A 56042-nucleotide genomic window follows, 5' to 3' on the forward strand; every position below is an offset into this window, starting at 1 on the left:
GCCAAGGCGTGCCGAAAGATCGCGGGGGAAGGTTTGTAGGCCTGTGCCTGTTCCGCCGTGATGACCCGGTCGATACATCCGTCCAACTGAGCAACATTGTCCGCAATAATCGCATCATCGGTGTTGGAAATGATCGCCAGCCGGAAGCCGGCTTTCTTCAGCAGTTGTAGTGTGCCAACCACCTCTGGAAACGGCGGCATTTTGCCGATGGAGGACGTCAGCAGCTCCGCATCGGCCGGATCAAACGGCAGGCCGAAGTGCTGCATGGCGCGTTTCATGGCGACGGCGCAAACCTCCCGGAAGCTGCGGTGAGGCGTATCAGCTTCCAGTGCGTGCTCGTGCTCATCGTAGATGCGAATGAAGTCCTGCTGATCCACCGCACCGCCTTTGGAGGCAAGGATCTGGTCGATGGCCACCAGCAGGCCCTCGTCCCACTGGATCAGCGTGCCGTAGCAGTCGAAGGTCAGCCACTCTGGCCGTGCGCCGGGAAGCGTCATGAAGATCTCCTGTGTTTGACTGGCATATTGACAGGCAGCGGCATCATTGAGAAATTAAATGATCTTATCTTGATCAGTGAAAATTCAAATGACCTATCCGTTTGACCTGGATCTTCTGCGCACCTTTGCCGCTGTGGTGGATGCTGGTGGCTTCACCCGCGCAGCAGAAAGAGTGCATCTCACCCAGTCGACTGTCAGCCAGCAGATCAAGAAGTTGGAGCAGAACGTGGGCCGCACGCTGTTGTTGCGGGACAAATCCGCAGGTCGCATCCGCACGACCGAGGAAGGGGAGCTGTTTCTCAGCTATGCGCGGCGGTTGCTTGCCACGGCCGAAGAGGTGATGGGTGTGATCCGTGATCCCGTTGCACCCAGAACAGTGCGGCTGGGTGTGCCGGAGGATTTTGCAGGTCGCAGGCTGATTGATCTGCTTTCGGGATTTGCGCGTAACGCGCCTCACATCCGGCTGGATACTGTCAGCGGGTGGAGTGTGGAGCTGCGGCGTCAACTCGAGACCGGCGAGATTGATCTGGCTCTGATCAAGCGGGAACCGGGAGAGGGTGCCGCTCTGGCGGTGTGGAAAGAAGATCTTGTCTGGGTTGGCGGACCGGAGGAGACCACCGCCCCTGATACTGTAAGCAGCGGGTCGCAGGAACCTGTGCCACTGGCGGTATTTCCTGCAGGTTGCATCTACCGGGACCGGATGATCCGTTATCTGGATGAGCGGCAGAAAGCACTGGCGGGTTGCCTACACCAGTCAGGGACTGATGGGAGTGCAGGCCGCTGTGGCCTCGGGTCTTGGAATCAGTCTTCTACCAGCCGATGCTGTCTTATCCGATCATCGCAGGCTGAGTGCAGCTGATGGTTTTGAGGTGGCGGCCGCATCCGAACTGGCGCTTGTTGAAGGGCGAAAGCGCCTGTCGCCCGAAGCTCGTTCGCTTGCGGACTATCTGAGCCTGCATCTCTGAGTTTGTTCCTGGCTCAGTCCCGAGCCTGCTCAGACGGAAACCCGCAGACCTGACTGGTCCGCATCTCGGGCAGGGGCAGCTGTTGCCGAGTGAGGAGAGGCAGTGGGGGCGGAGAAGTGGTCGCTAACATGACATTTGGAGTGTTAGATCCAATTGCCCTTGCGTTTAGAAATAGGCGGATAGGGAGTGTCCCGATACGACGCAGAGCAACGGTTACAATTGAGAATGTGAGGCCCACCCTGCAATACGCTTTTGAAGCCGTCTTCAGCGCATTTTGGGCAGATCGAGTGCATAGGCTCATCAGGGAGTTGCTTGTCAGCTACCAACGTGAGAACGCGGTCCTTTGCCTGAGTTTCGCGCAATCGATAGCGCCCAAGGTCGGTTCTTTTCTCCGCCTCGGCGATGACAGTTTCGCGAATCGTGCTCAGTTGTTCTTTGAGATCAACATTAGCGAGCTTCGCGTCGACCAACTGCTGTTTCAGCTCCACTATCAACTGATCCAACTCGCCTCTGTTTTCATCTTGCCTTGGGCTGCTCAGCAACTCACGAAGCCGTCCAACGGCACCGATGGCCTTGTCAAAGACTTGGGTGCCTTGCCCAGCCAGTTGAATTGCCTTCGCGATATTCTCGGCACCGAAGTCCATCAGCGTCACCTTTTCATTAAGCCAAACCACCGAACGGTCGGGCTGCCCTAAGGCCCTGAAAGGGGGGCTAGTCGGCAAAAACGAACTCGCTCTGCATCAGCACCTTGAGATTACTGCTATGCCCGGCCGGCTTTCGCAGGCACTCTGACAGTGGCCGATTCTCGGGCCCTCGAAAATGGAAATCCTTCCCTATCTGTCGCCTATTGAACCCTCATCTCCATCAGCAGCCTATAGCTGCGGTAAACGGCAACTTGCGAAGACGAACATCGCTCGGGTCAACGCAACGCCCCACAGGACCTATGCCGAGGTCTTTGTCAGCATGGGCGGCGTGTTCTTCCGTCGCGACTAAGGTTTCCAAGAGCGAAGTGATTAATGACTGGTCGGGCGATGTGGTCAATCTCTTCCGTATTCTGTAGCGCCACTACTAGCGATTCATGGATTGCCGCAAATTCCAGATCACAAGCCGCCGCGAGTTTGACCGACTGAAGGTATGCAATTCGGCCACATGGATCGATTTCGAACGCGCCGCAAGCTTCATCTATCTCCAGCGGCTGACCTTTGACGGTAAAGTTGCCTACCGGGTTTTCGGCGTTGATCCGGGCCGAGGCAGCCGCTTTAACCTAACCATGCTTGCGCCAAAGCTTGAGGAAATCCACGAACGCCCGGCTGTGCACAGCGGATGCTTGATGAGGTTGCCGAGGCACGTACGCATGAGGCGTGTGGTGAGCCGGTGGTAATGCGCAGCTGGATACCTGACAGCCTGAAACAGGCCGAGGGTCTGGGACTGAGCGATGGCGATCTGCTTGATGCCGTCAGGTATTATCGCACTCCACGTGGTCAGCATCCGGGGGCAACGAACCGTTTTCCCTTGCGCGGTGTGGGGCCGCTGATGGCGTTTGATGCCTTTCATCTGGTGGAAGAGCTGCTGACCTGTCCGCTGCAGGTGATTGTTGGCAGCAGGGTCGGCCGTTTCGGATCCTTTCAGGATGGGCTGGCTCTTTATGAAAAAGCGACCTGTGAAAAGGACCTGCAGGTGATCGAGGGCGCCGGACATTACGACCTCTATGATCGGGAGCCTTATGTGACACAGGCCGTGTCTGCACTCGTGGACTTCTATCGTCGTGTGCTGGGCACGCCGTGAAACTCCGGGGCTCATGAAAAAGGCGGCCATTGGCCGCCTTCTGAAGTCTGGTTGTATCAGTTTCCGGCTCAGTTGGTCCGCACGTGTGCAGGCAGCCAGGTCGCGAGATCGGGGAAGGCGACCAGCAACCCCACCATGAAAATCATGATGAGGAACATGGGCGTGGCCACCTTCGCCAGATATGTGATCTCGTGCTTTGTCATGCCTTGCAGCACGAAGAGGTTGAAGCCCACCGGGGGCGTGATCTGGGCCATTTCCACGACCACCACCACGAAGATGCCGAACCAGATGAAGTCGATGCCAGCGGCCCGGATCATGGGCTCGATGATTGCCATTGTCAGCACAACGGCAGAGATGCCATCCAGGAACATACCGATAATGATGTAGAACACGGTCAGTGCTGCGACCAGCATCATCGGGGACAGGCCAAGGCCGCCGATCCATTCGGCCAGCGCACGCGGCAGGCCAGTATAGCCCATGGCCAGTGTCAGGGCGCTCGCGCCCAGCAGGATCAGTGAGATCATGGCTGACGTGCGTGTGGCGCCCAGCAAGCTGTCGAGGAACGTGCGCCAGGTGAGCGATCCCTGGAAAGCCGCCAGAACCAGAGCGCCCAGTACGCCAAAGCTGGCAGCTTCGGTTGCCGTGGCATAGCCGGTGTACATGGACCCGATGACCAGAAGCACCAGCACGATGACCGGAATCAGCAGCGTTGAGCGGCGCAATGCCTTGCCAAAGCCGATCCAGAGTTCTGGCTCTGGCCGCTGGTGCGGTTTCAGGAAATACCAGCCGACAATATACAGCATGAACAAAGCCGCCAGCACGAGACCGGGAACCACCCCGGCCATGAAAAGCTTGGTGATGCTTTCATTGACCGACACGCCGTAGACGATCAGCGTCATCGACGGCGGGATCATGAGACCCAGTGTTGCCGCGCCTGCCAGCGTGCCGACTGTCATGTATTCGGGATAGCCGCGCTTGCGCAGTTCGGGCACCGACATCTTGCCAACGGTGGTCAAGGTGGCGGCCGAGGAACCGGAGACTGCGGCAAAGACCGTGCACCCCACCACATTGGTATGCAGCAGACCGCCGGGAATGCGACTGAGTAAGGGCGCAAGCCCCTTGAACATGTCCTCCGACAGGCGGGTGCGATACAGGATCTCGCCCATCCAGATGAACAGCGGCAGGGCCGTCAGCGTCCAACTGCTGGATGTCGCCCAGATGCTGATCAGCATGGCGCTGCCAGGATCGCGCGAGGTAAAGCCGATCATGCCGATGTAAGACACGCCGATGAGAGCCAGACCAACCCAAAGTCCGGTGCCCAGCAGAAAGAACATGGCGAAGAGAAAGACGCCGACCTTCAGCCCGACATCATTGGGATCAAAGCCTGTCATCAGTTTGGCGGAGCCATAGATGATGATCAGTGTCACCACAAAGGGGATCATCGCCGTTTTGGGCGAAGAGAAAAACAACTCCTTCAGGTCCGTGCGGGTCACGCCGATACCGGGAAAGGAGGTGAACAGAATACGCACCAGATTGTCGACCAGCGCCAGCGCAAAGAGACAGGCCCCCACGGCCATGAACGTTTGTGGGATCCACAGCGGCGTTGCGTCCCTAGCGCTAGGACACGTCATTGATCATGTGGCTGAAATGAGACGGACTGGATGGCGTAATAGGCCAGAAACAGACCGGTCACCGAGGCAAGCGTATAGACCCAGATCTCCATCATCCGACGCCAGCGCTTTGAGAGATCGATGAACAGGTTGACGCGAATGTGGGTGTCGGTGTTCAGCGCATAGGCCAGCGCCAGAAAGGTGGCCGATGCCATGGCGTAGCCAGCATAGTTTGCGCCGCCCTTGAACAGCAGGCCGGACCAGCGAGACACCATTTGGGTGACGATGAGGCCCAGAAGGACCACAAGAGACAAGGCGGCTGCATAGCCGGAAATCAGGTACAACCTGTCGAGTGCGCGACGCATGAAGGGCTCCGGAGGGTGCCGGGAGGGGAGGGGAGCCTGGCAGGCTCGACATGGCATCTGGCCCCGCCACCACAATGGCAGGCGGGACCAGCAAGATGACGGGTTATTCGCCCTTCTTGTAGGCGTCGACGATTTCCTTGCCGTCGGCTCCAGCGGTTTTCAGCCAGTCAGCCGTCATGGTCTCACCGATCTTTTTCAGGCCTGCCTGCAACTCGGGAGAGCCTTCGGTCACGGTCATGCCGTTGTCGGTCAGCGTCTTGACGAAGGTGCTGGTCAGCTCCTTGGCCTTGGCGGCACCGCGTGTCTGTGCCTTGGCAGCGGCGTCGGTGACACACTTCTGCGAGGCTTCCGGCAGACCGGCGAAGGCCTTGCTGTTGACGAAGACGCTGTTGCGCGGCAACCAGGCCTTGACGTCATAGAAGTACTTCATGTTTTCCCAAAGCTTGGTGTCCACAGCGGTCGCAGCCGAGGTGATCATGGCGGAGACGACGCCGGTCGCCAGAGCCTGCTTCAGTTCCGCCTGTTCGATCTGGGCGGGAATCATGCCGGCAAGGCTGGCAAAACGGGCGGTTGCCGCGTTGTACGAGCGGAACTTGATGCCCTTCATGTCGGCCACGCTGTCGATCTTCTTTTCAAAGAACAGGCCCTGAGGCGGCCACGGCACGGTGTAGAGCAGCGTCAGGTTCTGCTTCTTGAGCACCTTGCTCAACGTTGGCTCGGCCGCCTCGCGCAGCTTTTCCGAAGCGTCAAAGGAAGTTGCCAGGAACGGGATGGAATCATAGCCGAAAACAGCGTTCTCATTGGCATGGGCGGAGAGCAGTCGCTCGCCGATCTGCGGCCTGGCCAAGCTGGACGGCGCGCTTGATCTCGCCACCGGCAAACAGCGACCCGTTCGGGTGCAGGCGAATATCCAGCTTGCCGTCGGTGCAGGCTTTCACATCGTCCGCGAAAGTCTGTGCGTTGACGGTGTGATAGTTGTCGGCCGGATATGCGGTCGGCATATCCCACTGTTCTGCAAATGCAGCGCTGCCGGAAACGGCGAGGAAAGTGCAACTTGAGAGTACGATGGCGAGTTTTTTCATGTTCCCTGCTCTTTGATGCGTGCCTGAAGTTTTTTCGAAGGTGATATGCAGCTCTTTGTCATTTGAAGACGCTCACGCCCGAAATAGGGACTTGTGACTGCACGTCTCTTTTCATGGGAAGTGCAGGCTTCGGGTGTGTGAACTGCTTCATGCCGATGCTTCTCCGCTCGGTTAGGCCACGATCCCTATGTATAGCCGAGAGAGTACGCCCTGCATCAAGTACAAAAACTGGACATCGGGTGCCGACTACAACCGCAGGCATCAGGCAATGCAGCCAGAACACGGAAAACGCAGCGGTATGCAGCCTCTCTGCCCGACTACAAATACGCGCCATAAATACCTGTGAAATATATGATATTCTGCGGAAAAGGACCCAAATGCGCCGCCGCAGGCGTTGCCGTCCTCTGCTGAGGGGCAGAGCGTTAACAAAGCCGATTTAAGTCTTATAGCCCACGCGTGGCATAGGCATCGAAGACAAAATGCCTATAAATTATCAACGTAGAGCCCGCGGATTGAGCGGGTGGGGAGTTTTCATCCCTGCGGCATTGCCTTGGCGATGAGGTCTTCGGAATAGCCGAGGGCCTGTGAGGCCTGAAGGCTGGCGGCGGTGAGAAGCTCAATATATTCGGATTTGCGGTCTTCGTGAAACCGGAACAGCGGGAACGCAATGCTGATGGCGGCCACTGAATGTCCCAGATGATCCAGCACCGGAGCGGCCATGCAGCGCACACCGGCCTCGCTTTCTTCAATCTCTTCCACAAAGCCGCGTTGGCGTGAGGCCTGCAACTGTGCCAGAAGCGCATCCGGGTCGGTGATCGTGTGCGGTGCGACGGGCGTCAGCGTCATCCGTGACAGGCGTTCGCGGATTTCTTCGTCCGACCGCTCAGGCCAGCAATGCCTTGCCAAGCGAGGTGCTGTGCAGCGGGTTGCGCATGCCGAGGGTGGATTGCATCGACAGATTATAGATGGAATCATACTTGTGAATGTAGGCGACACGCTGGTCGTGCTCGTCGAGAACACCCAGATTGATGGATTCCCCTGTGGCGCGTGACAGGCGCCCCATCACCCGATCCGCCGCTCGCAGCAGATCACTTTGTCCGCGCAACGTTCGGGCGCCGAGACTGAACAATTTCAGCGTCAAGCCATACCGCTCGGTATCGGCATCCTGCTCGACATAGCCCAGATCAATCATGGTCTGAAGCAACCGATAGGTCGTGCTCTTGGAGGTCATCGCTCGTTGGGCAATGTCCGCCAGCGTGGCAAGCTTGCCTTCCGCCAGTCCTTCGAGAACCGAAAAGACCTTCAGAACCGAGGCAACATTATCGGGCTTTTGTGGGCGTTCTGTGGACATGGGCCATTCTATAAATTTTGGAACCTCATTTTGAAAATTCAAAAAAACAAAGTCAAGCGGTGTGTGCAAAAAAGCATATAACGCTGATATTACTCATTAAATAACTTGTATTGCAGGTTTCGACAAGGCGCTTGCAAAACCTTTTAAATTATGGTTGCTTAATTTTCGGAACGTCGTTTCATAATTTTGAAGCGTGTTTTTGGGAGGTTTTCATGGGAATGCACCCGCTGCTGGCGCAGCGTGATCACTTTTTGACCCGCGCTCAGGTCTGCGATCTGATTGACCGGCTGACAGACAACCTCATCAACATCGAGGATACAACCGGCGAGTTCCTGCTGCGGCTGGACGACGGGCGTGTCATCGATACGAAAGGCTGGGCTGGCTGGGAGTGGACGCATGGCATCGGTCTCTACGGCCTGTTCAAATACTGGCAGTTGACCGGCAATGCCCGCGCCATGGAGATCATCACTGACTGGTTCCACCAGCGGCTGTCCGAGGGCACACCGACCAAGAACATCAATACGGTGGCCCCGTTCCTGACGCTTGCCAATCTGTATGAGCGCAATCCGGACCCGGTTTCGGCTTCCTATCTGGAAACCTGGGCGGAATGGGTGATGTACGAGATGCCGCGCACCCGCGACGGTGGTTTGCAGCATATCGTCTACAACAGCGTCAATCATCAGCAGATGTGGGACGACACGCTGATGATGAGCGTCATGCCTCTGGCGAAGATCGGTCTGGTCCTCAACAGGCCGGACTTCGTCGAGGAGGCGAAATATCAGTTTCTCATTCATGCGCAATATCTGGCCGATACGGCCAGCGGCCTCTGGTATCACGGCTGGACGTTTGAGGAGAACCACAACTTCGCCGACGCACTTTGGGCTCGCGGGAACAGCTGGATCACCATTGTGATTCCAGAGTTCATTGATCTTCTGGACCTGAAGGAAGGCGATCCGCTGCGCCGTCATCTGCTGGCGCTGTTCAAGCGGCAGGCAGAGACGCTGGAAAAGCTGCAAGACGCCAGTGGCCTGTGGCATACGCTGTTGGATGATCCTGACAGCTATCTGGAAACCTCTGCCACGGCGGGCTTTGCTTATGGTCTTTTGAAGGGCGTGCGCAAGCGCTATCTCGATCCGCGCTTCCGCGCGGTTGCCGAAAAAGCGGTTCAGGGCGTTGTCGCCAATATCTCCGAGGCAGGCGAGTTGCAGAATGTCTCCTTTGGCACCGCCATGGGCGACGATCTGGACTATTACCGGCAGATCAAACTGACCTCGATGCCCTATGGTACAGGCGATGGCCATGTTCTGTCTCAGCGAATACCTGAGATCCTTTATCTGACGACCCTTTATCTGGCCGCCCCTTGGGAGGGGAGCGAGCCTGGTCCGTATGCAATTTTCTGGGAGGAAACCATGTTGAAATCTCGTCTGCTTCTGGCTGGTACATGCCTTTTGGCCGGTTTGTCGGTGGCCCATGCCACGACACTGAAATTCGGCTATGCCAGCAACGCCACACCCACCGTCAAGGCGATGCACAAGTTTGCCGACATCCTGAAGGACAAGACCCACGGCGATGTCACCGTGCAGTTCTTTCCTGACAGCCAGCTTGGCGGTGAGCGTCAGCTTGTCGAGATGGTGCAAAGCGGTACGCTTGACATGACCAAGGTCAGCGGCGGGCTGATGGAAAGTTTCTCGCCCGTTTATGGCGTGTTTTCGATGCCGTATCTGTTCGACAGTCAGAAGCATTTCTACAAGGTCATGGATGATCAGAAGATCATGCAGCCGATCTACGATTCAACCAAATCGACCGGCATGGTCGGCCTGACCTATTATGACAGCGGCGCGCGCAGCTTTTACACCGTCAAATCGATGGTCAAGACGGTGGCTGACCTCAAGGGTCTCAAGATCCGCGTCATGCAAAGCCCGACGTCGATCAAGATGATGAAGATGCTGGGGGCATCGCCAATCGCCATGGGCCAGGGCGAGGTCTACACCTCCTTGCAGCAGGGCGTGCTGGACGGCGCGGAAAACAATGTCTTTGCGCTGACCATTGCCCGTCACGGCGAAGTGGCGAAGAATTTCTCGCTTGATGCCCACACACGCATTCCGGACATTCTGTTGATCTCGACGGCCACCCTCAAGCGGCTGACGCCCGACCAGCGCAAGGCGGTGCAAGACGCGGCCAAGGAATCCACCGCGTTTGAAAAGTCAGTACTGGAATGATGCCGTGGCCACGGCCCGCAAAAAGGCTGAGAAAGACTTTGGCGTGAAGATTTTTCATCCCGACATTGCCCAGTTCCAAAAGGCTGTGCAGCCGATGTATGACGACCTGAAGTCCGAAAAGGACAAATACAAGGTCTATCAGGAGATCCGCGCGGTTGCGGATAGCAAATAATGACCTCAATGGTGCGTCGTGTTCTGGATCGTGTCGTCGGGGCGGTGTGTTGCCTGTTGCTTGCGGCCATGGTTGTGGTGCTGGCACTGGCAGGTAATCAGTCGCTATGTGCTCGACGCGCCTTCGACCTTTTCTGAAGAAGCGCTGCGCTTCGGTGTCATCTGGCTGTCTCTGCTTGGGGCTGCGTTATGCACCGGACGGGGCACGCACATGGCCGTTGATCTGGTGCGGGATATGGTGGGCGACAGCGCCCGCCGTGTTCTGGAAGCGCTGGTGCCGGTGGCGTTCATCGTGTTTGCGGTGGCTGTGCTGATCATCGGCGGCTGGCGCGGCGTCGAAATCGCCGAACATCAGCGCAGTGCCGTGCTTCAGATCCAGATGAGTTATATCTATGCCGCTTTGCCACTCACGGGCTGTCTGATGGTTGTTTACAGTGTGCTCAATCTGGTCGATCTGCTGCGCGGTGGGGCGGCAGAAGCGGATGCGATCGAAAAAGCCGTCGTGGCCGGAGACTGATCATGGCTGGAACTGCAAGTCTGATCATGGTGGGTGTGTTTGCGGTGCTGGCACTGCTTGGCATTCCGCTGGCCGTGTCCATCGTCGGAGCTGCGATTTCTGCGGTTCTGCTGGTGGCCCCGCCCGACATGGCGCTTTTCACCGCTGCGCAAAAGATGCTCGGCAGTCTGGACAGTTTTTCGTTGCTGGCCGTGCCGTTCTTCATTCTTTCCGGTGTGATCATGAATTCCGGCGGCATTGCCGTGCGGCTGGTCAATTTCGCCAAGCTGATTTCCGGGCGCATACCTTGGCTCCATGGCGCAAACAAACATCGCGGGCAATATGCTGTTCGGCTGCATTTCCGGATCAGCGATTGCCGCGTCAACGTCCATTGGCGGTGTCATGGTGCCAACGCAGGTGCGTGAAGGCTATGACCGCAGTTTTGCCGCTGCCGTCAATATTGTTTCCGCGCCTACCGGCATGTTGATCCCGCCAACGACCGCCTTCATCATTTATTCGCTGGTCTCTGGCGGCACCTCCATCGCTGCGCTGTTCCTGGGCGGCGCGGTGGCAGGCGTTATGTGGGGTCTGGCTTTGATGGCGCTGACCAGCTTCATCATGCCTGGCGGCGCGGCTATCCGATTGCCGAACGCGTTTCGGCATCGGCGGCCGGACGCATCGTGCTGGAAGCCATTCCCAGCCTGTTCCTGATTGTTCTGGTCATCGGCGGCATTATCTTCGGGGTTGTCACGGTGGTGGAGGCCTCTGGCATTGCGGTGATCTACACCATGCTTCTGGCTTTCGTCATTCACCGGACCACGCCGATCACCCGGCTGCCGGCATTTCTGCTGGAAACAGCACAAATGACCGGCTCGATCATGATGCTGCTTGCTGCGTCGGCCGCCCTGTCATTTGCCATGGCCTTCACCGGCATTCCGGCGGCGGTGTCCAGCCTCATTCTGGGTGTGTCGGACAATCCGATCATCGTCATGTTGATCGTCAATGCGGTGTTGCTGGTTGTCGGCTGCTTCATGGATATTGGCCCGGCCATCCTGATCTTCACGCCCATTCTGCTGCCAATCGTGCAGAAGGTTGGCTATGATCCGGTACATTTCGGCGTCATTCTGGTGTTCAACCTCGCCATTGGCACCATCACTCCGCCAGTGGGCACAGGGCTTTTTATCGGGGCCAGCGTTGCCAAGATGAAAGTCGAGCAGGTGATGGGGGCGATGGTGCCGTTCTATGCGGTGCTCTTTGTCATTCTGCTGATTGTCACCTATACGCCGGGGTTGATCATGACGCTGCCGCGTTTGCTGGGGCTGTGACGGCATGCAGAGGTTTGGTCTGACGCGCCAAGTGCCAGTCTGCGCCCAGGTCCAGTGGGCGGTTCTTTGGACTCGCGCAGCGACCGCTGCGGACATATAGTGTCCGGCATAGCATTCAGGCCAGACGACGGACCTTTTCATGGCGTCAGACGACACTTCTTCCACTTCGTTCAAGCTGCACGCCGTGCATGGGTCGGTGCAGGAAGCTTTCTTGAAACGTGCCGTCGCCGCCTTGGATGCCATGGTTGTGCATATGCCCGATCAGGCGATCATCGAGGCCTTGTCGGCGCAAACCGGGGCAGGGGCCATCGCCAGCTTGTTGGCGCGCTCCGATCTGATCAGTGCGGCGACAGCGGAGCTGGATCCTCTCGTGTCGGTGGAAGCGCGCAGCGTCGAACATCGTGAGCAACTGCTGGAAGCCGCCGGAGGCACCTTGAGCAGCGAAGAGGCGGGTCAGGCGCTTGGTGGGATTTCGCGGCAGGCGGTCGACAAGCGCCGTCGCACGCAGTCCCTTCTGGCCGTGCGCGAAGGCAGCGCCTGGCGTTATCCGCGCTGCCAGTTTGTGGACAAGGATGTGGTGGCGGGGTTGGCCGATGTGATCAAGGGCCTGGGCGCGGAAAGTCCCTGGCTCGTGTTGGATTTTCTGTTGACGCCAGATAGTGCGGTGGCGGGCAAAGAGCCTGCTGATCTGGCAGCGCATGGTCAGGCACGGCCGGGTCAGACGCCGCTTGACCGGATGAAGGCAGGCGGCCTGGAGACGGTTTTGCGCCTTGCTCATGCCAGCCAGAGCGATGGGTTCGCCTGATCATGCCGGACGACCAGACCCCCGCCGACATGGACCCGTCCGGGTTACCCGCCGGGATGCCGGACGTGAAGACCCATGCTCTGCCGATCGTGCGGGTGGGGCCGCAAACGACGTTGTTCCGGTTGCACCACAGCCTTCATGCGCCGATCTATTTCGGTCCGGGTGTTGGCCTGCCTGCCACCAATCGGTTCGATCCGGTCAGCGGTCGGTTCGGCATTCTGTATCTGGCCCTGAGCTTTGAAAGCGCCTTTGCCGAAACCCTTTTGCGGGCGCCGTCGCGTCGTATGGTCGGGCGTCAGGCGGTGTTCTCGCGCAGCATCACGCATTTGCACACCGACCGGACCTTGCGGCTGGTGCCGCTTTATGGCGACGCGGTTCAAAAGCTTGGCCTGCCGGAAACGCTGGTGACAGGGCCGGACGTGCCTTGTGGCGCGTTAAGCGATGCACTCTGGGAGCATGGCGACCAGCTCGATGGTGTTCTTTATACGTCTCGACATGATCCGGCGCAAAAGTGCATCGCCCTGTTTCAGCGCGATAACCTGTCGTTCACGCTCGACAGTTCGGTTGCCTTGACCCGCTGTGTGTCCGATGTTGCCCGCGTTCTCAACCAATACGACCGTTCGCTGACACCGCGTGCCTGATGGCTGTTTGACGGGCCGGGTCAGGGGTGCGGACGTGGCCGGATCGTGACGGCAACCAGCGTGCCGACGATTGCCAGCAGGGCCGTGACGATGACGATTGCGGTCCAGCCGCCGCTTTCCCAAAACCAGCCGCTGGTCGAGCCAATGACGCTGGCCCCTATGTAATAGAACAACAGATAGAGCGATGAGGCATGGCCCTTGGCACGGGTGGCCTGTGCGCCGACCGAACTGCTGGCGACAGAATGGCCAATGAAAAATCCGGTCGCGACGATGGCAATGCCTGCGCAGATGGCGACCAGTGAGCTTGCGAGGGTGATGACGACACCCAACAGGATGGCGACAAAGGCAAAGACCAGCAGCGGGCGACGCCCGACACGGTCTGCCAGATTGCCCGCAACTTGCGATGAGACAATGCCGAAGGCGTAGATCAGGAAAATCATGCTGATGGCCGTGTCGCCCAGATTATAGGGGGCTGCTGCCAGCCGAAAGGTGGCGTAGTTGAACACGGTGACAAAGACGCTCGTCAGGCAGAAGCCCAGCAGATAGACCTTGCGCAAGTCCGGATTGGTACAGGTGCTCGGCCCAGGCTGCCAGATGAAAGCTTGGGCTGGTGACACGTTGTTTGGTGAAATTGTTCGAGCGCGGCAACAGATAGGCAAAGCCGATGGCTGACAATACGCACAACAGACCGAGCACGGCCATGGCCACACGCCAGGAGGAAATCTCCGTCATGAGGCCCATGCCGATCCGGCCCATCATCGCCCCAAACCCGGTGCCTGCAATATAAAGCCCCATGGCCTTGCCAAGGTGAGCGGGATCAACTTCTTCCGAAAGATAGGCCATGGCGACGGCAGGTACACCGCCCAGGACGACGCCTTCAAGGGCGCGAATGGCGATCAGCATATGCCAACTGGGGGCGGAGGCCGCGGCCATGTTCAGGGCTGCGGCCAGCAACATGGAGCCGAACATCAATCCCTTGCGGCCCAGTCCTTGCGAAATTGCACTCATCAGGAAGATGGCCACGGCAAGACAGCCTGTGGTGGCCGACAGGGCGAGAGAGCTTGCGGCAGCATTCAGATGGAAGCTTCTGGCAAAGGCGGGCAAAAGCGGCTGGACGCAATAGATTAGTGCGAAACTGGCAAAGCCTGCGAGAAACAGGGCGATGCCCGTGTTGCGATACGCCAACGTGCCCCTTCGGATGTATTGCGGGCGCGGAATGGGCTTCGACGCAAGGGGCATCGCTGCGTTGATCGGGATCTGGGTCGTGACGGACATGGCTGTCTTCTTGTCTGATGGGATTGACCTAGAAATAGCGCGGTCTGTTTCATTGTTCTAATATATGGAAGTGGCTTTTGTGATATGTTTTAGATATGGAAGGAAAAGGGCCAGCATGGAATTGCGTCACGTTCGATATTTTCTCGCGGTGGCGGAGGAGGGCAATTTCACCCGCGCCGCCGAGCGCTTGGGCATTGGCCAGCCGCCTCTCAGCCAGCAGATCCGCTCGCTTGAAACCGAGATCGGCACGCAATTGTTCCATCGGGTGCCACACGGCGCGGAGCTGACCAATGCCGGGACCGTTTTTCTGGAACGCGTGCGGCTTCTGCCGGGGACTGCCACTGAGGCGGTGGAGGCCGCAAGGCGCGCAGCCCGCGGCGAGACCGGGCAATTGACCCTTGGGTTCACTGGTGCCGGTGCCTTGAACCCGATGGTCGCACAGACCATCCGCACTTATCGTCGCGAACGGCCTGAAGTCGACTTGCGGCTGGTGGAGGCCAATTCCAAAGCCCTGGTCAATGATCTGGCTGCGGGCAATATAGATGTGGCGATCATGCGCCCGCATGCGTCGGACCCGCGCGAGTTGCTGACCTATCATCTGACGGAGGAAGCGCTGGTCGCCGCCGTGCCGCAAGCGCTTGATCCAGCCCCCGAGGCGGGTGCAATCGAATTGATCCGCCTGCGCGATATGCCGCTGATCCTGACTCCACGCAAGGTCGGTGTTTCGCTGCACGACGAGGCCTTGCGGGCTTGCCATGAGGCAGGTTTTGAGCCGGTGCTGGGTCAAGCGGCGCCACAGATCACGTCGATCCTGTCGTTGGTCTCGGCAGAACTTGGATTTTCTCTGGTGCCAGCATCCATGCATCAGCTTGCGTTACATGATGTGGTCTACAAGCAATTGCTGTTGTCGACGCAGACCGTCAGTCTGGCGCTGGCAATCGCTCGTGACAATCGCTCGCCGGTTGCGCAAGGCTTCATCAGGCTGGCCCGAGCCGGGATCTGAGATGGTGCCCGCTGCAAAGGATATGAGACACATCCAGATACACTCATAAATGCTCCCGAACATCGGGAGACTTTGGGGCGTGCTCATGCGTGAAGCGAAAGGCAAAGCTCCCCAAAATCCCCAGGCTGAGGGCCTTGAAGACAGTAGGCAGAATGACGTATCGAAGAGGGGTCACGACACGAAAGGCTTCTGGTGTTGCGTATGGAAGCCTCACGCCTGAGACGAAGGAAATCTGCCATGACTTCGAAACGAGGGTCGTCGTCGCGTTTGACGCGTCGAAGCTTCCTGCTGGGAGCTGCCACCGTTCCATCCGTTGTTTTGCCAAGACGGGTGTTTGCGAAGCCCAAGATCGAGACGCCGCTGATTGTTCTTGATCCCGGTCATGGCGGACATGATCCCGGCGCTGTTGGTGTGACGGGGCTGCTTGAGAAGCACGTGGCGCTGGATACGGCGCTTGCGTTGAAGAAGAAGCTGGAGGAACGCGGTCAGTATCGCGTGATCGTCACCCGTGATGATGACAGCTTCATTCCGCTGCACAAGCGGGTGACATTTGCCGAACAGCACGGCGCAAAATTATTCATGTCGATCCATGCCGATGCAATTTCTGATCCGGATGTGCGCGGCGCGAGCGTTTATACCGGCGCAATTCATGCGTCCGATGCACAGGCCGCCGAGGTGGCGCGTATCGAGAACACGGCCGGTGGTGATGACACCAATCAGTTTGACGACATGAAGCCCGAAGTCGCTGATATTCTCAGCAGTCTGATGCGGCGCGACACTCATATGTGGTCGATGAGCCTGCAACGCGATGCGGTGAAGTCGCTTGGCGGAGAAGTGCATCTGCTGACAAACCCTGCAAGACACGCCAATTTTGTCGTGCTGCGGTCGCCTTCTATCCCCAGTGTGCTGGTGGAGATGGCCTTCATGTCCAATCGTCACGACGAAAAGCTGTTGCGTACAGAGGGCTTCCGCCATCGTGTGGTGGAAAGCCTGCATGGCTCCATCGATGGCTGCATGACACAGATCGTGCGCAGCTGAGATCGCGCAGGATCGGTTCTGATCCGTTGGGATCAGGCGGGCTCTTTTTCCTGCGAGGCGGTTGCCTCTGTCTCGATCCGGTAGCTCATGTAATTCTGCGGGTTGGTAAGGGGACGGAAGCCTGCACGGGCATAAACGGCATGCGCGTCCGCGGTTGCCAGCATCCAGTTGGTGACGCCCGCCAGATTGGGGTGGGCGCGAATGGCGATTGACATCCACGACGCCAAACCCAGGCCGCGATGTTCCGGCAAGGTGAAGATATCCCGCATATAGGCGAACATCGAATAGTCAGTGATGACGCGCCCGAAGCTGGTCATTGCGCCGTTCTTGGCATAGATGCCCATGACCAGAGAGTTTTCCAGAGCGCTTTCCAACTGGCTGCGCGCCAGTCCCTTGGCCCAATAACTTTGATTGGCCAGAAAATCATGCACGATTTCCAGATCAATCATGCGGGGGTCTGTGCTCAACAGATAGCCGTCTCGCTCGGCTTCAAAGATGACTGGGCTGATCATGAGAGCGCTTCCTCTGGCAGACGGGATCAAAAGGTGTCGACGGTAACAGCGGCAACGTTGCTTGCGACGATTGTTATTACTACTTAGATTGCGTGGCAACGCTGGTAAGTTCGAGATCCCGAGGGTTTCTCTGCGTAAATTGCCTCTTGTTGCGGCAAAGCAGGTTTCAGGCGGGCTTGACGCGGTTCAAACGGTCTTGTCCGTCGACGATCACCGCCCGCATGGCGGCGCTCGCAGCCTCTGGGTCACGCGCCAGAATGGCGTTGACGATGCGCCCGTGATTGGCAATCGCCAGCTCCAGGTCGGCGATGTCCATGTCCGGAGACGTCATTTGCAGCGTCCGACCCAGCGGCGTGTGAATGAGGTTGCCGACGCACCCCATGAACGGATTGCGCGAGCCTTCCAGAATGGCCAGATGCAATTCCAGATCGACGCTTGCGAAAGCTTCCGGGTCGCGCGCCTGTGTCATACGGGTGAAAATGTCACCAAGCGCGCGTAAGTCATCGGTGGTGGCATGGCGCGCCATCATGGCCGCGGCAGAGGGTTCAAGTGACATTCGCAAATCGTTGACGTGCTGCAAAAGTTCGGCATTGGAGCCATGGCGAAAATGCCATGTCAGGACGTCGGCATCAAACAGGTTCCAGTTGCGCCGCTCCGTCACGCGGGTGCCGACGCGTGCTTTTGGACTGACAAGCCCCTGTGCCGTCAGCGTTTTCATAGCTTCCCGCAACACCGTTCGTGACACTTGAAAGCGGGCGGCAAGCTCGACGTCTCCCGGCAGGATAGAGCCGACCGGATAGATCCCGGCCACGATTTCCTCGCCCAGAACGCCCACTACATGGGCGTGGTTGGTTTGCTTCTGAAGTGGTTTCTTCGCTGCTTTTCGGGGCGGGGCTGCGCGCGTCATTCCGGTGTCCTGTCCGTGACCTGATGCTGATCGGTACTGTCAGATACAGCAGGGGTCTTGTAGAGCATAAAAATATCCAGGCGGGAAGTCTGGGCCGGTTTTCGACCGGGCGCAAGACGGGCGGTGACGGCCTGTTGCCCTTCACAAGCGTGTGAGGCAGGTGCAGGGAGAACGCTTGACATGGCAGCGCTTTCCACGCATCGACACGAAGCGTGCGTTTGTCATTCGAACGCTGCAAGGATCGCGGATCATCAGGTGGACACGCGGTTGTGACGTGTCACCTGTCAGGACCGGCCTTCCCGCCTGTCGTCATCACCATGTCGATCTTGTGGAAGGGCCATCGAAGGAGTGCCCGATGCTTTTGAGCTATGTGCGTGAAGCCACCCATCTTGTGCAGGCCGACAGCGCGCTTGTCGAGGCCGATCAGGTGGTCTGGTATGATCTGATGAGCCCGTCGGCGGATGAAACCAAGATGGTCGAGCGCATGACGGGTGTTGACATTCCCTCACGTGATGAGATGGAAGAAATCGAGCCATCGGCGCGTCTCTATCAGGAAGATGGCGCTGAAGTCATGACGCTGACCACCCTGACCGGTCTGGAAGGCGATGACCCTGTGAAGTCGCCGGTGACTTTTATTCTCAAAGGCGAAACGCTGATCACGGTGCGTTACATTGATGCGCGCCCTTTTCGCTTGTTCACCAGTCGGGTACAGCGGCCCAATGGACTGCCCTGTACCTCCGGTGAGCAGGTGATGCTGGGAATTCTGGAGGCCATTATCGACCGTATGGCCGATGTTCTTGAGCGTATCGGCGGTGATATCGACGCGGTTTCGCGCGAAGTGTTCCGCTCCAAAGTGTCCAATGTCACCAAGAAGACGCATGATCTCCGCTCCCTGATCGAGCAGATTGGCTGGAAAGGCGATTTCCTCACGGCAACGCGCGAAAGTCTGGTGTCGCTGTCACGGCTGGTCACCTATCACAGCGCGCTGGAGCGGCACGGCCGTTCGTCTTCAAAGGAAACACGCCAGCGCTTGAAGCTTTTGCAGCGTGATGCTGCATCGCTTGGCGAGCATGCCAGCTTTCTGTCGGGCAAGATCAACTTCCTGCTGGATGCGACACTGGGGCTGATCAATCTTGAGCAGAACCAGATCATCAAGATCTTTTCCGTCGCGTCCGTGGTGTTCTTGCCGCCAACGATGATCGCTTCGATCTACGGTATGAACTTCGCCTTCATGCCGGAGCTGAATTGGCAGGGCGGTTATTTCTTCGCTCTCTCTTTGATGATCCTTTCGGCCGTTCTGCCCTATGTTTATTTCAAACGTCGCGGCTGGCTGTGAAATCGCGATTGTTGGCCACGCAGGCCGTGCCACACGGATCAGCGTGACAGAAAAAGGCCCGCTTGCCCGGTTAAAGGGGAGGCGGGCCTTTTACATTTGTCTGAAGCGCTTATCCCGTGCGTTTGACCAGCGACAGTTTGCCTTCGGTGACAACGGGTTGCAGGTCTTCATAATTGGTGACGGTTGGGTGGCGGGTCGCAATGCCTTCTTTGTGGGTCTCGGTGATCACCAGCACAGATGCGCCAGCGGCTTCTCCGGCTTCAATGCCCGCAGGCGCATCTTCAAACACAAGGCAGCGCTTCGGGCTGACACCCAAGCGGTCTGCGCCCAGCAAAAAGCAATCCGGCGCGGGCTTGCCCGTCTCCACATCGTCGGCCGACACCAGCAGATCGGGCAAGGGCAGACCGGCGGCTTCGAGACGACGCAGGGCCAGACGGCGCGGTGCGGATGTGACCACTGCCCATTTGTCCGCAGGCAGGGCGGAAAGAAATGCAGCGGCCCCGGCAATGGGATCCACGCCGTCGACGTCTTCCATTTCCATGTCGGTCAACCTGTGGGCCTCGCTCACCGGATCGACCCCATCCAGCTTCTGATCGCCGATCGTTTCAATGGCGCGGCGTCCGTGGATGGTTGGCAGGAACGTTTCGAGGTCCAGACCATACTCTTTGGCCCATTTCGTCCAGACCCGTTCGGCAGCAACGATCGAGGTGAGGATGGTGCCGTCCATGTCGAACAGGAAAGCGTCGAAAGTGTCGTTGAATGGGTCTGACATGAAGCTGAGGTCTCTCAAGGCGGGGAAATAGATGCGAACCCCAAATGTGGGGCACTGGCGCAGGGTTCGCAAGACGCGCCATAGGATCACCATTTCCAGAGAAGCTCAAGCCGTTGGCAGCAGGATGTGGGGGCGCGCGACGGAGAAGGACGCGCGCGGCGGTGTTGTACCGGGGATCCGCCTGATGTGGAGGGGGCCCTCAGGCCGTGTTGGGTGGAGCTACAGGGGCCGGCGGGCGCATGCCACACGGGAAAAGCGACTGCCCAAGTTGCCGTATTTTTGCCTTATTGTTATATCATTACATTTGTTATTATATAACATACCGTAGTAGGCCGCTGCTAATGACCCGGGAGCCCACTTTATAGATGCCGCTTTTTTCTTCTTTTCTGCGTTTGTTGCAGCTGTCTGCCCTGACGCGTCTTGCTGGTGTGGCAGTCTGCCTCGTTCTTGTTTGGGGCGCCATTCATTGGGCCGTTTCCCTGTCATGAGCGCTCCCGTCATCACCCTTGAAAATGTCACGGTGGCCTATCAGCGCCAGCCGGCGGTGCATCATGTCTCCGGCACTGTGATGCCGGGCAGTCTGACGGCCATCGCCGGGCCCAATGGCGCGGGAAAATCCACCTTGCTCAAGGCGTTCATGGGCGAATTACGACCAGCCGAAGGACGTCTTCTGCGGAACTGCAAGACGGCTGAAATCGCCTATCTGCCACAAGCTGCCGAAATCAACCGCAAGTTTCCAATCAGCGTGATGGACACTGTGCTTTTGGGCGCGTGGGCACGCTGCGGGCTTTTTGGGCGGATCAGGCCGGCAGACCGATACCGGGCAGATGCGGCGCTGGAACATGTCGGATTGTCGGGCTTCGGCACGCGCACTCTTGCGGCGCTTTCCGCCGGTCAGTTTCAGCGGGTGCTGTTCGCCCGCCTGCTGATGCAGGATGCGGCGTTGATCTTGCTGGATGAGCCTTTTACCGCCGTTGACAGTCGCACCACGGCGGATTTGTTGAAGATCATCCTGCATTGGCAAATGCAAGGCCGCACGGTGATGGCGGTGTTGCATGATTTCGAGCAGGTGCGGGCGCATTTCCCTCAAACGCTGCTTCTGGCGCGTGAACTGGTGGCTTGGGGCTTAACGGCAGACGCCTTGTCACCAGAGAATTTGCAGGCGGCGCGCACTTTGGCGGAAAACTGGAGCGAGCCGCCTGTGCCGTGCGAAAGGAACGCAGCATGACGGCCTGGGATTTTTTCTGCGGTCCGTTTGCCGATTATGGCTTCATGCGCCGGGCGCTCGTTGCCTGTGCCTGCCTGTCTCTGGGCGCGGGCAGTATCGGCACCTTTCTGATGATGCGCCGGATGAGCCTGATGGGTGGCGCGCTGGCGCATTCCGTTCTGCCCGGCGCGGCCATCGGCTATCTCCTTTCCGGCTCCCTGTCGTTGCTTGCCATGGGACTTGGCGGTTTGATTGCCGGAGTGTCGGTCGCCGGTCTTGCCGGGCTGGTCAACCGCACGACGGTGCTGGAAGAAGACACCAGCTTTGCCAGTTTTCACCTGATCTCGATGGCGCTTGGCGTGATGCTGGTGTCGTTGCGCGGTTCCAATATTGATCTGCTGCATGTGCTCTTCGGTACCATTCTGGCGATTGACGCTCCCTCCCTCTATCTGGTCGGCGGTATCACCAGCCTGACCTTGGTGACATTGGCGATCATCTATCGCCCGCTGGTGGTTGATTGCTTCGACCCGGGATTCCTGCGGGCCGTTGGGGGCCGCGGCGCGCTCATCTACGGCCTGTTCATGCTGATGGTGGTGGTCAATCTCGTCGCCAGTTTTCAGGCGCTTGGCACCTTGATGGCCATTGGTCTGATGGTGGTGCCGGCCGCCGCCGCGCAGCTTTGGTTTCGCACCTTGCCCGCCATGTTGCTGGGCGCGGTTCTGATCGCCTTCGCAGCCTCCTACATCGGCCTGGTCGCCTCATACTATCTGGATGTGGCCTCAGGCCCGGCAATCATTCTGGCCGCTGCGTGTCTCTACAGTTTGTCCTTCGTCTTCTGCCCTTCAGGGCTGTTGCGACGGGCCCTTCGTCAACCCCATTTCCATTCATGAAACTAGGACATTCCTCCATGTTGAAATCTTTGCTTGTCGCCGGTGCAGCCTTGAGCGTTCTGTCGTGCCTGAGCGCCACGGCTTCTGCGGCGCAGCTCAAGACCGTTGCTTCCTTCACCGTCCTCGCCGATGTCGTGCATCAGGTTGGCGGCAGCCACGTCACCGTCAAAAGCCTTGTTGGGCCTAATGGCGACCCGCATGAATTCGAGCCATCTCCGGCGGATGCCCGTGCCTTGAAAGCCGCCGATGTGGTTTTCGTTAGTGGTGAAGGGCTTGAGGGCTGGATGACCCGTCTGGTGACCGCGTCCGGCACCAAAAACGACAGCATCGTCGTGTCAAAAGGCATCAAGACCCACCAGATGGTCGATGATGGCAAGACCATCACGGATCCGCACGTCTGGAATGATCCTCTCAACGTCAAGATCTGGGTCAAGAACATCGAGGCTGCGTTGATCAAGGTCGATCCGGCTGATGCTGCCAGCTTCAAGGCCAATGCCAAACGCTACCTCAAGACGCTGGACGAGCTGGACGCTTATGCCCACGCCCGCATCGACAAGATCGCCATCAAACGGCGCAAGGTGCTGACCAGTCACGATGCCTTCGGCTACTTTGGCCGTGAGTATAAGGTTACTTTTCTGTCGCCGCTTGGCTATTCGACGGATGCTGAAGCCTCAGCCACAAGAGTTGCAAAGCTGATCGACCAGATCAAGGCGGAAGGCGTGACCAGCTACTTCTTTGAAAACTCCAATGATCCGCGTCTGGTGAAACAGATCGCGCGAGCCACTGACGCCAAGCCGGGCGGGGAGCTTTACGTCGAAGCTCTGTCCAAGGCCGCTGGCCCGGCTCCGACCTATGTGAAGATGTTCCGGTACAATGTCGACAAGCTGACGGCGGCGATGGCGAAAAACAAATAAAAGCGTCGTCAGATGCCTGTTTGGTATGATGTGAGAGACGGCGGGAGGGGACCCTTCCGCCGTTTCCTTTTCACAGCACATCCTATGAACCGTACGCGCGGAAAAAGACTGAAATATGCTGCACTGCCGAGGAGAAGTCGCCTGTCTGTGAGTTTGCCGTGTGCGATGCTCTGGCACAGTGGTTTTGGCGGCGGCGGTGCCTTGACAAGCCTGTCCTGTCTCTCAATTCTGCCGACGCAGGGGCGCCGCGTTGAAAGGGCAGGACACAATGCATGGTGAGTATAAGGTCGACGGCGGCAAGCTGGTGGTGGCCGATCTGGACATTCGGGATGGCAAACTGGCCGATGTTCAGGTTGCAGGCGATTTTTTTCTGGAACCGCCCGAGGCGCTGACCGACATTTGCCGTGCCATTGAAGGCCTGCCCGTCGACAGCGTGGTGGATGACATCGCCAAGGCGATCCGAAGCGGGCTGCGCCCGGATGCTTATTTGATGGGGTTTTCACCCGAGGCCGTGGGCATGGCGGTGCGACGCGCCATCGATGTACGCACCGATTGGCGTGATTACGAATGGCAGATCCTTGATACTAAGCCGCAGACCCCTGCCATGCATCTGGCGCTGGATGATGTGCTGGCGCATCAGGTGGCCACGGGCCAGCGCAAGCCGACGCTGCGCTTTTGGCAGTGGGTACGCCCGGCGGTGATCATCGGCAGCTTTCAGTCATTGAGAAACGAGGTTGATCTGGAGGCCTGCCGCGAGATGGGCGTTGATGTGGTGCGTCGTGTGACGGGGGGCGGGGCCATGTATGTGGAGCCCGGCACCGCGGTGACCTATTCGCTTTATGCGCCCGGTGATCTGCTGCGTGATCTGACCATCGAGGAATCCTATGCGTTCCTCGACAATTGGGCGCTGAAGGCGCTGCGCTCGCTTGGCATCGATGCCTTTTACAAGCCGCTCAACGACATCACCAGCCCCAAGGGGAAGATCGGTGGTGCAGCACAAAAGCGCTATTCTGGCGGCACGGTGCTGCATCATGTCACCATGGCGTATGACATGGACGGCGAGAAAATGACCAAGGCTGTTGCGCATCGGTCGGGAGAAGCTCTCCGACAAAGGCACCACCAGCGCCGCAAAGCGGGTGGACCCTCTGCGCAGTCAGACCGGTTTGCCGCGAGAAGAGATCCTGGCGCGGATGCGCGAAACCTTCGTCTCCCTTAATGGCGGCGTTGCCGGCGCGCTGACGGAAGAAGAACTGCGCGAAGCCAGACAACTGGCCTCCGACAAGTTCGAAACTGAAAACTGGCTACGACTGATCCCTTGAGGGAATGAGGGCAGGACAGGGGGAGGCAGGGTGCTGGCGTTGTGAGCCTGCCAGCCCCGTCTTCTCATCTTAAATTGCCTTTTGATTCACCCGCTTCGAAAGCTCTGCGGCGGTTTCGACGCGCTCGGAGTAGCGGTCGACGAGGGCGGCGGAGCGCCCGCGCGTCATCCAGGTGAATTTCACCAGTTCTTCGATCACATCGACAATGCGATTGTAATAGGCCGGCGGCTTCATGCGGTCGGCATCATCGAACTCCAGAAACGCCTTGGCAACGGACGACTGGTTGGGAATGGTAATCATGCGCATCCAGCGGCCCAGAATGCGCAATTGGTTGACTGCATTGAAGCTTTGCGATCCACCGCAGACTTGCATCACGGCCAGCGTCTTGCCCTGCGTCGGGCGTGTGGCGCCGAGTGCCAGCGGAATCCAGTCAATCTGGGCCTTCATGATGCCGGTCATGGCGCCATGGCGCTCTGGCGACACCCAGACCATACCCTCCGCCCAATTGGCCAGATCGCGCAATTCCTGCACACTGGGGTGATCCGGCTCTGCGGCATCCGGCAGCGGCAGGTCCGTTGGGTCAAAAATGCGCGCCTCGCAGCCGTGCCAGCGCAGCAGCCGCTGGGCTTCCTCTGCCACAAGGCGCGAGAACGAGCGTTTGCGCAGCGATCCGTAGAGCAGCAGAATGCGCGGTGCATGGCCGGGATCATCCGCACTTTTATAAGCGTCGGCGTCGACGCGCTGCATCTGGTTGAAATCAATATTGGGCAGGTCGTGGGTCTGAAGTTCGTCGCTCACGGCTCAGGCCTTCCCCGTCTTGACGGTTTCGCCGTCTTCCTTGGTGAAAGTGTCCATTGCGCTGGTGTCCAGGAGGGGTAGCACCTCTTCCGAGGGACGGCACAGACGCACACCCTTGGGGCTGGCAACGATGGGTCGGTTGACCAATATCGGGTGCTCCAGCATGGCGTCGAGCAAGGCATCATCACTGACGGAAGGGTCGGTGAGGCCCAGCTCTTCGGCAGGCGACTTGCTGGTGCGCAGAGCAGTGCGTGGCGTCAAGCCGGCAGCGGCGAACAGCGCCTGCAACTGCGGACGCGTCCAGCCGGTCTTGAGATACTCGATCACCACCGGCTCTTCGCCGCTGGCCCGGATCATTTCCAGCGTGTTGCGGGAGGTGCCACAGTCTGGATTGTGATGAATTACGATGGTCATTCAGGACTCGTTTCATGCGGTTGGGCGTCACAGGAAATGGCGGACAGAAGCGGTGCACACAGGGCAGGCTGGCCGCCGCAACAATCTTCGACCAGAAAGGCGATCAGGCTGGCAAGCCCGTCGAAATCGGCGAAATAGCGGATCGCGCGCCCCTCACGTTCGCGGCGCACCAGTCCAGCGCGCAGCAGAATGCTCAGGTTGGTCGACATGGTGTTCTGGCGGACATCCAGCGCCTCGCCGATCTCGCCTGCATGCAGCCCCTTGGGTCCAGCGCGCACCAGCAGGCGTAAAACCCGCAGACGAAGCGGCTGGCTGAGGGCAGAAAAGGCAAAGACGCTTTCATTTATATCCATATATCAAGAATATTCGATATATGGATATGTTGCAAGAACAAATCTTCCTGTCTGTGCGGGGAGGCAGAGAGGCAGACGAGGTGGCGTCGCCTCTGTCCGCACAGGGGACTTTCCACATGGGCTGTATGTCGGCGTCAATCGACAAGGCGGGCGAAGTCAGATACATCAGGAAAAACCTCAGTCCGTTCCGGTGATTGGTGCGGCGTCTCCCGTCTTGAGGATCGTTTCATGGATCTCATGTCTCTCGTGGCTTATGCCGTTGCCCTTTTTGTCGTTGCCGCATCTCCCGGTCCCAGCGTTGCGGCACTGGTGTCGCAGGTACTGACGCGTGGCAGCCAGGGCTGTGCTGCCCTTTTTGATCGGCATCTGGATGGGCGAGGCGATCTGGATGTCTTGCGCGGTGTGGGGCGTCAGCGCGCTGGCCGCAGCTTTTGAGCCTGCGTTTCTGATCCTCAAATGGGGCGGTGTGCTCTACCTGCTGTATCTTGCCTGGAAAATGTGGCGCACGCCCGCCTCACAGGAGGCTGGCGAAGACGCCACCCTGCCACGGACATCTGCTCTGCGTCTGTATGCGACCGGCTTGTCCGTGGCGCTCGGCAATCCCAAGGCGGTGCTGTTTTATGTGGCGCTGGTGCCGACCCTGATTGATGTGGCGCATATGAGTCTCGTTGTCTGGGGCGCGCTTCTGGTGGTCACCATTGGCGTGTTGATGGTCGTCGATCTGTCGTGGCTGGTTCTGGCCTCAAGGGTACGGCGTCTGCTCAAAAGCCCGAGGGCCATGCGGCTGACCAATCGCATTAGTGCGGGCATCATGGCGAGCGCGGCGGCGGCGATTGCGTCGCGTTGATGACACTGCGGCGGGTGGTGAAAACACCTCATGCCTGTTGCGTCATGACGTGAACGGGCCTTGAAACCAAAGACCCCAGGAAAGGGCCGAATATGCCGGAGACACGCAAGCGCCTCGTGAGCGCCTTGAGCAGCCTGCCAGGCCGCAACCCGGCTTCGAGCGATGCCTCGCGCGTGTTCCGCACGACAAGCGCCAATGCGGATTACCGTAAGGCGACCTTGATGATGATGACGGCGGTGTCGTTGTTTGCGCTGCTGGATTCCTGCGCCAAACTGGCAAGCCGTGAATTGCCGACAATGGAAGTGGTGTGGCTGCGCTTCATCGTGCATTTCATTCTGGCCGCGATCATCCTCAATCCCTGGCGCGCGCCGCAGGCTGGCGCATCCAGTCACCCAAATTGCAGATCGCGCGGGGATTGATCCAGATCACATGTACGGGTCTGAATTTCACCGCTTTGCTGTATCTGCAACTGGCACAAACATTGTCGATCCAGTTCGCCACGCCGATTTTCGTGACGTTGCTGTCCATTCTTGTCTTGAAGGAGAAGGTGGGCGTCTATCGCTGGGTTGGTATTGCCATCGGCTTTCTGGGCGTGTTGATCGTGACGCAACCGGGGGCTGGCACCTTTCACTGGGCGTTTCTGTTGTCTTTGGTCTCGGTGATCATGGCGGCAGGCTATAATATCGTCACGCGGCATCTGACTTCGACTGACAGTGCGGGCAGCATGCTTCTGGTCATGGCCGGCTTGCCATCTCTTTTGCTGGTGCCGTTCATTCCCTTCATCTGGGTCTGGCCGCAAAGCCCGTATGTCTGGTTCCGGATCCATGGCGACCGGGGTTCTCGGCGCTCTCAGCCATTTCTTCATGATTGCAGCACACCGATTTGCACCAGCGTCTTATCTGGCACCGATCCAGTATTTCCAGTTCGTTGCCGTGCTTATCGCAGGCTATCTGATTTTTGATTATATCCCCTCGTTCTTCACCTATCTGGGGGGCGCAGTGGTGATCTCGTCGGGCTTGTTTATCTGGTGGCGGGAGCGGGTTCGACTGCGGCTCAGTGCGGCAGAGAACTGATCGTAAGGCCAGTTTGTCTTTCTGGAAAAGCATCACAGTTTTGGTGATTTACAGATAGAATTGATCAGAAATTTAGCAATTTCTTTATCGGCCATCGTTATTTTGAGCGGCCGTGTTATTGCTATTAGCGTATTCAAGTCATGATTAGATTTTCGTCTTTTGCTCGGTCTTATGGGCTATTCGGGGTGCTCTTTGGGGCATGCTTTCCAGTGGTCGCGATGATCGTCGACGAAACATTCCTGCATTCACATATTGTGCCCTTGCCCCAATTGATCATCAGCAACCCCCTACATCTCATCATCCTGCTGGTGCCGCTTGTTCTGGGCACGGTATTCGCCTTTCTTGGCCGGGCACGCGACAAGGGCATAGCGCTGGTCAAGGAGATGCATTCCAGTGACCACAACTTCAAGCTTCTGGTGGACGGGGTTGCGGATTATGCGATTTACATGCTGGACGTCACTGGCCATGTGATGAACTGGAACACTGGGGCGCAACGTTTCAAGGGCTATGAAGCCGATGAGATTGTGGGTCAGCATTTTTCGGTCTTTCATAGTGCGGAAGACCGTGCGAATGGCCTGCCCGGGCGCTCGTTGGAGACAGCGCTGCGGGATGGAAAATACGAGTTGGAAGGCTGGCGCTACCGGAAGGATGGAACGCGCTTCTGGGCGCAGATCGTCATTCATCCAATCTTTAATGAAGCGACGGTGCATGTTGGGTTTGCCAAGATCACACGGGACCGTACCGAGCAGAAGGAAGCGGCGGACCGGATCGAATTTCTGGCACGTCATGATGCCCTGACCGGATTGCCCAACCGGCGTCTTTTCATGGCGACGTTAAAGGAGCAGCTCAAGCGGGCGGATGAAGATGGCGGCAAGGTCGCCGTCATCAATATTGATCTGGACCGCTTCAAGGAAGTGAATGATTTTCACGGTCATGCCATCGGCGACCGCCTGTTGCAGGCGCTGGCAGATCGTGTGAGTGCGCTCGATGTGCCGTTTGACTGCATTGCTCGTTTGGGAGGCGATGAATTTGTAGGCACCAAAAATTTCGAGACCAACGAAGAATTGCTGCAGTTCATCAACGGTCTAAAGGTCTGTTTGACCTTGCCTGTCGTGATTGGTGCACTGGAAGTTGTGCCAGCGGCCAGTATGGGCGTGGCGACTTTTCCAAGCGATGGCACCGAGCCGGACAGGTTGATGAGCAATGCTGATCTGGCCATGTACCGTGCCAAGGGGAGGCCTGATACCATTGCCTGCTACTTTGAAGCGGAAATGGACCAGGTGGCGCAGGCTCGCCGGCTGATCGCGGCGGATTTGCGCGCTGCTCTCGCGGCAAACCAGTTCTTCTTGAATTATCAGGAGCAACGTCAGGTTGGATCGGAGGAGGTTGTTGGCTACGAAGCGCTTTTGCGCTGGCAGCACCCGACGCGTGGTCTCGTGCCGCCGCTGGACTTCATTCCGATTGCGGAGGAAAGTGGGTCCATTCTGGCACTCGGTGAGTGGGTCATCCGCACGGCTTGTCAGGAAGCAGCAAATTGGGGGATTGCGCAAAAGATTGCTGTGAATATTTCGCCGGTTCAACTGGTGGATTTTAACTTGGTCGAGATCGTCAGGAGTGCGCTGGACGAGTCTGGTCTGGCACCGGAGCGGCTGGAACTGGAAGTCACTGAAACAGCTATCATTTCTGATAAGAAGCAGGCGCTCTGTATTCTTGAGGAACTCAAGGGCATTGGTGTGACCATTGCAATTGATGACTTTGGCACGGGCTATTCATCGCTCGATACATTGCGTTCCTTTCCTTTTGACCGGATCAAGGTTGATCGGAGTTTTGTCAAGAATCTGGAGAGCGACAGACAGTGTCAGGCCATCCTGCGGGCGATTTTGGCACTTGGGAAAAGTCTCGATGTCTGCGTGCTCGTGGAAGGTGTTGAAACCCGACACCAGATGTCGGTGCTGGAAACCGAAGGCTGCAATGAGGTTCAGGGTTTTCTGTTCGGCAGGCCCGCTTTTTTCGATACGCTTGTGAAACTGGATCGGGTCGGCAATCCGGTCGATGGACTTGTTCAGGAAGACACCTTGTTGCACCGGGCAGATGGCAACGCGGCAAAACAAGCGGCAGTCTGATCGACACCCGCTTGTCCGCTTTGTCAGTGAACCGTTTTATTTGGGCGTCAGCCGGATCAAGGCACCGGGAGAATTATCCTGGATCAGCCAAACCGTTCCATCTGAACTGACAGCCACGTCTCGAATGCGCGCCTGCATGTCCCACCGATTGACTTCGGCAGGACCTCCCCCATCCGCGTCGAGCGTGACGCGCACCAAAGCGGTTGAGGCTAAGGCCCCCGATGAGGGCCGATCCCTGCCACGCGGGAAACTGCTCGCCTTGATAAAAGGCGAGGCCCGAGGGGGCAATCACCGGCGTCCAGTATAATGGCGGCGCGGCGAATTCCGGCCGCGTTTTGTGATCGGGTATTGGTTGACCACTGTACTGCCGGCCATTGGACACCACCGGCCAACCATAGTTCTTGCCCTTTTGGATCTGATTGAACTCATCACCGCCACGCGGACCCATCTCATGTTCCCACAAGCGGCCCTTTGGGCCAAAGGCGAGACCATAAGGATTGCGATGCCCGAGAGACCAGATTTGTGCGGCAACGCCAGCGCTACCGGCAAACGGATTGTCCGTGGGTGTGGTGCCATCCAGATTAAGACGCAGGATCTTGCCTTTGGTCTGCGCCTTGTCTTGTGCGGTTGCCGGTTGCATCCGGTCACCGGACGACAAAAACAGGTGCGCGTGATCTGGTGAAAAGGCGATGATGCCGCCGGGCTGGCCGTGGCCACCCGGCGGGCTTTGCTGCCAGAGTACTTTGACGCCTTTCAGCTGCGCTGTCTTGCCGGAGGTTGTCAGTTTGGCGCGCGCCAATGTCAACACGCTGCCGCCGGAGTGGGGGGCGACATACGTGAAATAGATCTGATGACTGTCATCGTAATCCGGTGCGGGGGTGATATCCAGAAGACCGTTCTGGCCAGAATAAGCGACCTTGGGAACGCCTGTGATCGCCGTCTTTTGGCCTGCTTGCGTCACGAGATAAATATGCCCCGGTTTCTCCGTCACCAGCATCTGGCCATCCGGTAAAGCCGCCAAGGCCCAGGGAAAATCGAACTCGGCCACCGTTTTCGTTTGGAAAGGCCGTGTCGTATCATACGCCGCTTCACCGGCATTCCGACTTGCCTCGGCGGCCTGCGCGCTGGCGTGCATCACGGTCATGCTGAGAGGCAAAACCATCGCCAGAGATAAAGGCAGGGCGAAGAGCCGGCGGACAGGGAGGACTTTCTGCGCAAGCGTCGTCATCATCAATCTTCCTTTCGCGGGCGTTGGCGGATCGGGCATGGTTGAGCGATGGGCTTCGCGACCCGGGACCTGTGAGAATAGGTAGAGAGCACGGCGCATGGTCGCCAGTGGCGGCCGCATCACAAGAATTTTGATTGTCAGGATGAAGCGCGTGAAAGGTGCCTTGAAACAATTGTTGTTATTTATAACAATTGTTGACAGTCAGCACGTGGGTGGTATCAAGGGGCGAACCAACAGGCGGACATCCGATGAGCAAAGATCTCGGCATGCAGGAACAGGCCGTTCTGGACCTGATCCGTGCCAACCCATTCGCGGGGCAGCAGGAAATTGCCGATGAGCTGGGTCTTGCCCGCTCTACCATCGCCGCTCATGTGGTGCAGCTTGTGTCCAAGGGGTATATTCTGGGGCGCGGTTATGTGCTGCCGGAAACCAAGCGCGCAGTGTGCCTTGGGGGGGCTGTCTTCGATCGGAAGTATCACGCCAGTACGGCCTTGATTCCCGGTACATCGAACCCGGTTGAAGGGGTGCATAGTTTCGGCGGGGTGGCGCGAAACGTGGCAGAAAATCTGGCGCTGCTCGGCACGTCCACCACGTTTGTCTCCATCGTTGGAGATGATGAGACAGGCACTGCCATCTTGCAGCACCTGCGGGACCGGGGCGTTGATGTCAGCGCCGTGACGATCACCAAAGAACGACCGACGGCGGAATATGGTGCGATCATCGGCCCGGACGGTGAACTGGCGCTTGGCATTGCCGACATGAACATTTTCGACCTTTTCACGCCCTGGCATCTGGATCGTATCGGCTCGCATCTGGCTTCTGCAAGTTGGGTGTTTGCAGATTGCAACCTGCCTGCGACCAGTTTGAGCGCTCTGATCGCCCGCCGTCACGCCGCGCGCTTCAAGCTGGCGATCGATGCTGTCTCTACGCCCAAGGTGACCCGTCTGCCGAAGAATTTGCACGGCATCGACCTTCTTTTCATGAACCTGGATGAGGCGGCAGCCTGTCTGGAGCGCAGCTTTGAACGCACACCTGAGGGCGCTTGTGCGGCGGCTCATGCTTTGTGTGAGGCAGGTGCCAGTGACGTGATTGTCTCTATCGGGGCAGACGGTCTGGCCGTCTGTGGCCCACAAGGGGTGAAGGCCTTTCCGGCGGTGCCCGCGGTGCCGGTGGATATTACCGGCGCTGGTGACGCGATGATTGCTGGCACGCTGCATCATCTGCTGGCCAACAAAGATATTTACACCGCAGCACGGATCGGCTCGCTGATCGGAACGCTGACCACTGAAAGCCAGACCACCGTGCATGGTGATCTGTCTCAAACACTCGTTCAGGCCCATCTGCACCGTATTGCCGAGTGAGCCTGTCTCTGCCCCCGACCAAGGAATTTCTCTGTGACTGCTTCCGTGAAACTGAGTCCCGATGTTGCCGATGCGCTGAAGAGCAAGACACCGGTTGTTGCTCTGGAATCGACCATTATCACTCATGGCATGCCGTATCCGGCCAATCTGGAAACCGCGCTGGCGGTTGAAGAGGTCGTTCGCGCCAATGGCGCGGTGCCGGCAACCATTGCTGTGGTCGACGGTGAGTTGCGCGCCGGTCTGACCCATGCCGAACTGGAAGAGCTGGCGCAGGCCAAGGATGTGGTCAAGGCATCGGGTCGTGATCTGGCGGTCGCCATGGTCCGCAAGGCCACCGCGGGCACAACTGTGTCGGCGACCATGCGCATTGCCGAAATGGCTGGCATTCGCGTCTTTGCCACCGGGGGCGTCGGCGGTGTGCATCGTGGTGCCGAGCAGACCTTCGACATCTCGGCCGATCTGACCGAGCTTGGACGCACCCCGACCACGGTGATCTGTGCGGGCGTCAAGTCGATTCTCGACATTGCCAAGACGCTGGAATTTCTGGAAACACAACGTGTTCCGGTGATCACTTACGGCAGCGATGACTTCCCGGCATTCTTCTGTCGGGTCTCCGGCTTCAAGACCGATCATCGTCTCGACAGTACCGCCGAGATTGCCAGCGCGATGGCATTCCACCATGACCTGAACACTGGCACGGGCTTGCTGATTGCCAACCCGATCCCGGAGGAGGCGGCTCTGTCACCGGATTTCATTGACGGCACAATTGCCGATGCGGTGCGCGAGGCCGACGAAAAGGGGATTGCCCGCAAGGAGTTGACGCCATTCCTTCTGGCGCGCATCAACGAGCTGTCAGACGGTCGCAGCCTTGTGGCAAACATTGCCCTGGTCAAGAACAATGCGGCGGTTGCCGCTCAGATTGCGGCCCATTACGTCGCCCAGTCCGCGTAAGACCACGCAGACTGACAGGTCCTTCAAAAAAGGCGCGACCCTATCCGGGTCGCGCCTTTTTCTGTCTGGTGGTGCATTCGTGAGGCGCGGGTCACTGGCGCGATTGCCGATTGAGTAAAAATATGAATAAATCTCATATTTCAAAATGCCGGCAAGGAAGGCTGCCATGCCCGAGACTGATTTCTCCGTTTACAAGAAAGTCCCCTCCCAGCGTCGATCCCGTGAAACGGTGGATGTGATCCTGCAAGCTGTGGCCGAAATTCTCGATCAGCAGGGCGAGGCAGCTATTACCACAACGGCAGTGGCCGAGCGCGCCGGGGTCTCCATTGGCACGCTTTATCAGTATTTCACTGACCGGGACGCGCTGCTTCTGGCGCTGATTGACCAGCAGCGGCAAACGCTTGCCGACCAACTGCGCGGGTTGATGAAAACGGTTGACCTGAAGGGCGAAGACCCGCAGCGCCAGTTTGTGCGTCTCATCATTCAGTTCTTCGCCAAGCGGCGAGGCGCCCGGCGTCAGTTCGAGCTTTTGGCGCGGTTTCGCGGCGGCGTGAAACGGAAGGTCAGGGACGAATTTGTCGAGATCCTCATTCACCACTGGACAAGCCTCACGGGAGAGGACCGCGCTTATGCCAATCGGGTGCAGGCGTTTGTGCTCTCGCGGGCCGTCCTGGGCGTCATGCAGTCTGCGATGATTGAGGATGTGGCGTATTTTGAGGATCAGGAATTCGAGGATGCGATCTGCCGGATTTTCGCGGCTCTGTCGCCTGTTCATGTTGATGCTCAGTATCGGCAGCCTGCGCCAAAACCTGAAACCAGTCAGGTATGAAAGGTGCACTTTGATTTCTTGAAAAGTTTTTAAATGTTTTATTTCAAAGCCTTGTCACATTTCTCTTAGATGGTTTCGAGTGTTCGGAACGCGAGTGGTCAACCTGAGAAATTTTCATATTATGAAGTCTTCATGTCCCGGGAACCGTTTCCGGCGTTGCTGTGATACCAGATCGTGAGACCCGTTTTTATCGTGCCCATGCGTTTTTCTTCTCCCTTCGCCGCTCGTCCGCTGCGGCTCTCCTTTCGGCGCTCCCGCGCTTGTCTCGCTGTTGTGCTGCTGGCCGGGTTGTCCGCCTGCAAGGAAGACAACACCTATGCGCCGCCGCCGCCGCCCAAAGTGGGCGTTGCGGGACCGATCCAGCAGTCTGTGCCGGTTTATCTCAAGGTGACGGGCTCTGCACGAGCTCACAACAGCGTTGATCTGGTGGCGCGTGTGGCGGGGCGTCTGCAATCCATCGACTATAAGGATGGTCAGGCGGTGAAGAAGGGGCAGCGTCTGTTCCAGATTGATCCGGCACAGTACAAGGCACAATTGCAGCAATCGCAGGCCTCGGTCGATCAGGCGCAGGCAACGCTGGTCAATGCGGAAAAGGAATATCAGCGGCAGGTCACGCTGGATTCCAAAAATGCCGTTGCCAAGCAGGCCGTTGATGAAGCCCGCGCCACCCGCGACACATCCCGGGCGCAACTGGCCTCTGCCAAAGCCAGTCTGTCGTTGTCGCAGCTCAATCTCGACTATACGACGATCACTGCACCCTTCAATGGCGTGGTCAGCGAGCATCAGGCTGACGTTGGCACGCTGGTCGGGCAAAGCAGCGCAACGGTGCTGGCGACCATCGTTCAGTTCAAGCCGATCTATGTGGATTTTTCCATCAGCGAAACGGAAATGCTGAAGATCCGCAAGGCTTTGAAGGCGAGCGGCAAGACGCTGGCGTCACTCGGCCCGATCCATGTCGAGGCAGGCACCGGCATGGACAGCGGCTATCCGTATAGTGGCACCCTGGATTATATTTCTCCAAAACTGGACGCTCAGACCGGCACCTTGTCGGTGCGTGCCAGCTTCCCCAATGCGCATGAGAGCATGGTGCCCGGATCTTTCGTCCGGCTACGCATTCCGTTGTCGATCCGCAAGAATGCACTGCTGGTGCCCGATACGGCGATTGGCACCGACCAGAACGGGCGCTACGTGATGACCGTCGGCAAGGATGACAAGGTGACCCAGACAACGGTACAGATCGAGCCGGGTCCGGAAGGCTTCAAGGTTATCGGCAAGGGTCTTGCGCCCAGGACAAGGTGATTGTTCAAGGCCTCGATCGGGCCACGCCGGATGCCAAGGTCACCCCGCATGACGTGACACTGAAGGCCCCGCCACAAGCAGATCTTTCCAGGTTGCAGGAAAGGCATTCGGGAGCTGCGACCACACCTGCCAATCCGGTGTCAAAGGCGGGACGTGCAACAGACGCGAAACCTGCCGCACCTGCGCAAAAGGCGTCTTCCGGTGTTGACGCATCGTCAGCGTCGACGACCACGTCGACGTCGGCACCACAGGCAACCAGCGCTGATGGCACCCCTTCTGATGCAGCGACTGCGGACACCTCGCAGACGCCGAAAGCGTCAGAAACCTCCGATGATGACACGCAAGGGACTTCGTCCCTTATCCCGGCCCAGTAAGGAGGCTTTGATGTTTTCTGCCTTCTTCATTGCACGTCCGGTCTTTGCCAATGTCATTGCGCTTGTGATGGTGCTGATCGGTGGCGTCGCCTTCTTCAGCCTGCCAGTGGCGCAATACCCGGATGTCGTGCCGCCCACGGTGCAGGTGTCGGCTCGCTTTACAGGCGCCAGCGCCCATACGATCATGGAAACCATTGGCCTGCCCATTGAGCAGCAGGTCAACGGTGTGCCGGGCATGCTTTATATGCAGTCCACCAGCAGCAGCGACGGCACCTACACGCTGACCGTAACTTTCAACATTGGTTCGGACCCGGATCAGGACGCCATTCTGGTGCAGAACCGGGTCAATGCGGCCAATGCGCAATTGCCGACGTCTGTTCAGAGCCAGGGCGTAACGGTGAAGAAGAAGTCCACTTCCATTCTGGAGTTCGTGGCGCTGTCTTCCACCAAACCGCAATACGACAGCCTGTATCTGGCCAACTATGCTCGCATTCATTTGCAGGATGAGTTGGCGCGTCTTCCCGGTGTGGGTGACGTCAGCATCTTTGGTGCGGGCAATTATGCCATGCGCGTCTGGCTCGATCCAGCCAAGCTTGAAGCGCGCGGCCTGACGCCGAATGATGTCATCACGGCCATTCGCCAGCAAAGTCAAGATGTTGCTGCCGGGCAAATCGGGATGCCGCCCTCGTCCAAGGGGCAAGGCTTTCAATATACGCTTGAGGTTGACGGACGTCTTCAGGACGCCCCGGATTTCGGCAATATCGTTGTCAAGTCCTCCTCGGAGGCCGGGGGGCGTCTGACCCGGGTCAAGGATGTCGGCCGTCTTGAACTGGGATCAAATTCCTACGGTCAGGTGTTTCGGCTTAATGGCAAACCCGCTGCTGCTCTTGCGATCAGCCAATTGCCTGACGCCAATGCTCTGAATGTGGCCGATACGGTCAATGCGCGCGTCAAGGATCTGGCCAAAGCCTTTCCCGATGGGGTGCACTATTCGGTGCCCTTCAACACCACGTCCTTCGTTGATGCGGCGGCCAACGAGGTCTATCGCACCCTGATTGAAGCGGGTGTTATTGTGCTCGCGGTGATCTTGTTGTTCTTGCAGGACTGGCGCGCGACGCTGGTGCCCGCAACCACGGTGCCGGTGACGATTATTGGTGCTTTTGCGGCGATGGCAGCACTTGGTTACACCTTGAACATGTCGACGCTGTTTGCGCTGGTTCTGGTGATTGGCATTGTCATTGATGATGCCATCGTCATTGTCGAGGCGACGGCCCGGCATCTGGAGAAAGGGGCGACCGGCAAAGATGCTGCGATGACGGCAATGCGGGAGCTTTTTGGCCCGATCATCGGTATCACGCTGGTGTTGTTGTCAGTGTTCCTGCCTTCGGCCTTCCTGCCGGGGCTGACGGGACAGCTTTATGCCCAGTTTGCTCTGGTGATCGCAGCAACAGCCTTGTTGAGTGCCGTCAATGCCTTGACGCTCAAGCCGACGCAGGCGGCGCTATGGATGCGGACACCCAAGCCCGTTGAGAAGCGCAACATCGTGTTTCGTGGTTTTGAACGTGGCTTTCGTGGTGTTGAAGGCGGCTATGCCCGTCTGCTTGCCAGAGTGTTGCGCTTTCCAAAAAGTGCCTCGCTGTTTGGTACTGGCCCTGATTGTGCTGGCCGGTGTCGGTGTGACACGCGTGCCAACCGGTTTTCTGCCTCTGGAAGATCAGGGGTTCTTTGCAGTGGCGGTCAATCTGCTTGGCGGTGCCTCGCTGGCGCGGACGGACAAGAGCCTGCAAACTGCCAGCAAGCTGGCGCATGAGGTGCCCGGCGTCGATAATGTTGTGACTGTTGCCGGGGTGTCGCTGCTGGATGGCAATGCGCCCTTGTCCAGCGCCGGTCTTGTCTATGTGGTGATGAAGCCATGGGATCAGCGCGGCACGTCGGAAGGCCTGTTGCAAAGCTATCTGGCGTTGAAAGCCAAACTGCAAACGCTGCCGGACGGATCGGCGATTGTCATTCCGCCGCCGTCCATTCAGGGGATCGGCAACACGGGCGGTTTTTCCATGAAGGTCGAACTGCGCGACGGCAGTTTCGACTTCAACAAGCTCTCTGATGTTGCCAAGTCCTTGACCAAAAACGCCAACAGCCAGTCAAAGCTGGATGGTATTCGCATGACCTCGCAGTTCGACACGCCGCAATACAAGGTCAATATCGATCGCACCAAGGCGGCGACGCTCGGGGTCAACGTCAATGATATCTTCGAAGCGTTGACCGGTTACCTCGGGTCGGCCTTTGTCAACAACTTCACCCAGTTTGGCCATACGTTTCAGGTGTTCGTTCAGGCGGATGAGGATTATCGCTCGGCCTTGCGTGACATTGGCGCGTTGAAAGTCCGCAATGCCAGCGGTGATCTTGTGCCCTTGTCGACGCTGGTGACGGTTGACCGCACGATCGGACCATCGCTGATCTCGCTGTACAACCTGTATCCCTCAGCCACAATCATCGGTCAGAACCAGAAAGATCTGAGTTCCGGCCAGACCATGCATCTGATGGGGCAGGTTGCAGATCAGACCTTGCCGCGAGGCATGGGCTATGACTGGACGGGCATGTCGTATCAAGAGCATGTGGCAGGCAATCAGATCTACTTTGCCTTCGCGCTGGCCATAGCGCTCGTCTACTTTGTGCTGGCGGCCCAATATGAGAGCTGGTTTGAACCTCTGGCGGTGATCCTGTCGGTGCCATTGGCGCTGCTTGGTACGGTGGGTGTGTTGTTGGCGCTTGGTATTCCCAACACGCTCTATACTCAGATCGGCTTGATCTTGTTGATCGCCCTGTCGGCGAAGAACGGCATCCTGATTGTGGAATTCGCCCGCGATCTGCGCAAGGAGGGCACACACTCCATTGTCGAGGCGGCAGTGGAGGCGGGGCATTTGCGGTTCCGACCCATCCTGATGACCTCAATTGCCTTCATCCTTGGCATGGTGCCTCTGGTCCATGGCGCATGGGGCGGGGGCAAATGCCAGCAAGTCGATTGGCATTTCGGTGATCAGCGGCATGACCATCTCAACGCTTTTGAGCATCTTTATCGTGCCGGCCTTTTTCGTCATCTTTCAAAGTCTGGAGGAGCGTTGGTCAAACCGCAAGGCGGGTCGATCCACACAGACTGGGGAAGATGAGCCGGACAAAGTGGCGGCGTCAAAGGCCGAAAGCTGACGGTGTGCCGTGTCGTTGGCGCATTGTATTGTGACAATGCGTTGGCAGGGCGTGAGGGACGACCTCACGCCCTTTCTCCGTCTACCATTTCTACAGGCGCAGGCCGGGGCAGGGGGGCTGCGGCAATCACCGCTGTCGCCGGAGGGGCCATGGCCGTGTGCGACAGCAGTTGGAACACATCAGTACTGGTCGTCCGGGGTTGTCCAGCGACCGCCCAGATTGATGTATTCCCCGAAGCGAGGCGTTCCGGCGACAACATGCTGGTGGCAGTCAAAAGCGCGTTGATCGAAAACATTGCCCGGGTCGCCATTTGGTCGATGGGCATTGTCCGGGCCGATCACCAGATTGCCCTGCATCCAGGCGAAAAGCGATTCCATGACATCGACAGCTTCACCGTCGTCTGCAAGATAATCGGCAATGAGCGTTGGCAGATCATCTGCGGCATAAACGCCAAGGTTGGCTTGATCCAGCCCGACATATCCGGTCAAGAAGGTGGTCAACTGCTCGTCTGTCGTGAGGGTGGCTTTGCCGTAATCGACGAGTTCGCGCTAGGGGATGAGGTGGTGGCGTGCCTGATTTGCCTCAAGGACAACCGGATAGTCGGGCATCCAGGGATAGTTGGGTCGGTCGATGGCTTGAGCCGGACCGGCCAGCAAGGACAGGGCGAGCGCCAGAGGAGCGAGGGCGCGGGCCAGCCATCCTCCTGCAGTCTTCAGGTTCAGGGGCGTGACGCCTATCTTGCGGAAAATTGCAGTCATTGTTGGTGTCTCCTGCATTTGTTGTAAACAGCAGGCAGGACGACTGACGCGGGGCGTTCGTGACGCTGGCGGCGCACCTCTTCAAGATCAAAGTGAAGAAAGCGTTTCAGGCGTAAACCGGACAGGGGCCCAGAAAGAGGGCCGAGGCCTTGAACCTGTCCGGTTTTACGTGGGGTGTTTCAGACCCAGCCAAACAGTCCCTTCAGCGTGCGGGTGACATGCTGGAAGACGCTGGTGTTGTCGGCATCGCGAAAGGCAGCTTCGCTGGCCGTGTGGGTGGACTGGCTGGTCTGCGGCCGTACGGTGACGGTGGCGGACAGACCGGCGACCAGATGCAGGTCTTTTGGTACGGAGTCGATGGTGACATGCACCGGCACGCGCTGCGCCAGACGTACCCAGGTGAAGGTTGGCGCGACCTTGGCCAAGGTGCCGGTGGTGTCGCTGCGCTGTGAATCCTGAATGCCGCCGGCGATGCTGTCGACATGGCCATAGGCGGGTGTGCTGCTGCCCATGAAGCTGATCTTGACCGGATCCCCGACATGAATGCGGCTCAGTTTGGTTTCCTCGAAATAACCGGCGACATAGATCGACGAACTGTCGACCAGAGCAGCGACGGCGGTGCCCGCATTGGCGTAATCGCCGGGACGCAGAGTGAAATTGGTGATCTTACCGGAGACTGAGGCATGCACGCTTGTGCGGGTCAGGTTGAGTTGCGCCAGATCGCGATTGGCCTGCGCTTCCTCATAAGCGGCTTCCGCCTGATCACGCGTGCCATTGGCCTGTTGGGCTTGCTTGCGACTGGCAAACTGGCTTCCGGCCAGGGTTTCCGTGCGATCTGCATCCTTGCTGGCGATCTCAAGGGCTGCCTTGGCGCTTTTGACCTTGGCGTCGGCCTGACGCAGTGCCAGCTTGAAGCGATGCTGGTCGATGGTGAAAAGCACATCGCCCTTGTTCACCGTTTGATTGTCCTTGACCAGAACCTGCGTCACCAGACCGGAGACATCGGGCGCAACACCCACAACATCGGCGCGCACATGGCCATCGCGGGTCCAGGGCGCGCCCATGTAATAGGTCCACACGCTGGCGCCAAGAACGACGGCGCAACACAAGACGGCAAGGGTCACGATGACACGGCCGGATAGAAGGGCGAGATATTTCATGAGAAGTACCGTTGAGCAAAAAGGACAGTCAGTCCCAGAACACAGACATAAAGGGCGAGATCGAAGAGCGGGCGATGCCAGACCCATCGATAAAAGCCAACGCGCACCAGACCGCGGCGCACGACAGCCAGAAGGCAAAGCGCAATCAGCGCGAAGATCAGCAGGGTCGGCACAAAGACGCCGAAAACAACGATTTCCTGTCTCATGCTGCTTGTGCCTTTGTTTGGAGGACAGCCGGGCCGTAAACCGGCGGCGCCTCGGGGGAGAGACAGATGCGCAGACCGACGAGTGCCGACGCCAGATCACGGCTGGCGGGTGTGCTTTTGGTCATGGCAAGGGCCATCATGCAGGCGTCAATCTGGGCAATCAGGCTCAGGGTTTCTGCGGCGGGGGTGGTTAATCGCTTGCGTCGATAGAAGGCGGCGACAGTGTCGAGCAGCCGGTTGAGACGCAGACGCATATCGGCATCCATCTGGCTTCGGCCAGCCTGAATGTCGGTAACGTTGATGGCGACCCGCAAATCGCGGAACAGATTGGCGAAGCGGACTTTTGATTCTTGTGGCACAGCCGCCATGCGCGGCGTGTTGATGGCAACGGCGTCAACGAGTTGGTGGATCAACTGATCCTTGTCGACGGCACGCATATAGAGCGCAATGGTGGCGACGCGACGCCATGCCTGCCGGGTGACGCGCACCAGACTGGCTTCGGCCCCGACCGAGCGTATCAGGCTGCACGACAGGATCGAGCAGACAATCGCCAGCACCATCCCCAAATCACTATTGGCAAAGGAGGCGAAGTTCAGTTGCAATTGGTCGCTCGGCAGCAACAGGAAACAGAAGTTCACGCAAATGGCCATGCCCAGCATGAAGGTTTTCATCCGTGTCAGCAGCAGGCCGCCCGGGATCAGCACCAACCCGAAGGTGGCCGCGAGAGCTGGAAAGCCATCGACTCTGGGCAGGATCGCGTAGTTGACGACAAACACCAGCGCAATGGTGAAAAACGTATAGGTCAGGAATTTGCGCAGGGCCGGGACGATGTTGTCGATCCCCGCCAGAATGCAGCAGAAAATGCCGGTGAACTGAGCAATGCCCTGCCCGTCGCTGGCTCCTGTGGCAATCCAGAACGCTGAGGCCACCAGAATGGCAAAACTGGCGCTGAACGCAGCCAGAGCCGCCATGCCAACATCATGGTGCAGCGGGAGCGGGCGAGCTTCACGCAACACACGCCTTGCGCGCGCGGATGTCAGTTCGCCGGTGCTGATGTCCTGTTTGATGGCCTGACATTCACTCCAGGTCTCGATCAGTTCAATGAGACGTCTCGTCATGTTGTACAGGACGATGGCGCTCCAGGTGTCGCGGGCTTCATTCTCGGCTTGCAGCGCGCGCGTTGTGCGCAGCAGGCGTGCAGCCTCTTGCACATCGGGGGGCGCATCATTGGGCGCCGTTTCGGCGTTGATCCAGTCAGCGATTTCGCTCAGCAAAGCCTGCAGATGCAGGGGGCGTGTCGACTGTCTTCAGCGCACTCAACCCATCTGCAATGCCGGAGAGTAGCGGCAACATGCGGATCATTCGCTGTTGCAAGGCGCGCATCAGCGGCAAGCTATCCTGATGATTGGAAGTGTCGTAGCTGACGTGACTGCTGAAACCGCGCATATCGGCGGCGTCGGCGGCCATGCGTTGCTGTTCTTGATGGATTTCGTCCGGGTTGTTCTCGCTACGTAATGTGCGTGCTGCAAGCATGGCGGCATTTGTCAGCCAGCCGTTGACCCGGCCCTGCAGCACAGGCCCGGTATGGACCGGCAGGATCAGGCGGCTGACAAGGGCGGCGCAGGTGACGCCAAGAGCAATCTCTTCGACACGCGACAGCGCATAGGTGAAAGCTATATCCGGTGTGTTGACGATGGGCAGCCCTGCGATAGCCACAGTGTAGCCTGCCAGCATGAAGGCGTAGCTGCGTGGGCGCCGATCCAGCAGCGAGACGAAAAGGCAAAAGCCGACCCAAAAGGCAACGGCCAGCGTCAATAGAACCGGAGAGGTGACAAGATTTGGCACCAGAAGGACGGTCATTACGCCACCGGCGACCGTGCCCAGCAGACGATACAGCGCTTTGGAGGTGCTGGCGGCAGACAACGGTGCACACACGATATAAACCGTTCCGACAGCCCAATAGGGTCGGTCGAGGTTCAGTTGCAGCGCCAGCCAATAGGCGAGCATCGCGGAGGCGAAGGTCTTGAGCGTGAAGATGGCGTCTGCGCGGGTGGGATTGAAAAGGTCTTTCATGTATTTCGTCGATTTTGCAGATTTGCGTTGAGCGTCTGTGTCAATGACAGCAGAACGCGCTCAGTGGCTTCCAGATCGGCCTCGCTCACGTCCGCCAGCAGCTCCTCACGCACCGTGTTGAAAACGTCATCGCAATGGATGGCGAGCGCGCGGCCTTCTTCGGTGAGGTAAATGCGCTTGGCACGACGGTCGTTCGGGTCAGGATCCCGGCGGGCAAGGCCATTTTTTTCCAGCGAATCCAGAATGCGGACCAGCGCAGTGCCTTCTAAGCCGATATGTTCCGCCAACTCGTTCTGGCGCATGCCATCTCCCAGTCGCAGCAGGGTGACGAGCGGCAGGGCCGTGGCGTCAGACAGATTATCCTCTGCCAGAACCTGTCCGATGACGCGGCGCCAGCGTTGTGCGACAGCCATCAAGGTCGGCGCCAGATGCGACCAGCGTTTGGGTGTAAATGTGTGCATAGTCATTAAATGACATATCATCTATTATTTTTCAAGAGGCTGTTTTGGTCGTCTCAAAAATTTCAGCCGTGGGTCATCTTGAGGGAGTGCGCGTATTGTTGTGTCGTAACGGCAGACAGGTGTCGGCTTGCGAGATGCACGGCGGAATCGACTTCGGCCTGAAGTTGCAGGCCAGGATTTTACACTCGGAAAACGCCTTCGGACGAGGCTGCAAAGCAATGCATCACAGTCATGTGAGGCGTTGTTTTTGGCAGAAATGCTCAGATTTACCGTGTTTTTGATTCACATGTTGACAAGTATGGTAGTATGTCTAAGATATTTGAAAGACCCGTCGCGGGCCTCCCTTTTGGGGGTTTGCAGACAGGCAATCTGGAGGAGGCATTTATGGCGCGTGTACCATTCGAGGAAATGGCGGAAACCATTGCAGCTGCATTCGTGCGGGCTGGAATGGACGAAAACAAAGCGCGCACGTGTGCCCGGATCCATGCTCAGTCCAGCCGCGACGGCGTTTACTCTCATGGCCTGAACCGCGTGCCGCGGTTTGTTGAGTATTTGCACAAGGGATGGGTTGTTGCTGATGCCGAGCCGATGCTTGTGCGTCAGATCGGTCCGATGGAAGTGCATGACGGGCAGCGTGGCCCCGGTATTCTGAACGCCTTGAAGGCGACAGATCGTGCCATTGAATTGGCCGGCGAAAACGGCGTTGGCATTGTGGCCATGCGCAACACCACGCATTGGATGCGTGGCGGTGCCTTTGGCTGGAAAGCAGCCGAGCAGGGCAAAATCCTGATTTCCTGGACCAACACCGAATCCTGCATGCCCGCTTGGGGCGCCAGTGACACGCGGCTTGGCAACAATCCGCTGGTCATGGCCGTACCGCGCGCCGATGGTCCTGTGGTTCTTGACATGGCGATGTCGCAATATTCCTATGGCAAGTTGCAGACAACCCGTCTCAAGGGCGAAGAACTGCCCTACCCAGGCGGCTTTGACGACCAAGGCAACCTGACATCTGATCCTGGAGCCATCGAGGCATCGCGGCGTATTCTGCCAGCGGGTTTCTGGAAAGGGTCCGGTCTGACAATCCTGCTGGATGTTCTGGCTGCGGTGCTGTCTGAAGGCTCGGCGACGCATGACATCGACAAGATTGATCGCGGAAGCTGCACGGGTTGTTCGCAGATTTTCATCGCATTTGATCCGGACCGTCTGGGAACGTCCGCTCATTTGCAGGATGTGGTTGATGGCATGGCGGCCTATGTAAACGGGTCCACCCCGGCGGAAGCCGGACGCAGTGTGACCTATCCGGGCCAGAATACCAGCAAGACCCGTCAGGATCACATCGACAATGGTGTGCTGGTGGACGATGGTATCTGGCAGGAAGTACAGGAGCTTGCCGGACGGGCCTGAGGGCACCGTCCTGATTGAATTTGTCCGCCATGCAACGGAGATGCTGGCGGGATGATGGTCTTCTGAGGGAGGAACGGTTTGTGTCAGACCGCAGCTCAGGCTTCGCGGGAAACCCGGCAGCTCCCCCTTGGTTGAGGTCAAACTGTGAAGTTTGGTCTGTCCGGGTTCTTCGGGCAGGGTGAGTGAGAAGCCTCTTCATGAGGATAGGGAGGAAACGATGAAATCCAGTACAATTTGCGCTGCTCTTGTAGCAATTCCGATGGCTCTCGGCAGCACGGCTGCGTTTGCGGCTGATTATACGCTTAGCGTCAACACCGCGCTGACGACGAATGATCCGCTCTACCAGGGTCTCGAAGCTTTCCAGAAAATGGTTGCCAAGGATTCCGACGGCAAGCTTGCAATCCGTCTGTTCCCGAACTCGCAGCTTGGTGCTGCCGAAGACGTGATGGAACAGGCTCGCAATGGTGCGCCTGTTGCCGTGATCCTCGATGGCGGCCGTCTGGCCAACTACACCAAGGAATTCGGCATTCTCGGCGCTCCTTACCTGGCTGCAGGGCTACGAAGGCATCCGCAAGGTTGTAACGTCGCCGCTGTTCGACACCTGGGCCAAGAAGCTGCATGACAGTGGCAACTTGCAGGTGCTGTCGTTCAACTGGTGGCAGGGCGAACGCGAGCTCTGGACCGACGTCAAGGTTACCAAGCCGTCGGATCTGAAGGGCGTGCGCATGCGGACCCCGGGCGCTCCGGTATGGACCGAAACGGTTCGTGCCATGGGGGCTACCCCGACACCAATGCCGTGGACCGATACCTATTCGGCTCTGCAGCAGAAGGCCATCGACGCAGCAGAAGCACAGCTTCCGGCTGGCGAAGGCTCCAAGCTTTACGAAGTCACCCACTATCTGACAATGACCGGTCACATCAACCTGATCACCGGCATGGTCACCAGTTCGCAGTGGTTCGACGGTCTTCCAAAGGATCTTCAGAAGATCCTCATGGACGATGCGCTCAAGGCTGGCGATGTTGGCTCCAAGGCGACCGAAGCGTCGCTTGATAACCTGAAGGCACAGCTTGCCAAGCAGGGCATGGAAGTCGATGACATCGACACCGCACCGTTCAAGGAAGCGACCAAGGTCGTCTACAAGAAACTGGGCTATGAAGATCTGCACAAGCAGGTCGAAACGTACCTCAGCAAGTGACCCATTGGCCGGCCGCCTCGTGGCGGTCGGCCTTCCTGGGCACCCTTCCGGAGTCATCCCTTGCTCAAACGTCTGTCTCAAGTCGAATTCGCGATCGGATTTGTGATCCTTTGCGCAATCGTCGTTTTGGTTTTCTGCTCTGCAGTGCTCAGATTTTTCGACCACCCTGTGATCTGGTCGGTGGATCTGGCCCAGTTGCTGTTCATCTGGCTCTGCATGATCGGCGCAACCCGGGCGATGCGTGAAAAGGCGCATCTCGGCATTGATCTGGCGGTGCGCTATCTGCCACCGCGGGCCCGCTTTGCACTTGAACTGCTGCTCTCTGTCCTGATCCTGGCGTTTCTTTGCGCGCTGGTCGTCAAGGGCACCGACCTGACACTCGGCAACTTGCAGCGCCGCTTCGGCGACAGTGGCATCAGCTATGGCTGGGTGACTGCGGCCGTCCCGGCTGGCGCGGTGATGCTGATTGTTGCATTGGGCAACAACCTCCGCCTCGCTCTCATGGCGCGCAAGGCTGGTGACAAAAATGCTCTTATCTATTCCAAGACCGGCGGTGCTGAATCCATCCGGATAGAGGAAGTCTGATCGATGATTTTCATCTCTGCCATCTTTTTCGTCCTGATGTTTCTGGGACTGCCGGTGGCTTTTGCCATCGGGATCGCGGGCTTTTGGTTCTTCCTGACCAACCCGATCATGCCGACGGCCATTGGCGTGCAGAAGATCGCTGCAATGAGCCAGAGCTTTCCGCTTCTGGCCGTGCCGTTCTTCGTGTTCGCCGGCCATTTGATGAACGAAAGCGGCATCACCAACCGCCTCTTCCGCTTCTCGCAGCTTGCTGTGGGGTGGATGGCTGGTGGTCTCGGACAGATCGCCATCGTGTTGTCTACGCTGATGGGTGGGGTCTCCGGCTCGGCTGTCGCTGATGCGGCCATGGAAGCCCGCATCCTCGGCCCGTCGATGATCGAACGTGGTTACGGCAAGGGCTTTTCCGCTGCCGTGATCGCCGTCGGCTCGCTCATTACGGCAACCATTCCGCCGTCGATCGGTCTGATCCTTTACGGCTATGTCGGCAACGTTTCCATCGGGCGTCTGTTTCTCGCCGGTGTGACTCCGGGCGTGATCATGATGATCGGCCTGATGCTGACGACCTATCTGATCGCCAAGCGTCGCGGTTATGTTGTGGCCAACAGTGAAAAGCCAACGGCGCGCGCTCTCGGGGCTGCTGCGTGGAATGCTCGCTGGGCGCTGCTGTTCCCGGTGGCCCTGTTGATCGCGATCCGTGGTGGTGTCTTCACACCGTCGGAAGTTGGCGCTTTCGCTGTGGTTTACTCGCTGATTGTCGGCTTCTTCCTGCATCGGGAAATGAACATCAAGACCCTGCTGAGTGCTGCGTCGTCGACGATTTCCGATCTTGGTCTGATCATGCTGATCATTCTGATGTCCGGTATGGTCGGCTTTGCCGTGGTCTTCATGCAGGTACCGCAGGAAATCTCCGGTTGGATGCTGCATGGCGTGTCCAACCCTTACATGATCGTGTTCATCGTTCTGCTGTTTATTCTGGTGGCGGGCTGTTTCATTGAAAGCACCGTGCTGGTTCTGCTGCTGACGCCGATTTTCGTGCCAGTGGTCAAGGCTGCCGGCTTTGATCCTGTCCACTTCGGCATTCTGATGATGAGCATCGTGACACTTGGGGGTATGACCCCGCCGGTCGGGGTGGCGATGTACACGGTGTGTTCGTTGCTCGACGTCAAGGTCGAGGAATACACCGTCGAGGCTTTGCCGTTCCTGGTGACGATCATCGCGGTCATCATGCTTCTGACCTTCGTGCCCGGACTGGTTATGTGGCTGCCGGATCTCGCCTTTGGCGGACCGGGCTGACCGCACACGGGGCTTTGACTGAAACCTTTAAAAGGGCGGGCACACAAGTTGTGGCCGCCCTTTTTGCTGGCCGGGGAGGGCCGTGGCAAAAGCCACTTCAAAAGTCAGTGCCGAGCGTTTACTTTTGAAATGACATTGTAAAACCTACTCAGGATGCTGCCCGATGAGTCGTTACTGGAGCCCGATTGTTCATACCCTGAGTCCCTATGTGGCGGGGGAGCAACCGACGGTCAGCGGGCTGGTAAAGCTCAATACCAACGAACATCCTTATGGCCCGTCGCCGAAAGTTCTGACGGCCATCGCACAGGCAACGGACGACAGCCTGCGGCTCTATCCGGATCCTGCTGCCGTTGATTTGCGTAAGGCGATTGCACACAGTCACGGTGTCGATGTGGACCAGGTCTTTGTCGGCAACGGGTCTGATGAAGTGCTGGCTCATACGTTTCAGGCGCTTTTGAACCATCCGCAGCCGCTGTTGTTTCCCGATATTACTTACAGCTTCTACAAGACCTATTGTCGGCTCTTCGACATTGCGTTTCACGAGGTGCCGCTGGCAGAGGACATGCAGCTGCGCGTTGAGGAGTATCGCCAGTCCTGTGGTGCAATCATTCTCCCCAATCCGAATGCTCCGACAGGGATGTTGCGCCCCTTGTCCGAAATCGAGATCTTGCTGGGCGATCATCCGGACAAAGCGGTGGTGATCGACGAAGCCTATATTGATTTTGGTGGGGAAAGCGCAGTGTCGCTGGTCGCGGCCAATCCCAACCTGCTGGTCATTCAGACATTTTCCAAGTCTCGCGGGCTGGCAGGAATGCGCGTCGGCTTCGCCATCGGTCAACGTCCCCTGATCGAGGCCTTGGAGCGTGTCAAGGACAGCTTTAATTCCTATCCGCTGGATCGTCTGGCGCAGGTTGCAGCCACGGCATCCTGGGGCGATGTCGACTGGTTCGAAACGCACAGGACCCGGATTATCGAGAGCCGTGAGCGTTTGTCAGCGGGCCTTGAGGCTCTTGGGTTCGAGGTATTGCCGTCTGCTACCAATTTCGTTTTCGTCCGCCATCCAGACCATGCAGGCGCCGATTTGGCACAGGCACTTCGACAGGAGAACATTCTTGTGCGCCACTTCGCCAAGGAGCGGATCGAACATTTTCTGCGCATCTCCGTTGGCACGGATACTGAATGTGATCAGCTCCTTGCGGCATTGTCTGAAATTCTGGCTTGAACCAGAATCGTTCGCTTCTAGCGCGAGAGGGCTTCGACTGCTCGAGCGTCGAGGTCGGGAAGGTTCTGCCAAGCCGCCATTCGGGTGAGTTCGTCGCGTAGCCGTTCGACGGTTTCCGGCGGCGCGGCCGGTTCCAGATGCGCCGCCTGCACCAATAAACGCCCGGTTTTACGGTCCGCCTTAAGGTCAACGCGGGCGACCAACTGACCATCCATGAGAAACGGCAGTACGTAGTAGCCGTGTTCGCGCTTGTGGGCAGGGGTGTAAATCTCCAGCCGATAGCGGAACCCGAACAGGCGTTCAGTGCGCGGACGATGCCATATGAGTGGATCAAAAGGCGACAGCAAGGTTGCGCCCTGGATCTTGCGCCCGGCGCGGGCGTCCTTGTGAAGATACGCCTGCTGCCGCCACCCGGTGACACTGACCGGGATCAATGTGCCATCCTCGACAAGCTGTTCCAGCGGCAGCGGTGTGTCACTGGCCGGGATGCGGTAATAGTCACGCAAATCGGTTGCGGTGGCGATGCCCAGAGCCTGAGCTGAACGTGCCAGCAGAGCGCGTCTGGCATCGACGCCCTCGGGGGTTGGTGTGTCGAGAATGGTGCGAGGCAACACGCGCTCTGGCAGATCATAGACGCGCTCAAAGCTGCCTCTGCGGTGTCGCGCAGCGGTCAATCCGGCCCAGAACAGCCATTCCAGTGTGTGTTTGGCATCGCTCCAGACCCACATGCCCTTGTTGGCTTTGCTGTCTGCAACATCGGAGGCGGCGATTGGCCCTTCTGTTTCGATCCGCTTGAGCATGGCCTCCGCCTCGGCGCGTTTCTCCCCCGCATAGACCTTGAGTTGGCCCCAGATACCATCGCCCTTTCGTGCTCGCTCCATACGCCAACGCAAAAGTGGCTGGCAGTCGATCGGCAGATGCGAGGCCTCGTGCCCCCAATATTCAAAGAACCGCTTTGGCTTCTTGCTGAGAAGTGTGTCGAGGCTGTCGACGTCATACGCCCCAAACCGAGAGAACAGCGGCATGTAATGCGCCCGAACCAGAACGTTGACGCTGTCGATCTGCAACAGGCCAAGCTTGTCAATGGCACGGCGCATCTGGGCTGTGCCGGGGGGCGTCTGGCGCGATAGACCATTGAACCCTTGGGCGGTCAAAGCGATGCGGCGTGCGTCCGACGCAGACAGATGAGCTTTCAGAGGACGTCTCCCAACGGGGGCAGGGTGGAGACAGTTTTCAAGCGAAAACTGCAAAGCGAACCTTGAACTTAGCGCATGATCTTGGCCATGCAACCCATGCTCGCGGATGGCTGGCCTTGCCCTTCAAAGACTGCTAGATTTTCGCGAGTGTGTGTGCGGATTGGATTGGGGTCTTCAGGCCTTCGACGCCTCCCTGTGGACACACAACGACGCGCATAAGGATGGCGATATGAAGCTTTTGGATTTTTGGCTTGTCTGGGCGTTGCTCGCGGCGGGCTTTGCAGCATTGACAGCCATCTTCGCCAAGATCGGCATCGAGAACGTCAATTCCGATTTTGCCACCTTCATCCGGACCATCATCATTCTCATGGCTGCCGGCGGCATCGTGTTTGCAACCGGCCACTGGCAGGATCCGTCGTCGGTCTCAACGAAAACATGGGTATTTCTAGTGCTTTCCGGCTTGGCAACCGGGGCATCTTGGATTTGCTATTTCCGCGCGCTAAAGTTGGGTCAGGCAGCGCAGGTGGCGCCTATCGACAAGCTGAGCGTGGTTTTAGTGGCGATCATCGCGGCGCTGTTTTTGGGTGAAAAACTGTCGCCCGCAGCCTGTATCCGGTGTTGGGTTGATCGCTGTGGGCGCCATTTTGGTGGCGCTGAATTGATCGGTGATCTTGCGCCACCAGTCGGTTTTCAAATCTGTGGTGACAGACGAATGCAGACGCAGAGACCATTCTTGCTTTCGACCGTCAGCACCCCGTTGTGATTGAAGGTCAGGGTGCGGATCAACCGCCAACCGAGGGAGTTGGAGCGTTCGGGGCGCTCAACACCTTCTGGCAGACCCACGCCATCATCGGACACAATCAGCATGAGATCACCGTTTTCGCCAGGCTGTCAGCTCCACCAGAATTGTTCCGTCGGGGTGACCAACGAAAGCGTGCTTGTAGGCATTGGTGATCAGTTCACCGACAATCAGGCCCAGGTCCACACCCAACCGACCGTCCAGGTTGGGAACGTCACAGCGCACCGTGATCTGCACCTGCCGGTTTTGAGTGTTGAAAGCGCGCTCGGCGTTTTTGGCGACTTCCTGCAAGAGTTCACTGGCGCACACGGTTCCGGCGCTGGAGGCCCGCTGCATCAACTCATGCGCCTTTGTCAGTGATGCGACCCGATTCTCCAATTCAGAAAGCACCTGACGGGTTTCGTCGATCTGGGCTTCTTTCTTGCTCATGCGGATCAGCGCGACGATGAGGGACAGGTTGTTGCCAGTGCGGTGGTGGAGTTCCTTCATCAGCAAATCGCGGTCAGCGATGCTGTCCATCAGTTCGCGGTTTTGCTCGCTCAAGGCTGCTGCGGGGTCTGTGGCATTCAGCCCGGCAATGGCGTTGGTTGCATCCGCGATCAGTGTGTCCGTGGTGAGAAGCTGTTCAGCGGCCAGAAAGGCTGTCTCGATTTTCGTGCCGTCGTCGCCGGTTTCAATCAGAAAGCGCTCCGCGATCCGCTGGACGCCACGCAGACCAAGCCCGAGACCAGTGCCTGAGGGCGAGGTGGTGCCGCCCTTGAGCTGATCCGTGGAAATGCCGCGCCCCTGATCGATAACGGTCACGCCGAGAGCCGGGCGTCCGTGCACTTCAGTCAGGGAGAAGCGAGCGCGCCCGCGCTCGGCATGCTCGATTGCATTGCGACCAAGTTCCACCACGGCGGTAACGGTGCGGGTTTTCTCAAAGGTGCCAAAACGCAGCACCTTGGTGAGTGCGGATGTCACGTCCCGAAGGCGCATGATGTCCGAGCTCTCTTCCAACCGAACGGTTGTCAATCCTGCCGTTTTCATTGCTTCAAGCGCCTCTTACTCGGGCGACGACAATACTTGCGTCATCCCGGCCACGAAACATTCGGTCAAGCAAAAAGGCTGCAATCAGCAGCGGGCTGCGATTGATGAGAGCCGGGGAAAGGTCGCCCTCACGCAGGGTGACAAGGCCGTCGCTGTGCAGGATGATCACATCTCCTTCTTCAAGCACGCGGGTTTCCTCGAAACCTCTCGCTGGCGGGCCGCCCAGCCTGCCATCACGCACCGGAAAGCGCTTGATCCCATCTTTGCCGATGCAGAGCGTGGTGATGTTGCCGATACCGGAATAGGACAGGCAGCGGTCTTCCATATCCAGCCGGACCATGGCAGCGACCGCGCCACGGTGGCCGACCAGCTTCTCCGACAGTTCTGCAATCGTTTCGGATGGGGCCGCACAACCGTGCAGCGCCAGATCTATCACTTCGTCAGCGGCCTCGGCGGCCTTTGGGCCATGCCCGAGTCCATCGCAAAGCAACACGTCAACATAGGGCTGCACATGCCGCAGCATCCATGCATCTCCACACGTGGTCTCGGTCGGGTGACATACACGCAGACCGTCAATCTCCAGTTGTGATTGCGATTTGAGCGTATTTTTCGCCTCGAAGGTGCAAACGATTGTCGTTCCATCATCTGCGGAGGAGTAGATGTCGAACGTATCGGCACAGGCTGACGGATGGCCCCCAGTCCCAGACCGGCAGAGCCCGAGGTGCTTGCCCCGTCCTGCATCATCTGGTCCATGTTGGAAATGCCGGGACCTTTGTCGGTAAAGACAAAAACCAGTTTTTCAATGCCAGGGGTGCGAACGGCTTCAATTAGCACGCGCCCGGTTTTTGCATAGCGCAGGATGTTTGTGGTCGCCTCTGTGACGACGATTGCGATCTCATCGATGCGGGCGTCAGGAAGCCCTGGGACCGACGCATGACGCCGCGACAGACGGCGCACTGCGGCAATCGCGCTCCGGTCGTCGACCTCGATCCATCGTTTCATAACTTGATACCCATCCTGACACGTGTTCCCTCGCCGACGGCTGTGGTGATATCGAATTGGTCAGCCAGGCTGCCGGGCACCGCCCAGACCGCGGCCCAGCCCACCGGCTGTCGTGTATCCGTCAACCAGAGCACGTTGAATGTCTTCAATGCCCTGGCCTTGATCCTGAGACACGGTGACCAGATAACCACTGGCAGTGTCGAGAAAAATGGAAATCTCGCCACCGCCCCCATGGACGATGACGTTTCGGGCGATTTCGCTGACGGCTGTGGCAAACCGGGTGATCCGAATGTTCGTAATCCCGCGTTCCCTCAGCTCGCGCGCCACCGCCTGACGCGCTCTAACCACATCTCGGTTAGCTTGCAAAGGGAAACGCGCGAGACGCGTCAGTCGTTCCGGATTGAAATCGTCAGTCACGCCGCAACTGCGACAGGGCGTGCGAAAGGTTCAGCGCGGTCTGGGCTTCAGGCAGATACATGCCAAGCTCCACCAACGTCATGGCCACTGCCGGGCGCATGCCAACGACATATGTCTTGGCGTCAAGCAGTTTGGAGATCCCGGCCAGTTGGGCGATGACCCGGCCAACAAAAGTGTCAACGATTTCCAGTGCACTGATGTCGACGACGACACCTTGAGCATTCTCTTCGGCAATGCGCGTGGAGAGTGTGTCCTGAAGTTCCAGCGATCTCGGTGTCGTTGACGTCGTCCTGAATGGAAACGAGAAGAGCGTTCTCAACCAGATGAATGGAGGCGATACCTGACACCTTAGTTGTCCTTGATCTTGGAAATCTCGTAGCCCATCTTTTTCAGCGCGTCGTCAAGCGCGCTGCGGATGCTGGAGCGGGTAGAAACCGTGCCAACGTCGATGCCGAGCTGAACCATGGTCTGGGCAATCATTGGGCTGATGCCGGAAATGATGCATTCTGCGCCCATCAGACGGACGGCAGCGGCGGTGCGCAACAGATGCTGGGCGACCTGTGTGTCCACGGTGCCGACGCCGGTGATGTCAACGATGACGACGCGGGCTTGGCGCTGCATGATGGTTTCAAGCAGGTTTTCCATGACTTCTTGCGCGCGGGCGCTGTCCAGCGTGCCGATCAGCGGCAGTGTGAGGACGCGATCCCACAGTTCCACGACCGGTGTGGAGAGTTCCATCATTTCGACGCGCTGGCGCTCTATAATCTGCTCGCGCTCACCAATGAAGACCTCATTGGTGTAGATACCGAAAGCGTCGACAAGGCGCGAGATCATCAGAACTTCGTTGATCAGGGCTTCGGGCGACTGCGCCAGATCTTTCTTCAGTCGCTCGAACATTGGCGCTTTCAGCGCCAGAATGAAGGTCGCCATTTCGGTTGGCGTGACCCCGCGCTTGACGCGCTCCTTGGTGATGTCGCTCAGGCTGGCGCGCAGATCTTCCCAGGCACTTGCCGTCAGATCAAACTCGGAGTTCACGACACCGGCGCGAATGCCCTTGGAAAAGCTCCTGAGAAGCTCAACGTTCTGGGCCCGGTTTTCGGAGTCGGAAAACAGATCGGACCGCTTGACGCCTTCCTCGATCTGGGAGCCCATCCATTCCTCGACGATCCTGTTGAAATCGGTCTCGAGTATTTTCAAAATGGTAACTGTGTCGGACTGGGGCATGTGAAACTCTTCGTTGCTGGTTCTGCCTACAAAAGACATTCCGGCAGACACTTGTCAATTGCGCGAACAAACTCCAGCCCTCCGCGCACAAATTACTGCGTGAAAGACGCAGTTTGGTCCTTCAAAAGTGCTTTTTACCTGTTTTTCTCATCGGTTTCCAACTCACGCGGAAACCGACTTTTCTCATGGAGAGTGTCAGGCGTCTCTGCTGCTTGGAAGCGCCTAGTGGATCGCGATCCGGATCGGCACTGCATCAAGTGCAAGCAGTTGCTCGGGCGACGGTCGTACGGGCAGGGCTCCGGCGGCCCGCGACTCGACCCAAAGATCGTCCGGATCGACATCATCGGGGATCAGGATCTCGGCTTTGGCTACCGTCCGACCCTTGCCAGAAAGATCCCTGAATTTAAGCCGCATCAAGTGGCGATCGGATGTGTTGATCTCAAGGAAATGTCTTCGCGCGATGGTTGCCTTGCCAAAGTCGACAATGAGTTTGAGCTGGCGTTGATCGGGCAAGGCGGAAACTTTTTGGCGGAGCGCGAATGTTCCTTCGCTCATTTCGCCCTTGGCAATTCGGACCCGCTTCATTGTGCGTGTCCGTTTTGAACGTCCTCCAAGCTCTGCGACATTGGCGGAGCGGATCCGACGGGCATGACGTTCCTTGAAAAACCTGCGACCGGT

The 56042-nt window shown here is 58.2% G+C and carries 54 protein-coding genes and 12 pseudogenes (1 of these 66 running past the window's edge); 35 read left to right on the plus strand and 31 right to left on the minus strand.

All coding sequences use genetic code 11. The annotated features are described in order from the left end of the window. Positions 1-497: HAD family hydrolase (locus AC0L7U_RS18820; RefSeq protein WP_473695954.1), on the minus strand; the 497-nt coding region annotated here is incomplete at its 3' end. 88 nt (positions 498-585) lie between these two features. Here AC0L7U_RS18820 and AC0L7U_RS18825 point away from each other — a divergent pair. After that, positions 586-1462: pseudogene (locus AC0L7U_RS18825) on the plus strand (LysR family transcriptional regulator). A 143-nt stretch (positions 1463-1605) separates the two neighbouring features. Here the strand turns inward: AC0L7U_RS18825 and AC0L7U_RS18830 are convergent. Beyond that, the gene (locus AC0L7U_RS18830) at positions 1606-2106 is read right to left on the minus strand and encodes a hypothetical protein (RefSeq protein WP_473695956.1); all 501 of its coding nucleotides are present in this window, start codon (positions 2104-2106) and stop codon (positions 1606-1608) included. Between the two features lie 175 nt (positions 2107-2281). Between AC0L7U_RS18830 and AC0L7U_RS18835 the strand changes: the two are divergent. Both AC0L7U_RS18835 and AC0L7U_RS18840 read left to right on the plus strand, forming a co-directional pair. Next, positions 2282-2774: pseudogene (locus tag AC0L7U_RS18835) on the plus strand (DNA adenine methylase); the annotation flags it as partial. Between the two features lie 11 nt (positions 2775-2785). Further along, positions 2786-3247 carry an alpha/beta hydrolase gene (locus AC0L7U_RS18840; protein WP_473696539.1) on the plus strand — a complete coding sequence of 154 codons (462 nt, stop codon included), beginning with the start codon at positions 2786-2788 and terminating at the stop codon, positions 3245-3247. Between the two features lie 68 nt (positions 3248-3315). On the opposite strand, the gene AC0L7U_RS18845 is transcribed toward AC0L7U_RS18840, so the two are convergent. The 6 genes from AC0L7U_RS18845 to AC0L7U_RS18870 all read right to left on the minus strand — a co-directional run bounded on the left by AC0L7U_RS18845 (position 3316) and on the right by AC0L7U_RS18870 (position 7655). Beyond that, on the minus strand, positions 3316-4638 hold the full coding sequence (locus AC0L7U_RS18845; protein WP_473696497.1) for a TRAP transporter large permease: 1323 nt from the start codon (positions 4636-4638) through the stop codon (positions 3316-3318). A gap of 236 nt (positions 4639-4874) precedes the next feature. Continuing rightward, positions 4875-5222, minus strand: a complete 348-nt coding sequence (locus AC0L7U_RS18850) for a TRAP transporter small permease (protein ID WP_473695958.1) — start codon at positions 5220-5222, stop codon at positions 4875-4877. Between the two features lie 103 nt (positions 5223-5325). After that, on the minus strand, positions 5326-6069 hold the full coding sequence (locus AC0L7U_RS18855; RefSeq protein ID WP_473695959.1) for a TRAP transporter substrate-binding protein: 744 nt from the start codon (positions 6067-6069) through the stop codon (positions 5326-5328). After that, positions 6020-6304, minus strand: a complete 285-nt coding sequence (locus tag AC0L7U_RS18860) for a hypothetical protein (protein ID WP_473695961.1) — start codon at positions 6302-6304, stop codon at positions 6020-6022. Before AC0L7U_RS18860 ends, AC0L7U_RS18855 begins: the two co-directional genes overlap by 50 nt. Positions 6305-6835: 531 nt before the next feature. Further along, positions 6836-7150 (minus strand): IclR family transcriptional regulator domain-containing protein, encoded by a 315-nt coding sequence (locus AC0L7U_RS18865; RefSeq protein ID WP_473695962.1) that lies wholly within the window; start codon positions 7148-7150, stop codon positions 6836-6838. Between the two features lie 37 nt (positions 7151-7187). After that, complete coding sequence (locus tag AC0L7U_RS18870; RefSeq protein WP_473695963.1) at positions 7188-7655, minus strand: IclR family transcriptional regulator domain-containing protein; 468 nt, start codon at positions 7653-7655, stop codon at positions 7188-7190. A 218-nt stretch (positions 7656-7873) separates the two neighbouring features. On the opposite strand from AC0L7U_RS18870, the pseudogene bglB reads away from it, so the two are divergent. The 8 genes and pseudogenes from bglB to AC0L7U_RS18910 all read left to right on the plus strand — a co-directional run bounded on the left by bglB (position 7874) and on the right by AC0L7U_RS18910 (position 13312). Next, a pseudogene (gene bglB / locus AC0L7U_RS18875) lies at positions 7874-8993 on the plus strand (beta-galactosidase BglB). A 188-nt stretch (positions 8994-9181) separates the two neighbouring features. Further along, positions 9182-9874, plus strand: coding sequence for a TRAP transporter substrate-binding protein (locus AC0L7U_RS18880; RefSeq protein ID WP_473696499.1), 693 nt, complete (start codon positions 9182-9184; stop codon positions 9872-9874). Continuing rightward, on the plus strand, positions 9852-10046 hold the full coding sequence (locus AC0L7U_RS18885; protein WP_473696541.1) for a hypothetical protein: 195 nt from the start codon (positions 9852-9854) through the stop codon (positions 10044-10046). The genes AC0L7U_RS18880 and AC0L7U_RS18885 overlap by 23 nt, the downstream gene beginning before the upstream one ends. Then, complete coding sequence (locus tag AC0L7U_RS18890; RefSeq protein WP_473695965.1) at positions 10046-10183, plus strand: hypothetical protein; 138 nt, start codon at positions 10046-10048, stop codon at positions 10181-10183. The genes AC0L7U_RS18885 and AC0L7U_RS18890 overlap by 1 nt, the downstream gene beginning before the upstream one ends. Next, positions 10155-10562, plus strand: coding sequence for a TRAP transporter small permease (locus tag AC0L7U_RS18895; RefSeq protein WP_473695967.1), 408 nt, complete (start codon positions 10155-10157; stop codon positions 10560-10562). The genes AC0L7U_RS18890 and AC0L7U_RS18895 overlap by 29 nt, the downstream gene beginning before the upstream one ends. Before the next feature lie 2 nt (positions 10563-10564). Then, positions 10565-11866: pseudogene (locus tag AC0L7U_RS18900) on the plus strand (TRAP transporter large permease). Positions 11867-12005: 139 nt separating this feature from the next. Continuing rightward, positions 12006-12671, plus strand: a complete 666-nt coding sequence (locus AC0L7U_RS18905; protein WP_473695969.1) for a DNA-binding protein — start codon at positions 12006-12008, stop codon at positions 12669-12671. 2 nt (positions 12672-12673) lie between these two features. After that, positions 12674-13312 carry an RES family NAD+ phosphorylase gene (locus AC0L7U_RS18910; RefSeq protein WP_473695971.1) on the plus strand — a complete coding sequence of 213 codons (639 nt, stop codon included), beginning with the start codon at positions 12674-12676 and terminating at the stop codon, positions 13310-13312. A 20-nt stretch (positions 13313-13332) separates the two neighbouring features. On the opposite strand, the pseudogene AC0L7U_RS18915 reads toward AC0L7U_RS18910, so the two are convergent. Beyond that, positions 13333-14551: pseudogene (locus AC0L7U_RS18915) on the minus strand (MFS transporter). Between the two features lie 151 nt (positions 14552-14702). Here AC0L7U_RS18915 and AC0L7U_RS18920 point away from each other — a divergent pair. Next, positions 14703-15590, plus strand: coding sequence for a LysR family transcriptional regulator (locus AC0L7U_RS18920; RefSeq protein ID WP_473695973.1), 888 nt, complete (start codon positions 14703-14705; stop codon positions 15588-15590). A gap of 237 nt (positions 15591-15827) precedes the next feature. Beyond that, complete coding sequence (locus AC0L7U_RS18925; protein WP_473695975.1) at positions 15828-16628, plus strand: N-acetylmuramoyl-L-alanine amidase family protein; 801 nt, start codon at positions 15828-15830, stop codon at positions 16626-16628. A gap of 32 nt (positions 16629-16660) precedes the next feature. On the opposite strand, the gene AC0L7U_RS18930 is transcribed toward AC0L7U_RS18925, so the two are convergent. Both AC0L7U_RS18930 and AC0L7U_RS18935 read right to left on the minus strand, forming a co-directional pair. Then, positions 16661-17140, minus strand: a complete 480-nt coding sequence (locus AC0L7U_RS18930; RefSeq protein WP_473695978.1) for a GNAT family N-acetyltransferase — start codon at positions 17138-17140, stop codon at positions 16661-16663. Positions 17141-17306: 166 nt separating this feature from the next. Further along, complete coding sequence (locus tag AC0L7U_RS18935; RefSeq protein WP_473695980.1) at positions 17307-18047, minus strand: FadR/GntR family transcriptional regulator; 741 nt, start codon at positions 18045-18047, stop codon at positions 17307-17309. A 355-nt stretch (positions 18048-18402) separates the two neighbouring features. Between AC0L7U_RS18935 and corA the strand changes: the two genes are divergently transcribed. Further along, complete coding sequence (gene corA, locus AC0L7U_RS18940) at positions 18403-19383, plus strand: magnesium/cobalt transporter CorA (RefSeq protein WP_473695982.1); 981 nt, start codon at positions 18403-18405, stop codon at positions 19381-19383. Positions 19384-19492: 109 nt separating this feature from the next. On the opposite strand, the gene AC0L7U_RS18945 is transcribed toward corA, so the two are convergent. Next, positions 19493-20155: an HAD family hydrolase gene (locus AC0L7U_RS18945; protein ID WP_473695984.1), complete on the minus strand. Its 663-nt coding sequence runs from the start codon at positions 20153-20155 to the stop codon at positions 19493-19495. A 484-nt stretch (positions 20156-20639) separates the two neighbouring features. Here AC0L7U_RS18945 and AC0L7U_RS18950 point away from each other — a divergent pair, with 484 nt between their 5' ends. The 4 genes and pseudogenes from AC0L7U_RS18950 (at position 20640) to AC0L7U_RS18965 (ending at position 24485) form a co-directional block, all read left to right on the plus strand. Then, positions 20640-21383: a metal ABC transporter ATP-binding protein gene (locus AC0L7U_RS18950; RefSeq protein WP_473695986.1), complete on the plus strand. Its 744-nt coding sequence runs from the start codon at positions 20640-20642 to the stop codon at positions 21381-21383. Beyond that, entirely contained in the window at positions 21380-22252 is an 873-nt protein-coding gene (locus tag AC0L7U_RS18955; protein WP_473695988.1) for a metal ABC transporter permease, read from the plus strand. The genes AC0L7U_RS18950 and AC0L7U_RS18955 overlap by 4 nt, the downstream gene beginning before the upstream one ends. 17 nt (positions 22253-22269) lie before the next feature. Further along, positions 22270-23166, plus strand: a complete 897-nt coding sequence (locus tag AC0L7U_RS18960) for a metal ABC transporter solute-binding protein, Zn/Mn family (RefSeq protein WP_473695990.1) — start codon at positions 22270-22272, stop codon at positions 23164-23166. 268 nt (positions 23167-23434) lie between these two features. Next, positions 23435-24485: pseudogene (locus AC0L7U_RS18965) on the plus strand (lipoyl protein ligase domain-containing protein). 69 nt (positions 24486-24554) lie between these two features. Here AC0L7U_RS18965 and arsH read toward each other — a convergent pair. The 3 genes from arsH to AC0L7U_RS18980 are packed head-to-tail and all read right to left on the minus strand — an operon-like array spanning position 24555 to position 26050. Further along, on the minus strand, positions 24555-25283 hold the full coding sequence (gene arsH / locus AC0L7U_RS18970; protein ID WP_473695992.1) for an arsenical resistance protein ArsH: 729 nt from the start codon (positions 25281-25283) through the stop codon (positions 24555-24557). Between the two features lie 3 nt (positions 25284-25286). Continuing rightward, entirely contained in the window at positions 25287-25697 is a 411-nt protein-coding gene (gene arsC, locus AC0L7U_RS18975; protein WP_473695994.1) for an arsenate reductase (glutaredoxin), read from the minus strand. Continuing rightward, on the minus strand, positions 25694-26050 hold the full coding sequence (locus tag AC0L7U_RS18980; RefSeq protein ID WP_473695996.1) for an ArsR/SmtB family transcription factor: 357 nt from the start codon (positions 26048-26050) through the stop codon (positions 25694-25696). The genes arsC and AC0L7U_RS18980 overlap by 4 nt, the downstream gene beginning before the upstream one ends. A gap of 228 nt (positions 26051-26278) precedes the next feature. On the opposite strand from AC0L7U_RS18980, the pseudogene AC0L7U_RS18985 reads away from it, so the two are divergent. The 4 genes and pseudogenes from AC0L7U_RS18985 (at position 26279) to AC0L7U_RS19000 (ending at position 30093) form a co-directional block, all read left to right on the plus strand. Continuing rightward, positions 26279-26897: pseudogene (locus AC0L7U_RS18985) on the plus strand (LysE family translocator). Positions 26898-26989: 92 nt separating this feature from the next. Continuing rightward, on the plus strand, positions 26990-27316 hold the full coding sequence (locus AC0L7U_RS18990) for a hypothetical protein (protein WP_473695998.1): 327 nt from the start codon (positions 26990-26992) through the stop codon (positions 27314-27316). Further along, positions 27313-27858: a DMT family transporter gene (locus AC0L7U_RS18995; protein WP_473696001.1), complete on the plus strand. Its 546-nt coding sequence runs from the start codon at positions 27313-27315 to the stop codon at positions 27856-27858. The genes AC0L7U_RS18990 and AC0L7U_RS18995 overlap by 4 nt, the downstream gene beginning before the upstream one ends. 330 nt (positions 27859-28188) lie before the next feature. Then, a complete protein-coding gene (locus AC0L7U_RS19000; protein WP_473696003.1) occupies positions 28189-30093 on the plus strand; it encodes a putative bifunctional diguanylate cyclase/phosphodiesterase in 1905 nt (634 codons plus the stop codon). Positions 30094-30129: 36 nt separating this feature from the next. Here the strand turns inward: AC0L7U_RS19000 and AC0L7U_RS19005 are convergent. After that, a pseudogene (locus AC0L7U_RS19005) lies at positions 30130-31321 on the minus strand (PQQ-dependent sugar dehydrogenase). A gap of 248 nt (positions 31322-31569) precedes the next feature. Here AC0L7U_RS19005 and AC0L7U_RS19010 point away from each other — a divergent pair. From AC0L7U_RS19010 to AC0L7U_RS19035, 6 genes and pseudogenes are all read left to right on the plus strand, one after another. Next, entirely contained in the window at positions 31570-32682 is a 1113-nt protein-coding gene (locus AC0L7U_RS19010) for a carbohydrate kinase (RefSeq protein ID WP_473696005.1), read from the plus strand. Between the two features lie 33 nt (positions 32683-32715). Continuing rightward, entirely contained in the window at positions 32716-33633 is a 918-nt protein-coding gene (locus AC0L7U_RS19015) for a pseudouridine-5'-phosphate glycosidase (protein ID WP_473696008.1), read from the plus strand. Positions 33634-33799: 166 nt separating this feature from the next. Further along, entirely contained in the window at positions 33800-34462 is a 663-nt protein-coding gene (locus AC0L7U_RS19020) for a TetR/AcrR family transcriptional regulator (RefSeq protein ID WP_473696009.1), read from the plus strand. Between the two features lie 198 nt (positions 34463-34660). Beyond that, complete coding sequence (locus AC0L7U_RS19025) at positions 34661-35761, plus strand: efflux RND transporter periplasmic adaptor subunit (protein ID WP_473696501.1); 1101 nt, start codon at positions 34661-34663, stop codon at positions 35759-35761. After that, positions 35758-36135 (plus strand): hypothetical protein, encoded by a 378-nt coding sequence (locus AC0L7U_RS19030; RefSeq protein WP_473696011.1) that lies wholly within the window; start codon positions 35758-35760, stop codon positions 36133-36135. The genes AC0L7U_RS19025 and AC0L7U_RS19030 overlap by 4 nt, the downstream gene beginning before the upstream one ends. Positions 36136-36145: 10 nt before the next feature. Continuing rightward, positions 36146-39339 (plus strand): annotated as a pseudogene (locus AC0L7U_RS19035) (efflux RND transporter permease subunit). 179 nt (positions 39340-39518) lie between these two features. On the opposite strand, the gene AC0L7U_RS19040 reads toward AC0L7U_RS19035, so the two are convergent. From AC0L7U_RS19040 to AC0L7U_RS19065, 6 genes and pseudogenes are all read right to left on the minus strand, one after another. Further along, positions 39519-39839 carry a hypothetical protein gene (locus AC0L7U_RS19040; protein ID WP_473696013.1) on the minus strand — a complete coding sequence of 107 codons (321 nt, stop codon included), beginning with the start codon at positions 39837-39839 and terminating at the stop codon, positions 39519-39521. A gap of 48 nt (positions 39840-39887) precedes the next feature. Then, entirely contained in the window at positions 39888-40097 is a 210-nt protein-coding gene (locus AC0L7U_RS19045; protein ID WP_473696015.1) for a hypothetical protein, read from the minus strand. Positions 40098-40276: 179 nt separating this feature from the next. Further along, positions 40277-41257: an efflux RND transporter periplasmic adaptor subunit gene (locus tag AC0L7U_RS19050; RefSeq protein WP_473696017.1), complete on the minus strand. Its 981-nt coding sequence runs from the start codon at positions 41255-41257 to the stop codon at positions 40277-40279. Beyond that, a complete protein-coding gene (locus AC0L7U_RS19055; protein WP_473696019.1) occupies positions 41254-41463 on the minus strand; it encodes a DUF1656 domain-containing protein in 210 nt (69 codons plus the stop codon). The genes AC0L7U_RS19050 and AC0L7U_RS19055 overlap by 4 nt, the downstream gene beginning before the upstream one ends. Further along, positions 41460-43536, minus strand: a pseudogene (locus AC0L7U_RS19060) (FUSC family protein). The gene AC0L7U_RS19055 and the pseudogene AC0L7U_RS19060 overlap by 4 nt, the downstream one beginning before the upstream one ends. Continuing rightward, the gene (locus AC0L7U_RS19065; protein WP_473696021.1) at positions 43533-44003 is read right to left on the minus strand and encodes a MarR family winged helix-turn-helix transcriptional regulator; all 471 of its coding nucleotides are present in this window, start codon (positions 44001-44003) and stop codon (positions 43533-43535) included. Before AC0L7U_RS19065 ends, AC0L7U_RS19060 begins: the two are co-directional and overlap by 4 nt. Before the next feature lie 378 nt (positions 44004-44381). On the opposite strand from AC0L7U_RS19065, the gene yiaK reads away from it, so the two are divergent. The 6 genes from yiaK to hisC all read left to right on the plus strand — a co-directional run bounded on the left by yiaK (position 44382) and on the right by hisC (position 49697). Next, positions 44382-45401 (plus strand): 3-dehydro-L-gulonate 2-dehydrogenase, encoded by a 1020-nt coding sequence (gene yiaK / locus AC0L7U_RS19070; RefSeq protein ID WP_473696022.1) that lies wholly within the window; start codon positions 44382-44384, stop codon positions 45399-45401. 217 nt (positions 45402-45618) lie between these two features. Continuing rightward, complete coding sequence (locus AC0L7U_RS19075) at positions 45619-46023, plus strand: hypothetical protein (protein ID WP_473696024.1); 405 nt, start codon at positions 45619-45621, stop codon at positions 46021-46023. Beyond that, the gene (gene dctP / locus AC0L7U_RS19080; RefSeq protein ID WP_473696503.1) at positions 45992-46597 is read left to right on the plus strand and encodes a TRAP transporter substrate-binding protein DctP; all 606 of its coding nucleotides are present in this window, start codon (positions 45992-45994) and stop codon (positions 46595-46597) included. Before AC0L7U_RS19075 ends, dctP begins: the two co-directional genes overlap by 32 nt. Before the next feature lie 102 nt (positions 46598-46699). After that, the gene (locus AC0L7U_RS19085) at positions 46700-47182 is read left to right on the plus strand and encodes a TRAP transporter small permease (protein ID WP_473696505.1); all 483 of its coding nucleotides are present in this window, start codon (positions 46700-46702) and stop codon (positions 47180-47182) included. A gap of 3 nt (positions 47183-47185) precedes the next feature. Beyond that, the gene (locus AC0L7U_RS19090) at positions 47186-48475 is read left to right on the plus strand and encodes a TRAP transporter large permease (RefSeq protein WP_473696026.1); all 1290 of its coding nucleotides are present in this window, start codon (positions 47186-47188) and stop codon (positions 48473-48475) included. Positions 48476-48638: 163 nt separating this feature from the next. Then, positions 48639-49697, plus strand: a complete 1059-nt coding sequence (hisC, locus tag AC0L7U_RS19095) for a histidinol-phosphate transaminase (RefSeq protein ID WP_473696028.1) — start codon at positions 48639-48641, stop codon at positions 49695-49697. 17 nt (positions 49698-49714) lie between these two features. Here hisC and AC0L7U_RS19100 read toward each other — a convergent pair whose 3' ends face one another. Next, positions 49715-50794, minus strand: a complete 1080-nt coding sequence (locus AC0L7U_RS19100; protein ID WP_473696030.1) for a winged helix-turn-helix domain-containing protein — start codon at positions 50792-50794, stop codon at positions 49715-49717. Positions 50795-51122: 328 nt separating this feature from the next. On the opposite strand from AC0L7U_RS19100, the pseudogene AC0L7U_RS19105 reads away from it, so the two are divergent. After that, positions 51123-51555, plus strand: a pseudogene (locus AC0L7U_RS19105) (EamA family transporter). 28 nt (positions 51556-51583) lie between these two features. Here the strand turns inward: AC0L7U_RS19105 and AC0L7U_RS19110 are convergent. The 8 genes and pseudogenes from AC0L7U_RS19110 to AC0L7U_RS19145 form a co-directional block, all read right to left on the minus strand. Continuing rightward, complete coding sequence (locus tag AC0L7U_RS19110; protein WP_473696032.1) at positions 51584-51760, minus strand: hypothetical protein; 177 nt, start codon at positions 51758-51760, stop codon at positions 51584-51586. Positions 51761-51764: 4 nt separating this feature from the next. After that, positions 51765-52721, minus strand: a complete 957-nt coding sequence (locus tag AC0L7U_RS19115) for a sensor histidine kinase (protein WP_473696034.1) — start codon at positions 52719-52721, stop codon at positions 51765-51767. A gap of 4 nt (positions 52722-52725) precedes the next feature. Then, positions 52726-53244, minus strand: a complete 519-nt coding sequence (locus AC0L7U_RS19120; RefSeq protein ID WP_473696036.1) for a SpoIIE family protein phosphatase — start codon at positions 53242-53244, stop codon at positions 52726-52728. Then, positions 53154-53723: an ATP-binding protein gene (locus tag AC0L7U_RS19125; RefSeq protein WP_473696038.1), complete on the minus strand. Its 570-nt coding sequence runs from the start codon at positions 53721-53723 to the stop codon at positions 53154-53156. Before AC0L7U_RS19125 ends, AC0L7U_RS19120 begins: the two co-directional genes overlap by 91 nt. Before the next feature lie 60 nt (positions 53724-53783). Continuing rightward, positions 53784-54140, minus strand: a complete 357-nt coding sequence (locus AC0L7U_RS19130; RefSeq protein WP_473696040.1) for an ATP-binding protein — start codon at positions 54138-54140, stop codon at positions 53784-53786. After that, a pseudogene (locus AC0L7U_RS19135) lies at positions 54133-54487 on the minus strand (STAS domain-containing protein). Before AC0L7U_RS19135 ends, AC0L7U_RS19130 begins: the two are co-directional and overlap by 8 nt. Position 54488: 1 nt before the next feature. Then, on the minus strand, positions 54489-55364 hold the full coding sequence (locus tag AC0L7U_RS19140; RefSeq protein WP_473696042.1) for an STAS domain-containing protein: 876 nt from the start codon (positions 55362-55364) through the stop codon (positions 54489-54491). 222 nt (positions 55365-55586) lie between these two features. Then, positions 55587-56042, minus strand: partial view of a nucleotidyltransferase family protein gene (locus tag AC0L7U_RS19145; RefSeq protein ID WP_473696044.1) — the end only. It continues 891 nt past the right edge of the window; the window shows 456 of its 1347 coding nt (coding positions 892-1347); the start codon falls outside the window, past its right edge; its stop codon occupies positions 55587-55589.

The sequence above is a fragment of the Roseibium sp. 10G30-5 genome (genome assembly GCF_055809635.1).

Coding starts and splice junctions, on each gene's coding strand:
- AC0L7U_RS18830 (WP_473695956.1), bottom strand. CDS start 2,106: ATGGACTTCGGTGCCGAGAATATCGCGAAGGCAATTCAACTGGCTGGG.
- AC0L7U_RS18840 (WP_473696539.1), top strand. CDS start 2,786: ATGCTTGATGAGGTTGCCGAGGCACGTACGCATGAGGCGTGTGGTGAG.
- AC0L7U_RS18845 (WP_473696497.1), bottom strand. CDS start 4,638: ATGACAGGCTTTGATCCCAATGATGTCGGGCTGAAGGTCGGCGTCTTT.
- AC0L7U_RS18850 (WP_473695958.1), bottom strand. CDS start 5,222: ATGCGTCGCGCACTCGACAGGTTGTACCTGATTTCCGGCTATGCAGCC.
- AC0L7U_RS18860 (WP_473695961.1), bottom strand. CDS start 6,304: ATGAAAAAACTCGCCATCGTACTCTCAAGTTGCACTTTCCTCGCCGTT.
- AC0L7U_RS18865 (WP_473695962.1), bottom strand. CDS start 7,150: ATGACGCTGACGCCCGTCGCACCGCACACGATCACCGACCCGGATGCG.
- AC0L7U_RS18870 (WP_473695963.1), bottom strand. CDS start 7,655: ATGTCCACAGAACGCCCACAAAAGCCCGATAATGTTGCCTCGGTTCTG.
- AC0L7U_RS18880 (WP_473696499.1), top strand. CDS start 9,182: ATGCACAAGTTTGCCGACATCCTGAAGGACAAGACCCACGGCGATGTC.
- AC0L7U_RS18890 (WP_473695965.1), top strand. CDS start 10,046: ATGACCTCAATGGTGCGTCGTGTTCTGGATCGTGTCGTCGGGGCGGTG.
- AC0L7U_RS18905 (WP_473695969.1), top strand. CDS start 12,006: ATGGCGTCAGACGACACTTCTTCCACTTCGTTCAAGCTGCACGCCGTG.
- AC0L7U_RS18910 (WP_473695971.1), top strand. CDS start 12,674: ATGCCGGACGACCAGACCCCCGCCGACATGGACCCGTCCGGGTTACCC.
- AC0L7U_RS18920 (WP_473695973.1), top strand. CDS start 14,703: ATGGAATTGCGTCACGTTCGATATTTTCTCGCGGTGGCGGAGGAGGGC.
- AC0L7U_RS18925 (WP_473695975.1), top strand. CDS start 15,828: ATGACTTCGAAACGAGGGTCGTCGTCGCGTTTGACGCGTCGAAGCTTC.
- AC0L7U_RS18930 (WP_473695978.1), bottom strand. CDS start 17,140: ATGATCAGCCCAGTCATCTTTGAAGCCGAGCGAGACGGCTATCTGTTG.
- AC0L7U_RS18935 (WP_473695980.1), bottom strand. CDS start 18,047: ATGACGCGCGCAGCCCCGCCCCGAAAAGCAGCGAAGAAACCACTTCAG.
- corA (WP_473695982.1), top strand. CDS start 18,403: ATGCTTTTGAGCTATGTGCGTGAAGCCACCCATCTTGTGCAGGCCGAC.
- AC0L7U_RS18945 (WP_473695984.1), bottom strand. CDS start 20,155: ATGTCAGACCCATTCAACGACACTTTCGACGCTTTCCTGTTCGACATG.
- AC0L7U_RS18950 (WP_473695986.1), top strand. CDS start 20,640: ATGAGCGCTCCCGTCATCACCCTTGAAAATGTCACGGTGGCCTATCAG.
- AC0L7U_RS18955 (WP_473695988.1), top strand. CDS start 21,380: ATGACGGCCTGGGATTTTTTCTGCGGTCCGTTTGCCGATTATGGCTTC.
- AC0L7U_RS18960 (WP_473695990.1), top strand. CDS start 22,270: ATGTTGAAATCTTTGCTTGTCGCCGGTGCAGCCTTGAGCGTTCTGTCG.
- arsC (WP_473695994.1), bottom strand. CDS start 25,697: ATGACCATCGTAATTCATCACAATCCAGACTGTGGCACCTCCCGCAAC.
- AC0L7U_RS18980 (WP_473695996.1), bottom strand. CDS start 26,050: ATGGATATAAATGAAAGCGTCTTTGCCTTTTCTGCCCTCAGCCAGCCG.
- AC0L7U_RS18990 (WP_473695998.1), top strand. CDS start 26,990: ATGCCGGAGACACGCAAGCGCCTCGTGAGCGCCTTGAGCAGCCTGCCA.
- AC0L7U_RS19000 (WP_473696003.1), top strand. CDS start 28,189: ATGATCGTCGACGAAACATTCCTGCATTCACATATTGTGCCCTTGCCC.
- AC0L7U_RS19010 (WP_473696005.1), top strand. CDS start 31,570: ATGAGCAAAGATCTCGGCATGCAGGAACAGGCCGTTCTGGACCTGATC.
- AC0L7U_RS19020 (WP_473696009.1), top strand. CDS start 33,800: ATGCCCGAGACTGATTTCTCCGTTTACAAGAAAGTCCCCTCCCAGCGT.
- AC0L7U_RS19025 (WP_473696501.1), top strand. CDS start 34,661: ATGCGTTTTTCTTCTCCCTTCGCCGCTCGTCCGCTGCGGCTCTCCTTT.
- AC0L7U_RS19045 (WP_473696015.1), bottom strand. CDS start 40,097: ATGACTGCAATTTTCCGCAAGATAGGCGTCACGCCCCTGAACCTGAAG.
- AC0L7U_RS19050 (WP_473696017.1), bottom strand. CDS start 41,257: ATGAAATATCTCGCCCTTCTATCCGGCCGTGTCATCGTGACCCTTGCC.
- AC0L7U_RS19055 (WP_473696019.1), bottom strand. CDS start 41,463: ATGAGACAGGAAATCGTTGTTTTCGGCGTCTTTGTGCCGACCCTGCTG.
- AC0L7U_RS19065 (WP_473696021.1), bottom strand. CDS start 44,003: ATGACTATGCACACATTTACACCCAAACGCTGGTCGCATCTGGCGCCG.
- yiaK (WP_473696022.1), top strand. CDS start 44,382: ATGGCGCGTGTACCATTCGAGGAAATGGCGGAAACCATTGCAGCTGCA.
- AC0L7U_RS19075 (WP_473696024.1), top strand. CDS start 45,619: ATGAAATCCAGTACAATTTGCGCTGCTCTTGTAGCAATTCCGATGGCT.
- AC0L7U_RS19090 (WP_473696026.1), top strand. CDS start 47,186: ATGATTTTCATCTCTGCCATCTTTTTCGTCCTGATGTTTCTGGGACTG.
- hisC (WP_473696028.1), top strand. CDS start 48,639: ATGAGTCGTTACTGGAGCCCGATTGTTCATACCCTGAGTCCCTATGTG.
- AC0L7U_RS19100 (WP_473696030.1), bottom strand. CDS start 50,794: ATGCGCCGTGCCATTGACAAGCTTGGCCTGTTGCAGATCGACAGCGTC.
- AC0L7U_RS19110 (WP_473696032.1), bottom strand. CDS start 51,760: ATGCTGATTGTGTCCGATGATGGCGTGGGTCTGCCAGAAGGTGTTGAG.
- AC0L7U_RS19115 (WP_473696034.1), bottom strand. CDS start 52,721: ATGAAAACGGCAGGATTGACAACCGTTCGGTTGGAAGAGAGCTCGGAC.
- AC0L7U_RS19120 (WP_473696036.1), bottom strand. CDS start 53,244: ATGCTGCGGCATGTGCAGCCCTATGTTGACGTGTTGCTTTGCGATGGA.
- AC0L7U_RS19125 (WP_473696038.1), bottom strand. CDS start 53,723: ATGAAACGATGGATCGAGGTCGACGACCGGAGCGCGATTGCCGCAGTG.
- AC0L7U_RS19140 (WP_473696042.1), bottom strand. CDS start 55,364: ATGCCCCAGTCCGACACAGTTACCATTTTGAAAATACTCGAGACCGAT.